The following is a 43,641-nucleotide window of genomic DNA, read 5'->3' as shown; positions in this document are numbered from 1 at the left end:
GCGTCGGGGTTGGCGTCGGGGTTGGCGTCGGGGTTGGCGTCGGGGTTGGCGTCGGCGTCGGCGTCGGCGTCGGGGTCGGCGTCGGGGTCGGCGTCGGGGTCGGCGTCGGGGTCGGCGTCGGCGTCGGGGTCGGCGTCGGCGTCGGGGTCGGGGTTGGCGTCGGGGTCGGGGTTGGCGTCGGGGTCGGCGTGGGCGTCCCGCTGGGTTCGTCGTCGAAGCAGAACCGGATGTGGCCCAGGCCGTAGTACGAGCCACCCAGTATGTTCAGCGGCGCGTGCAGGCCGTTATCGGTCAGGACCGTGGGCACGTACAGATAGAAGTTGGCGTTCGGCCCGCCCTTGACCAGGACCGCGTCGACCGGGAGGTTGCCCGCGAAATCAACCGTCTGGCCGAGCGCCGAGCTCCCAACCGTGAGCTGGGCCTCGAAGTCGCTGCCCGGATCGGCATGCAGACCGTTGGTCACCGGCTCGACCTTGAACTCGTGGTCGTAGTCGCCGACGGACGCGCAGGTCGGATTCCCCAGGAGGGTGACCGGCACCACGTGGGATGCGAGGACCGGTACGACGCTCAGAAGCAGCGCAAGAGCAGTGATCAGGACCGCGAGCGTGGCGCGCAACGGTCGTGCCGCGCGACCGGCGCCACGCCGGAGCCGGTGACGTCGATGGCCGAGCGCAGCGCGACCGCGCTTGCCCGACCGCGCCATCCGATGCACGACTGCGCCCTCCCTGGATAAATGCATTTACGTGGTGAGGATGCGATGCGTGCGCATCTCCATCCATGGCGTGATCGTCCCCTGGGTACGCCCCGGTGCGCGGGGGCACCTGGCGAAAAACCGCGGAAAAGCGTGGAGTGGGGTCTGGTGCAGTACTCGAAGGGGACCGATGTACTGGTACCCCTGGCCGGCCGTCGCGCGCCGATCGGTGGCGGTCCCTAACGGCTCCAGGCTTGGAGCTCGAGGATGTTGCCCTCGGGATCGGTGACGTAACACCAGGTGACGCGCCGGCCATCGGCGGTGGTCAGGGTCACGATGTCCCCGATTCGCCCGCCACCGGCGGCCAGCACCTCGCCCTGCGCCGCCTCCACGTCGCGGACCGCAAAGGCAATGTGCGCGAACCCCGGTCGGTTGGCCGCGGTCGGTGGGCGCTCCTCGGCGCGGCGGTATTGGTATATCTCGAGAGTCGGCCCGTCCGCCCCGAGGCCGGGCAATCGCAGGTGCGCGCCACGCAGCTCGGCCCCGGCCACCCCGGTCCCCCGCTCCAGGTCCGGGCCGGCGTAATTCCGTTCCGGCGGCACGACCTCGCAGCCGAAAACCGTCCGATAGAAGTCCACCAGCCGGTGCCAGTCGGCGGCCACGATGTTGACGTGGCCGAAGCGGACACCGGGGAGCGGGAGCCGATTCGTCAATCGCGGGTACCCTACCGCACGACATGACCGCGTCCGCAGACGGCTTGGCGCTCGCCACTCGTGACCTGCGCAAGAGCTATGGCTCGCGCCTGGCTTTGGCGGGTCTGGACATATCCGTCCCGACCGGAGTGGTCTATGGCTTCCTCGGGCCCAACGGGGCGGGCAAGACGACGACCATGCGCCTGCTCACCGGACTCATCCACCCCGACCACGGCAGCATCGAGCTCCTGGGCCGACCGTTCAGCGGGCGGGATCGGCGGCGGCTGTTCGACATCGGCGCCCTGGTCGAGACACCCTCGTTCTACCCGTTCCTGTCGGGCCGGGAGAACCTCCGGGCGATCGGGGCCAGTGGCGCCCCTACGACGAGGGCACGCGTCGAGGAGCTGCTGGAGCTGGTCGGGCTCCGCGATCGCGCGCGGGACAAGGTCTCCGGCTACTCGCTGGGCATGAAGCAACGCCTCGGCATCGCAGCCGCCCTGCTCAGTGACCCGCAGCTGCTGCTCCTGGACGAGCCGGCCAACGGCCTCGATCCGGCCGGGATCGTCGCGATCCGCGAGACGCTCCGCCACCTGGCGGCGGAGGGCAAGACCGTGTTCGTATCCAGCCACCTGCTGGGCGAAGTGCAGCAGATGGCGGACGTCATCGGGATCATCGCCGCGGGGCGCCTGGTGCGCGAGGGCTCGATGACCGAGCTCTTGCATGGCGCCGACCTGGTCCGCGTGAGGGTGGCTCCGCATGAGGTGGCCTCCGCGGCGGAACGTCTCGCCAACCTTCCCGGACACGACGGGGTCGAACCATCCGCCGATGCGGGCTGGCTCACGGTGCGCATCGCGGCCGACCGCGCCGCCGAGGTCAACCGGACCCTGGCTGACGCCGGCATCTACGCCGCGCGGCTGGAGGCCGGCAGCGACCTGGAAGAGCTGTTCCTCGCGCTGACCGCGGACGAGGCCGACAGCCATGAAGGGACATTCCAGGGGATTGCCACCCCGACGGCGCCGGGGGGCGACGGATGAGGATCCTCCTCTCCGGGCTGCGGAAGCTCCAGCGCCGACCGGCGACCTGGCTCACCTTCGGGATCCTGACCGGCCTGCTGGTGATGATCATCGTCGCGGTGGCAGCCACCGGAGGCGATGGCGGAGGGCCGGGCGGACCGGATGGACCGGACCCGCTGACCCTCGTCACGTTCCCGTTGGCCTACCAGCTGATCCTCGGCTTCATCGTCGGGCTGGGAGGCCTCTTCGCGGTCACCTACGGAGCGGCGGTCGCCGGCTCGGAGTGGTCGTGGGGAACCCTGAAGATGGCGGTCGCACGCGGGGAGAGCCGGAGCCGGTACATGTTGCTCACCTTCGCGGCGGTGGCGGCGTACTTGGTGGCTGGACTGCTGTTCTCATTCCTCATCGGCGTGGCGGCGGCCTTCATCGGTGCCAACCTGGCAGACGTCCCCACCGATGGAATGAACAACGCGGACGCTCTGGGCGCGCTGCCGGAGCAGTTCGGGCGGGGGTGGTTCGCGATGGCCGAGCAGGGAGCGCTGGGGTTCGCCGTGGCCACGCTGGCCCGCAGCCAACTGGCCGGGATCGGGGTGGGGATTGCCTTCTACTTCGGGGAAGCGTTTGCCGGCATCTTCCTGCCGGACATCGTGCGCTACATGCCCTTCAACGTCGCCACGTCGGCGGTGGGGCTTGGGGGTGGCGGGTTCGGGGCCGGGCCCGACCCGCTCGCGCAGGAGACCGCCATGCTGCTGGTCGGCGCGTGGCTGATCGGCTCGTTGGTCGTGGCGGCCGTTTTCACCGAACGCGCCGAAATCACCGGCTGAGCGCGGTCTAGATCGGGCCGGTGCAGGTCAGGCACGGCACGACTGAGAATGGTCGGGGCGGGCGGATTTGAACCGCCGACCCCTGCGTCCCGAACGCAGTGCGCTACCAGGCTGCGCTACGCCCCGACCGAATCCATCGCGGTCGCCGTCGGGCGGCCGGATCGGCTCCGCATCGTAGCAGCCGGCCTCCACGGTGCCAATCCACAGCCGATCGGGGTAGTGCCTGATAGGCTGGCTTCGTGGCCGCAGCCATCGACGAGGAGACCTGGGGACGCATTCTAAGCGAACCGAATGCGGCGCCCGAGTCACGCCTGTTCCGCCATCTGCCGTCGGACCCGCGCTGCAAGCTGTGCGCCGCTCCGTATCGGGCGCCGTTCGGGCCGATCATGCGGGTGATCGGGTATGGCGCACTGGCCAAGAACCCCCAGCTCTGCAACCGATGTTTCTCGGCGCTGTCAAAGAGTCCGGGCGGAGCCGAGGTGCAGCTCACGGTCCTGTTCGCGGATGTGCGCGGATCCACGGCCATGGCCGAGCAGGTGAGCGCCGGGACGTTCTCCAATCTGCTGGCGGACTTCTACCGATTGGTGACCGATGCCGTGCAAGCCGAGAACGGGCTCATCGACAAGTTCTTGGGGGATGGCGTGATGGCGCTGTTCATCCCCGCCTTCACCGATGGCAATCACGCGCGCCGCGGACTCGCCGCCGCGCGCCGGATCCAGGATGAAGCCCATCTTCCGGTGGGTGTGGGAGTGAACACCGGATCCGCGTTCACCGGTTTCATCGGCCCCACCAGCGAGGTAACCAGCTTCAGCGCAGTTGGCGACGCGGTGAACGTCGCACATCGCCTCGGGGACGCCGCGAAGGCCGGTGAGCTGCTGATCTCGGCCGAGACCGCGGCCCAGGCCGGGCTCGAGACCGACCGAGCGAAGGACGCCTGGTCGATGCGGACGCTCCCAGTGAAAGGCCGCGAGGAGCCCGTCCAGATCTGGAGCCGGCTGGCCGCCTCCGCCTGACCGCCTCCTTCTGAGCGCGGACCACATCGGTCCAGGACCTATAGTCCCTCGCCATGGAAGCCGTGCGGCCATGGCTGCGCACGACCGACGCCCAGCTGGTCGGACTGACCCTATTGGTGAAGGCCCTGCTGTTCGCCTGGGGTCTGGTGATGGTGGCCCTGGTCAACGACCGACCCATCGACCTCGGCCAGATCTTTGGCATCTGGAACCGATGGGACGCGCCGCACTACCTCGACGTCGCGCTGTTCGGTTACACCGCCTACGACCCGGGCAACCTGCCGATGTACAGCAAGCTCGGCGACCTTGACCTGTTCATCGTGTTCTACCCGCTGTTCCCCTGGGCCACTGCGCTGGGACTCACCGTCCTGCCGGAGCTGGTGGCGCCCATCATGGTCAGCGCCGTCGCCTCGGTAGCGGCGGTGCTGCTGCTCTACCGGCTCGTGGCGCGCGAGTTCGGGGAGCACATCGGCAAGCGGGCCGCGGTCTTCATGCTCATCTTCCCGACCGCCTACTTCCTCCACATCGGCTACACCGAATCGCTGTTTCTGGCGCTGGTGCTGGGCTCATTCCTGGCCGCCCGGACTGACCGATGGTGGCTGGCCGGCCTCCTGGGCGGGCTGGCAGCGCTGACGCGGGTCAACGGCCTGATCCTCATCCCGGCGCTCGCGGCAGAGGCGTGGCTGCAGTGGGCGGAGGATCGGCGCTGGCGGGCGGCCTGGGCATGGATCGGCCTGGTGGCGGTGGGCTTCGGCGGCTACCTGTTGATCAACTACGCGGTGTACGGCAACCCGTTCGAGTTCCTCCGCATCCAGAACGAGCACTGGTTCAAGTCGCTGGCCTGGCCGTGGGAGGGGATCGGCGGAGTGTTCGGGTGGCTCGAGAATGACACTCCCGAGAACGTCGTCATGTACGGCGTCACCGAGCTCGCGGCCATCGTCCTGGGGCTGGCGGGGACGGTCGTGGCGGCGTTCCGCTTCCGCCCCGCCTGGTTCACCTGGATGACCGGCAACTGGCTGCTGTTTGTCAGCACATCGTTCGTGTTGTCCGTGCCGCGCTACGCACTCACCATGTTCCCGCTCTTCGCGTGGTTCGCCCAGCTGGCCGAGCGGCGGTGGCTTGGGTTTGTGCTGGGGGGCGTCTCGGTGGCGCTTCTGCTGTGGTTCTCGGCGCGCTTCGCGACCGGGGCGTGGGCATTCTGATGCGCCTTCCGACGTGGGCAGTCGTCCTGGCGGTGACGCTGGGGTCACCCCGCGAGGTCGTGTCGTAAGCCCAGCCACACCAGGCGCACCGCGCTAAGCGCACACTCTAGCGGATGCGCCGTCGCGACTGCACACGCCCCACTCTTGTCGAGCTAAGGGTCACGAGCGAACGTCTGGAGCCAGGTGCCGCGAAAGTCAGGGTGCTTGGCGATAATGTCGCGGGCGTAGTTCCACGCTGTGATTAGACAAACATCCGGAGGCCTGGTGTCGAGTGTCGCCGACGGATAGACCGGGACCGCTATTGACGGCAGCCAGCGTCCGTTGCGCAGCGGCGAGTCATCGATCACATACTCAAAGTCAAGCTCCGGCAACTGGTTCATCCACACGTTCGCACGTCCGGACGCGCCATATGCGGCTACGCGTCGATCCCCGTGTAGAGCGGCAGTGAGCACCGCGTACACCGGCGACCGGCGGCGCCGCGAATAGCCGTCAACTAGCAGTTGGAAGGATTCCCGGTGAAGGTCACTCGGCCGCGTAATCGGAACCAACGTGCCGGTCTTCTTGAACCCGCATCGAAGAAGCCCTCCATGCAGCGGCCTCCGCTGCGTGAAGGTCGGCTCGAACCCAACCTCTCCGACGACGGCGCGGAGTGAGCGCTCAGACCATTCGACTTTATGCTCGTGATAGATCGTGTCCCACTGGCCGCCGTCCAGCGTCGCCGCGAGATCGTGCACTTCCAAGATGAGCTCGCCGCCCAGGCGGAGGAGTATGTCAGCGGCCTCGAAAGCTCCGTGCAGATCGGTGAAGTGCGCCATGGTATTCGATGACGTCACCAGATCCACTTTGCCGCGGTCGGGATACTCCATAGCCAAGTCGAAGGTGAGAGGCAGATTCAGCAGCTCGTAGTCTTCGGACCGTTGCGTGCGCGCGACGTCACTGGGATCGATACCGACGCGACGCCACGCCGTCGGCAGCCGCGAGAGAAGAACCCCGTCGTTTGCGCCGATTTCGACCACGTGAACGCCTGCAGATCCGAACCGGCTGGCGAGAAACTTCGCGTACTCCTCGAAATGGCGGACGAGCCCAGGGACGGTCGAGCTTCCGTACCGATACTGACCGTATAGCACGCTATCCGATACGTCTTCGAGGACTTGAACGAGCTCGCACCATTGGCACTGAACCCACGTCAATGGAAACTTCGGAGAAGTGAGCGCCTCGGTCTCCGATTCGCAGAATCTGCCCGCCAGAGGCATAGGATCCATGCGAAGCAAAGTGAACCAGTCGTCCTGCTGCCGGGCGCATCCCCGGCAATGGGACACTATTCCGTAGGCGCCGAGGTTAGGCGGCGAGGCTTCTGGCGTGGCACGTGGCTGAGCAGGCGTACCCATCGTTACGCTAACTCTAGCCATCTGCGGGCATTGTTAGCCATGGCTGACATGGCGCAACGTGTCCAGCGACCAGGCCATATCTACTGGTGAGTCAGGGGCCGTGGTGCTGGCTGAAATACGTACTCCTCGCCAATACGGTTCGCGTAACAGGCCGACTCCGCCGCCCCGGTGCACTCTACGGGGATTTTGACGCGCCCGACGCAGCGCAGGGATCGTCAGTTGTACTCGGAGGTCGCCTCGGCGTGGTCCAGGAGTGCCGAGATCGTCTCGTACTCCTCGATCCGAGTTGTGTTCTCGGACGTGTACTCCTCGCCGGGCTCGCGCTGCGAGAGCGTCGCCGGTGGCCGGTACTCAGGGTGGACCACGAAATAGTTGTCGTCCTCGACCGAGCGCGGAAGCTCGTACTCGTTCACCAGAACTTCGTGGATCTTCTCCCCCGGGCGCACGCCGACCTCGCAAATCTCGTGATCGTCGCCTCGCGGGCTGTACTTGCGACGCATCACCTCGGCGAGGGTCTGAACCGTGCAGGCCGGCGCCTTGCGCACGAAGATCTCGCCGCCGTTTGCCGTCGTCAGCGCACGCACGACCAGCTCGACGGAGTCGTCGAGCGTGAGCATGAAGCGGGTCATCTGGGGAAGGGTGACGGTGATCGGCTGGTCGCGCCTGATCTGCTCCCGGAAAAGCGGGATGACCGAGCCTCGGCTGCCCATCACGTTGCCGTACCGCACGCACGTGAAGATCGGGCTCGACCGGTATAGGTTTTGGGCGCAGACGATCTTCTCCATGAGCGCCTTTGTCATTCCCATGGCATTCACCGGCTTGACGGCCTTGTCAGTGCTCAGCGCTACGACAGTCCGTACCCCCGCTGCGGCCGCCGCGTCGCACACGTTGAGGGATCCGAGCGTGTTCGTCTTCAGCGCCTCGGCGGGAGCCGCCTCGCAGGACGGCACCTGCTTGAGCGCGGCCGCGTGGAACACGAAGTCGACTCCCTCCATGGCGTCGCGCAGCCGGTCGCGGTCACGGACGTCGCCGACGATGTACCGCAGGTTGGGGTACGTCTTCTGCATCTCCCATTGCTTCTTCTCATCGCGGCTGAAAATGCGGATCTCCGCGGGGTCCTGCTCGAGCAGGTAACGCGCGACGCGGTTGCCGAAGGATCCGGTCCCTCCGGTGATGAGGATCGTGGAGCCCGCGAGGTGCAAGGGGATCTCCGGTGCGTGGGACGCCGTTTCGGGCGCAGGTGCCAACGGCACCTCGCAGGATAGCAACTAGCCTCCCTCGCGGGCCTCAGAGCCCGAGGGTGGCAGGGTTCTCTAGTATGGCGCGCCAACGCTTTCGGAACGCGTCCGCGCTGAACGCCTGCGCGTGCTGCCGCAGCACTACGGCCTCGAAGCGCATGCTGTCGAGCGTCTGAACGGCCGCACGGAGGCTGACTGCTGAAGGTTCGTCGAAGAAGACTCCGGTTCGCCCCTCGTCGACTGTCTCTGTCGAGCCACCCGCGCGGAAGGCGATGACCGGCTTGCCCGCTGCCATCGCTTCGACCGGTGCAATGCCGAAGTCCTCCACGCCCGGCACGACGTACGCGTGGCATCGGCGGAACAGGCGCACCACCTCTTCGCGTGGCAGGTGCCCGACGAACCGCACCGATGGGCCGGCGAGCGCTTCGAGCCTCGCGCGTTCAGGGCCGTCGCCGACGACTACCAGCTCGCGCCCGAGCGCGGCGAAGGCCTTGACGGCAAGATCGATGCGCCGGTACGCCAACAGCCGCGCGGCGACGAGATAGTACCCGTCGTCCTCGGTGCCCAGCTGCATCTCCTCGAGCCGCACCGGCGGGTAGATGACCTCGTCCACCTCGCGCCGCCAGTTAGCCTCGATGCGCCGGCGCACGGTGTGCGAAATGGCGACCACGCGGTCGGGGCGTTGGGCCGTACGGCGATCCCAGCTCTGCATGACCGGCCTGATGGTCCGCGCGGCAAGTCGCGCAAACGGCGAGTAGCTCGATTCGGAAAGGTAGGTGTTGAGGTCCCAGGCATATCGCATCGGAGTGTATATGTAGGAAATATGCATGCCGCCAGCGCGGGTTCGCATCGCCTTGGTAAACGCGATTGAGCTGGTGAGCAACAGGTCTGCGTCGGCGCGCAGCGCGCCGAAGTACGCGGCGTAAAGCGGATAGAGGCTTCGGAAGCCGGCCGATGGGCCGACGAGGCGCTGGAGCGGCCATGGTCGCACGCGGCCATGTTCGATTCGATCCCCGAAACGCGCGTCGTCGAAGAAGCTGGTGTACACCGGAGCCGATGGCAACATCTGCGCGAACTCGATGGCGCACTGCTCCGCTCCGCCCTCTGTGACGAAGAAATCGTGCGCCAGTGCGTAGCGGGTCAAGCCACCCCAGCTCCGCGCATCCGCGCGACTGAGCCGGACGCGACCCACACCAGGCGCTGAAGCGCGCCGGCAACGATCGGTGGCAGATGGAGCAGCAAGGTGGTCATCATGAAATGCGGGTTCAGGCGCCGCCCGCCGAGCGAGAGGTAGAGCCGCAGCGACTCGCGGGCGGCGGAGCGGCCGCGAGGGGCCGTTCGAAATGCATGCCGCTTCGCGGCGTCCCGAAGTAGCGCTCGGCGGAGCGACTCGGCGGCCTCGTCGTCGAAGGTGTGCTTCTGTAGCACAGTCATGGCGAGCTCTGCAGCGTCGCGCAGGCCAAGGCGCGAGGCGGTGCTGCGGTGGTCTCGGTATGAGCCGTGACGTCCTGGGACGAACCAGATTCGTCCCCGCCTCGCCGCGCGAATGGCGTAATCCCAGTCGGCAGCCGTGCCGCATTCCAGATCGAACGGCTCTTCGATGAACACGGAGGTGCGGTACAGCGTGAACCCCATCCAGATCCCTCCTCTCAGCGCCAGGACCACAGGATTCTGCACCTCGCCGCCCGGCATCCCGGCGCGACCGTACCGCAGCGAGCTTTGCGCGCTCGCCTCCTCCACATGCGCCCCCGAAGCGTCGATGACCCGATAGTCGGTGAAGGACAGGATGACCGATGTGTCGCGCTCAATCGGCTCGGCGAGAAGGGCGCAGAAGTCCGCATCGAGGAGATCGTCGTCACCGAGCACAGTGAAGGCGTCCCCGGACCCTTGGTTCACGAGATACTGGACATTCGAGAACACGCCAGGTGATGGGTTGCCCGTCATAAGGCGAACCCGCCGATCCTCCTGCGCTACGGCGCGCACGAACTCGCGTGTACCGTCGGTCGACCCGTCGTCCGATACGAGGATCTCTACGTCATTCCAGCGCTGCGCCCGAGCGCTCGCCAAGCTGAGCCGCAGGTAGTCGAGGCGGTCGCGCGTCGGTATCAGGATCGAGATGCGCATTCAGCCTCGGTCGGCGGCCCACCAGTCGCGCAGCTCCGCTAGCTGTCCCGCGAGCGGCGGCATCTGGATCGTCGGCTCGAGCCTGCGATCGACAGGGCGGCCTGTCGCGACCGGCTCGATTGGAACCCGGTGGTCATAGGCCTCGGCGAACAATTGCAGCAGCTCGTACTTCGATACCGCGGTCGCCGTAGTGGGCTGGTGCAGTCCCGTAGCGGGTGCCCTCACGCCCGTCGCGAACTCCACGCACAGCTTCGCCCACGCAAGGGTAGTAATGCCGTTCCAGAGATGATCGGTCCATCCTTGAACCGCGCTGCGCTGTGCCAGGAACCACGCCAGCAGCCCACGCGCACTCTGCTTCTCGGGACCGACGATCGAGGTTCGGAGAACGACGACAGTCGGCCCGGCGGTGTGGAGCACGTTCTCGCCGAGGCGCTTCGACAGGCCGTAGGGGTCGTCCGCGTCCGGCGGAGCAGTGGCGGCGTGCATTCGGTCACCTCGAAACACGCCGTCAGTGCTGGGATGGACGAGCAGCTGCGACCCAGACAGCGTGGCCGCCACGTGCTGTGGCAACAGCGCGTTCACGATGAACAGGCGCTTGTCGTCGACGTGCCGCGGCATGGTGATTCCGGCGCAGTTTACGACCACGTCTACGCCGGACCCGGCGACCTCGGCCATGAGCGGATCGTCCGGATGCCCCTCATACCGCAGGTCGCTGATGATGCAACCGTACCCCTGCTCGCGCAGGTGTCGGTGCACGACGGTGCCGAGCATGCCGCGGTGCCCGAGCACGAAGAAGGTCGGTTGTGGTCGTATCCCCAAGGATGCCGAATCGTCAGCCGCCAACGGTCGTTAGATGCCCTCTCTGGAGTGAGGCCGCGCTGGCGCGGTGGCGGTGAGGATACCGGACGGATCGGCGTGCCTCGGCCCATCGTCTCACTTGATGAGCCGATCGACCGTGCGGCGCGCGACCTCCGGCGGCCGTACAACGATGGCCATGGCGTACACGGCGGTGCCGATGACCCCCCCGAAGACGATCAGCGGCTGGAGCCCCGCCACGCGGACCAACACCACGCCGACGGCCATGACGAATGCGGCGGGGAATGGTGAGAGGTACGCCCGCAGCGGCGCTAGCCCGGTGATCGGTGCCGCCGTCCGCGTGTACGCTGTCGCCGTCACGACCTCCGTCAGAACGGCCGCGATCGCGGCACCGACCAACCCGACCGATGGGATCAGCACCAGGTTCGTGCCGACGTTCACGACGGCTGCGATTATCGCGATCCGGGCGACCGACGCCTGGCGGCCGGCGGCGTACAGCACCTGCGACATGGCGACGTTGTAGAACCCGATCAGCGGCATGCCCATCAGCACGGCGAGGATCGGCGCGGAAACCTCGTAGTCGGTCCCGTACAGGAAGCCGAGGATCGCGTCGGCGAGAAGCGCCGCGCCGATGGAAGCCGGCACGATGAACAGCGCGATCGCGCCGAACACCTTGCGGATGGCTTCGCGGAAGCGGTCCGGAGTCGAGTGCAGCCTCGAGAACCGAGGGTAGATCGCTGATGCGATAGGCCCGGCCAGGAAGAGCGTCTGGCCCGCCAGCACGTAGGCCGCGGCATACAGCCCGAGCTGCGACTCGCCGCGAACCGTGCCGATGATCACCGCGTCGGCGTTCGATACCAGCTGGACGGCCACGGCGGTCACCAGGAACGGGACGCCAGTGACGAGGAGTGCGGCCCACTCGGGCGGCGTGCCCCATCTGAGCCGGATGCCGAGCCGGTGGCGCGCGAACAGCAGCAGGACGCCGTCGACTAACAGGCCGACGACGACCGTCGGGACGACGAGCGCCACCAGTCTTCCGGACACAAGGTACGCGACTAACCCAATCGCGCCCGCGCCCGCGATGCTCACCATCCGCACAAGCGCGACGCCGCGCAGCCTCTCGCGGCCCTGGAGCACGTGGATCAGACTCAGCGACAGAGGGAAGACGGAGGCGAACATCACTAGGTAGAAGGGCGCGGCGTCCCGGGCGTCCGAGACGCCGACGACCGTCGCCGCCACGCCGAACAGCACGGCCGACAGCACGAAACGGACGACCAGCACTGGACCGGCGTAGCGCACGGCGTCCGCGGGCCGGCGCGCGATCTCTCGGACGGACAGCAGCGTCAGTCCGGCGTCGGAAGCGACCACAAGGTACATCAGGATGGCTTGCGCGAACCGGTATCGGCCAAGGTCCTCGGCCCCGCCACGCGCGATGACGATCGCCGTTGCGAGTCCGACGACGAGCACCAGCGCGTGGCTGGCCGACAACCACGCAACCGATCTGACGACCGGGCGGGCGGTCACAGGTTGTCGTCCGGCACGCCGCGGAGTCTAAAGTGGCTCCGAGGACGCCTGCCGCATCGGAGTGCGGGAGCGGCACTGATCGGCTGCGTACGTCTGCGATATCCTCCCATCGCCCATTCGCACTCCTGAATTGAGGACGGTCACCGTTCCCCCGCGATCCGCCGAGCCCGACCTCGTGACGCAGCCATCGGTCGATTTCGTCGATATGGCGTCTGCACCACGCGGCAGCTCCGGCGCCGGCGGGTCGCAGCCTTGTGCCAGCCGACAGCCACCACGACGTCTCTTGGTCGTGGTTGGCGCATTGCTGGCCGCATTCTTCGCGACGTTGCCGCTGGCCAACACGCTGACGATCGACATCGGCTTCCCGCTGACGATCGCCCACCTGGTCGCCGTTCCGTTGGCGCTCGCCGTGGGCGCGCTGCTCGTCCGGACAGGTCGACGGCCCGCGCTGCGTCCACTCGCGTACTTTGTGCCGTTCGCGTTGGTCTACGCACTCTCAACTCTTGTCAACCTGGGGACCGACTACGGAGACGTCCCGTTCGCGACGGGCCGGCTCGCCTCCGACGTGAGGTCGCTCACGAAGGTAGTCTGGCTGCTCGGCAACCTGACTATAGCGGCCGTCGTCGCGGCTGCGCTCGGGTGGGCAGTCCTGCGTAGGATGGCGTGGGTCGCGCTCGTGGCCGGTGCAGCAGCCGCGTCGGTCTACGGTCTTTATCAGGCGATCGGCCAGTCGCACGGCCTGTACGTCCCGCTATTGCCCGGAACGGAATTCATCCCGGGCAGCGCGTCTTTCTGGATCGTGCCGCGGGCCAAGTCCACCTTCCTCGAGCCGTCGTTCTTCGGCGCGTTCCTCGGCGTGGTCCTGCCGTTCGGGATCGCGCTCCTCGCAGGTCGCTCGCGAGTGACCGTCGCGTCGTTCTTTGCAACCTTCCTGATCATCGGTGGAATCATTGTCACCTTCTCGGTGGCGGGGTACCTCGCGGCGGTGCCGGGCGTCATCGCGCTGCTGCTACTCCTTCCAAATCCGCTGCGACTGCGCGCCGTGCTCCGGCCGCTGACGGCGACGGTGCTAGTTGTGATGCTGCTGGTGGCGACGATGCCCGATCTGGTCGAGGCGGGTGTGGCGCTGATCGAGAAGGGCGCGACTGCCGGGCAGATGCTCGGCGTGCCGGAGGAGACCGCGAGCGTAGAGCCAGACGACTCCGACGACACGACGTCACCACGACTGACACCAGTCCCGACCCCAGACCCCGCCGAGGAGGTCACACAGCGAACGGCGCGAGAGCGGGTCGCCACCAGCCGCGCGGCGATCACCATGTTCATGGCCCACCCACTCCTCGGCGTCGGCCCGGGAAACTTCGGGTTCGCCTACAGCCGCTACCGCCAGGCCGACGTGGAAGCGCCGGACCAGCTGCTGATCCCGAACAACATCTACGCCGAGCTGCTCGGCGAAACGGGCATCCTGGGCTTCGGAACGTTCCTGTTCGCCGTCACCGCACTCGGCTGGTCCGCCCTGCGCTCGTGGCGTTCGTCCGATCGCAGCTACGGCTTTGCCGCCGCGGCGATTGCCGCGCTGATCGCGGTCGTCGCGTCACTCCTCACCGCGCCGTCCTTCACGATCCTCTACCAGTGGGCTGTGATTGCAATCGTGGCCGCGGTCGCAAAGGATGCGGGCGGTGCGAACGGCACGGTGAGCGGCCCGACGAGCGACGAGGGACCGTGAGAGCAGCCGCAACGCTCGCCTACGACGCCGGCCCTGTCCAGGCGACACCGAACGGCGTGGGCGTCTATGTCCGCGAGCTCGCATTGGCGCTCCTTGAGCGGCGCAGCGACGACGATGACGTTGTCCTTATCGGTGCGAGACGTGACGGCCCGCTTGCAGGCGTGGCGCGCACGCTCATGCGTGGCGAGCGGCACCAAGTGTGGGTGCAGCGGCACGCAAACGCGGATGTCCGATCCGCGAGTGCGGATCTGGTGCACTACACGAACGCAATCGCGCCGCTGCGGAGCGTGCGGCCCTTTGTGCTTACCATCCAGGACCTCTCACTGGTGCGGTATCCGTACTACCACCCCAAACTGCGGCTGGCGGCCGTACCGGTCATGATGTCGGCAGCGCATCGCGCGCGCGCGGTGATGGTGCCGTCGCGCGCCACTGCGGACGAGCTCCATCGGCTGCTGCGTGTGCCCCCTCGCCGGATCGTGATCACGGAGCTGGCGCCCGGACCGGATGGCGGCGTGGAAAACGCCGACCCGAGCGAGGTCCTCGCGCGATTCGGGCTGGAGCGCGGCCGCTACATCGTGTCGACGGCGACGCTTGAGCCCCGGAAGAACATCGCACGTCTCGTCGCCGCCTTCGAGCAACTCGCGGCTCGCGACGCGGACCTTCGGCTGGTGCTCGTCGGCGCGGTCGGCTGGAGGACATCGAAGATCGAGCTGAGGCTCGCGTCGAGTCCTGTTGAGGACCGCATCGTGAGGACCGGGTTCGTCTCCGACGCCGATCGAATGGCGCTGATCGAGGCTTCCTCGGCGTTCGTCTACGTGTCGCTGTACGAGGGCTATGGGCTACCGATCGTCGAGGCGATGTCCGCCGGAGCGCCGGTCGTCACCTCGAACCTGTCGTCCATGCCCGAGGCCGCCGGCGGTGCGGCCGTATTGGTCGACCCCCTCGATCCCGGCGCGATCGCGGCTGGCGTAGAGGAGGCGATTCAGCAGCGCCCGGCGCTGGTCAAGGCCGGACGACGGCGTGCGGCGAAGCTCAGCTGGACGCGGACGGCAGAGGCAACGCGAGCGGTGTACCAGCAGGCCCGGGGTCGCTGGGTATGATCGACGGACTCTACTGTTCGCGGAGCGACGATGGCTGAGACTGCCCTCATTACGGGTATTACCGGTCAGGACGGGTCGTACCTGGCGGAGCTGCTGCTGGAAAAGGGCTACCGCGTGGTCGGCATGACGCGGCGGACAAGCACCATGACGATGGAGCGTATCGCGCACTTGGTCGACGACCTTGAGATAGTGCAGGGCGACCTGCTAGATCAGAACTCCCTCGCTGAGGCGCTGCGCACCACTCGCCCCTCGGAGGTGTATAACCTCGCCGCGCAATCCTTCGTCCCGACTTCGTGGAACCAACCAGTGCTGACTGGCGAGTTCACGGCCCTTGGCGTGACGCGCATGCTCGAGGCGGTCCGCCAGACCGACCCGGCGATCCGCTTCTACCAGGCAAGCTCGAGCGAGATGTTCGGCAAAGCGACCGAGGTGCCGCAGCACGAGCTCACGCGATTCCATCCCCGCTCGCCATACGGAGTCGCGAAGGTGTACGCGCACTGGATCACCGTGAACTACCGGGAGAGCTACGGCCTCCATACGGTGAGTGGCATTCTCTTCAACCATGAGTCGCCACGCCGGGGCCTCGAGTTCGTCACACGCAAGATCAGCGATCGCGTCGCTCGGATCAAGCTCGGTCTTGCGCACCAGCTGAGACTCGGCAACCTCGACGCCAAGCGTGACTGGGGATTCGCCGGCGACTATGTCCGGGCGATGTGGTCGATGCTCCAAGAGCCAGAGCCTGACGACTACGTCATCGCGACGGGCGTGACACATTCGGTCAGAGAGTTTGCCGAGGCCGCATTCGGTCACGTTGGTCTCGACTTCGAGCAATACGTCATCGTCGATGCAGGTCTCGTGCGGCCGGCCGAGGTCGAACTCCTGGTCGGAGATGCGTCGAAAGCACGCGCTCGGCTCGGCTGGGAGCCGACCGTGGACTTCTCAAGGCTTGTCCAGATGATGGTGGACGCCGATCTTGAGCGACTGGAGGAGGACATCTCGCACGGACGAGCCCAGGCCAGGAGCCCTGCTCCGGCAGGAACGTGAGGGCGCTTGTCATCGGTGCGGACGGCTTCGTCGGCCGCCACCTGGTGGAGCATCTTGAAGAGTCCGGGGACGATGTTGCCGCCGTTTCGGGTCCTCAGAGCGCGAGATCTGGTGGTGCCCTCGATGTGCGTGACACCGCGCGAGTGCGTGACGTCGTCCGGTCCGCCGCTCCCAAAGCGATCTACAACTTGGCTGGTATCGCATTTGGGCCCGACGCGAGCACAGATTTCACGAGGGCCTTAGACGTGGCTGTGTGCGGAACGGCAGCAGTGATTGAAGCTGCCGCGATCGGGCGACCAACCGTACTCGTGACTGGCTCGTCAGAAGTTTACGGTGGCCCACCGGCCGGCGCGACGATCACCGAGGAGTTCCCGATTCGGCCGGCCAATCCGTATGGATTGACGAAAGCGTTGCAGGAGCAGGTAGCGCTGGAGTACGCCCGTCTGCTCAACGTGCCCGTAGTCGTTACGAGATCCTTCAATCACATTGGTCCTGGACAGCGTGAAGAGTTCGTTGTCTCCGCCTTCGCCCTTCAGCTCGCGAGGATATCAACGGGCCAGGCGGCGCCTGTGGTGCGAGTTGGAAATCTGGATGCCGTCCGCGACTTTACGGACGTCCGCGACGTCGTCCGCGCTTACCGGCTCCTGGTGACGACGCGCATTCGAGGAGTCGCAATCAACGTTGCTTCGGGCCACGGAGTACGCATCGGAGAAATCCTCGAGAGGCTAATCGCAGTAAGCGGGCTTCAGGTCCGTGTCGAGCTCGATCCAGCCCGCGTGCGTTCGGACGACCCGCCCCGCATCGTTGGCGATGCCAGCAAACTGCGGCGTTTCACCGGATGGAAGCCCGCCATCGAATTCAGTGAAACTCTGACTGATGTATGGCTCGAGATGCGCGAGCGGGTGCTGACCGGTTCCGCATAGCACTAGGAGGGTAGTCGCCCGGATGACTCAGTGACGCGATCCGGTACAGGCCTTGCGAATTACCTTGTCGGACCGTTACGCGGATTCGACCTAGCCCTCGTCGCTCTGTCGGTTGTGCTCCTACTCGGGTTCTTGGTCATAGCCTCCAATCCGCGCAAGGTAGGTGACGGCGCTGAGTATCTGGCCATGGCTCAAAACATTTCAGAGTTGAAACACCCAGCCCCCGGCCCCGCGAGATTGGCGGAGTTGGAGGCCACATTCGCGGAACTTGGCGCCGGTTTTCAGGCGCCACTGGCGGATCGGCGGCTCGTGGCGAACGATCAACGTCAAGAATTCGCGCATTTCTGGGCATACTCAGCGCTCGCAGCCCCGTTCGTGGGATTGGCCAACGTCGTTGGCTGGCACCCGAACTACGGCTTCGCTGTGCTCAACGTCGGACTCTTGGCCGTGGCGTTCATCGTCGTGAGCCGTTTTGTATCGGCTGCTGTGGCAGCACTCCTAGTACTTAGCCCAGTGCTCTGGTGGGTCGACAAGGCCCACCCGGAAGTCTTCACGGTGGCCCTTCTTCTGCTGGCATTCGCGCTAGTCAGGGGGCATCCTGGTTGGGCTCTGGTCGCCATCGCATTGGCTTCGACGCAGAACCTTCCCATTGCTGCAGGCGTTCCCCTGCTTGCCGCCGCCGCGGTTCTGATGGAGCCAACGCGCCTGCGCGACCGTGGATTCTGGCTCGGCCTCGCTGCTAGCGTGGCAATCGCGGCAATCCATCCCGTCTACTACTTGATCCGGCTCGGCGTCTATACGTCCCAGGCGGCAATCGGCGGGGTGGTGACAACGTTGCCGAGCCCGGCCCACGTTGCAGCTGTCGTTGTGGATCCCAATATCGGCCTCGTACCGAACTTCTCGCTGCTGTTCCCGATCTTGATCGTCTTCGTACTGCCTCAGGCGATATGGCAAGGCAAGAAGCTGCTTCAGCCGGATGTTGGAGCTGCGGCGCTGCTTGCTGTCCTTTTCCTGGTTGTGTTCACCCAGACACCGAACCTCAATAGCGGTGCAACGCCGAGTCTCAGCCGATACGGGCTGTGGCTGATTCCCCTTTTGCTCCCCTTATTCACCCATATCCACAATCGGTGGCGGCCGGTGCTCAGATACGGGTTCGTTGTGACGGTCTTGCTCTCAGCCTTCGCTTCGGCAGTGGTCTACCGACCGAGCGTTAATGAGGACCATCTTCACCCGACCGGGCTCGCGCAAATCCTCTGGAACCACGCGCCGAATGTCGATAATCCACCGCTCGAAATCTTCCTTGAGCGCACCGCCCACACGGAGATCCACCCCTTTCCAGTCGCGACGGAGAGCTGCTCCAAGGTACTCGTGGTTAGTGGAAAGTGGCCCGATCAGTGCGGTGAATCGCCTTCGATTCCCGCTGCGTGCAGGTTCGAGGGAGCCGCCTGCTATGCCAACCGTGCTGGAACTGAGTATGAGTTCGTACCGGCACCGTAGGAGCCGAGGGCATGCAGATCCCCGCGATGACTCCCAAGAGGGCCACGCCGGCCGGTTGAAACGCCCTTGCGCACGGTGACCCCCGCGACTCAATAGGCGCCGCGGCCACTCAATGACTGCCCAGTATGTCGGCGTGTCAATTCAGATTGATGGCGCGTGCGGTCCGGGAGTGCTCACGGAGTCACGACTGTCGGCGACTCGAAGATTCGTTTACCTAGATCCCGGATCGCGTCCAGATTCGGGTGCAGGATGTAGCCGAAAACACTGAAAGGCTCGGGCGTCACAAATTCCGGCGGCTTGAGGACGATCCGCTTAATGCTGCCTAGATCGGCTTCGTGAGCTTCCGCCGCGAGATCACCAATCCGTGCCGAGGGGATGTCCGTGGTCAGGTTGTCCCGGACCGCGTCCAGCAGTCCGGGCAGCGTCGTGAGGAGATTCCCAGCGGTGAGCTTCTCGGCGATAGCGACGAGAACTTGCTGCTGACGCTCGGCCCGCGTGAAGTCGCTTTCGCCGGCACCCATCCGGGACCGCACATAGGCCAAAGCCAGCGCGCCATCCATGTGGTGCTCGCCGGGAGGGAGGTATAGCCCGACCCGACCCGTGACCACGTCGTAGTAGGTTGGATCGTTCACCGTACGCTCGACAGTCAGATCGATGCCGCCGATGGTGTCGACCACCACACGCATGCCGGCGAGGTCGATCGCCGCGAAATAGTGGATACGAGTGCCAAGCAGCTCGCCGATCGTCGCCTTGAGGGTGCCGAGTCCGCCCAGCGGATAGCGGGCAGGGTCCGCACTCGCGGTCGACATCAACGAATTGAGCTTCGCGTTGTACTGACTGCCGTCGGGAAGCGCTACTCCGTACAGATCCCGGGGCACCGAGATCATCGCTGCCTGGCCGCTATCAGGATCGAGCGTCGCGACAAGCATGGTGTCGGTCAGGTGATGTGCGCGACCGGGGCCATAGTCGATGCCGACGAACAGGATGGTGACCCGCTCACCTTGACTGACCTCGGGCTGATGAGATGGCTCGGGGATGGCGACATCGCGTCCCTCGCGATCGTCGAACAGCCGTCCGCCGCCTTCGAGGGCGACGATGCCAAGCGTCTCGATCGCCTTCGCAGCGTAGTAAGCCGGGAGGGCGTGCATCGTGAGGGTGATCAGCGCCAATATCGCCGTGATCCACGTTGGCCAGCGTCGGAAGCTGAGACGAGCCCGCCTAGCGTGCGCCTGGAAAATAGCGAACATGCGCCACCCGAGCAGCGCCATGTCCAGCACGATGAGCGCGAGGAGCAACCGGATATCCAATAGCCGGCTCATCGCGCCCGAACCCATGCTCGCGACGACCAGGACCCCCGCTACGAGCAATAGCAATACCGGCAAAGCCAATACTCCGGCGAGGACAAACTGGCCGTTGTACGCTTGACCGAATCCAGGGAACAGGAATGAGAGGAATGCAGCGGTTGTAGGCCGTCGATCAGGCCGATCGACCGCTCGGGGTTGAGTCACGGAACTCCGTAGATGCATGGCGAGTCAGCGAGTATAGGCCGAGCGGCAGGGCTGACCCCCGACGGCGGCCAGGACGGAGATGTTGCGGCGATAGCCCGTTTGGGTCATTGGCAGTGGACCTCCACTCAGTAGCATTTACTGCGTGTCTCCCCACCTCACTACCCCGCCGCTCTCGCGGCGTACCCTGATTGTCGGCGGCATCGCCCTAGGCGCGATCGTCATCGGCGTCCTCGTGGCGTTCGCGGTGGGATTCGGGGAGGCCACGCCGGTTGCAACGCCGACAGCACCAACGTCGTCCCCTACGAAGTCTGCTCGGCCCACCCCGTCGCCATCACCGTCCCCCACACCGAGTCCAACCCCTGTCAGCCGATGCGCGTTCGACGGCGAGGAGTTGACCGAACGCTCGCTCGGCCAGCCAGTGCTCGTGTCCATTGACAACGCTCCTGGTGCGCGTCCCGCGACGGGCCTGCAGGAAGCCGACATCATCTTCGAGAACCCGGTTCAGGGGTACAGCACCCGCTTCGTCGCACTCTTTGCCTGCGACACCGTCGCCACCGTGGGTCCCGTTCGAAGTGGCCGCTGGATCCAGACCGATTTGTGGCAGCAGCTCCAGATCCTTCCGATCATTTATGGCGCTGCCCCGTACACCACCAACTACTATGCCGCCCAAGGAATGCCCTACATCGATGGCAACGTCGAGGCGTGGCCGTTCTTCTCGCGGAGCGCCGCCCGAGCAGCGCCGTACAACGTCTACATGGACATGGGGCGACTCCAGGAACTGCTGGAAAGCAACATAGATCTGGCCGGACGAATTGAGCGTGCGGGAAACCCGCGTCCGATTTTGTCGTTCAAGCCGAACTGGACCGCGCCGGGTGATGTCCGGAGCGTGAACGCGATCGAGATCTGGACGGCTCCGTACTGGGCTTTCGGATGGCGCTACAACGCCGGTACGGGCTTGTACGAGCGCCTGGACAGCGGATCCGTGACGAACGACGCCGAAACAGGTGAGCCTTTGAGCCGACGCACCATCATCGTCCAACGTGCGGTCTCCGAGCGGACATTCGCGGACATGGACCCCGGGTCGGATCCGCCCATTCAGCGCCTCGCTGGAACGGGTACCGGCACCGTATACGTCGATGGCATCGCTATCGAGGTCGAGTGGTCGCGCCCAACCGACGAGGACGTGACTGAGTGGACCGTGGTGGCTACTAAACAGCCACTCGTTCTCCCTCCGGGCCCGATCTGGTGGGCGATCATCCAGACGACAGCTTCAGTGGTGGAATCCTAGGCGTAGCGGCGGGCATCGGCCTTGCAAGCTTCGTGATCGCGCTCGCCATCACCTTCCTCGGGGACCGACCCTTGTCCGGGGCCGAGTCCGCAGCTCTTCAGTACGCCCCGCGCCCACTGATCACCGCACCGAAGGTGCGGAGCACGATCGACGCGTCAAGGCGGAAGCCTTCACGCTGGACGTAGTCGACCTCCAGCGCCACGCGCTCCTCGAACGTGCGGTCGGACCGCCCGTTGACCTGCCACAGGCCCGTAATGCCGGGGCGCACGCTCAGGATCGTGCCAGCCTCAGGGCGGCCACGCAGCTCATCGGGCATGTACGGACGCGGACCGATGAAGCTCATCTCTCCGATCAGCACGTTCCACAGCTGAGGCAGCTCGTCGAGGGAGTATCGACGTAGTAAGTGGCCGAACCGGGTTCGTCGGGGGTCGTGCCTGAGCTTGCGCTTTATGCCGTACTCCAGGCGCCGCTCCTCGTCGGCGGTGAGAAGCTCCTCGAGGTGATGGTGGCTCCCGTTGTGCATCGTGCGGAACTTCAGCACTTCGATGGGCCGGCCATCGCGGCCGAGCCGCTGGCATCGGTAGAGGACCGGCAGCCCTCCGTCGAAGACGATGGCAACCGCGATGATCAGGAAAACCGGCGAGAGCCCGACCAGCAGGGTCGCGGCGCCGACCACGTCGACGGTTCGTCTGATGCCGCGATAGGCCGATGAAACGACCAAGGTTTCGCGCCCGGTCGCAGGTCGCTCCGAGATCTCCTCCACGCGGTGCTCCCTTATCACCCGCTTAACGGCGAGCTGCCCGCCGAGCCGCGCGTGGCGACCCGCGCAAGAGTATATGAAAACGCGGTCAACCTCCATAGGACAGGACGGTCAAAATCCCGCCGGTGCCCTCGCCGGGCACAGAAATGTCCCGAAGGAACCGCGGCGACCGTTGATGTCATCTCGGGTCCGGCCAGCTGCCCCTTCGGGACCCGCGCAGAATGCGGGACCCGCGGCACCTCGCGCAAGCCCCCTTATCCACGACCTTTGCGCTTGGCCGATCAGTTGTCCACACGCCGTCACGCATGCCAGGCGTCGTAAGCCTCGCCGACGACGGTTTCGAAGCGCAGGCCCATGAGGACGATCCCAGCGAAGCCGACGTCCCGCGCCGTCTTGGCGACCGTACGCGCCACGCGCCACGCTTCGGCCCGCAGCTCCGCCCCGTTCAGGCCCGCGAGGCGATTTCGTAGCTCGTCGCCGGTCGGTATGGCGCCGACCGACTCCAGGCGCCGCACCCAGCGCTCCGAGAATGGCGGGGTGACCTCCAGATAGACCGGCGGGTCATCGGGGCGGAGCTCGAGGTGTTCCATTACGGGTTGGACCGACAAGGGATCCATCACCGGGCCGACCATCAGGAACTGCGCCCCCACCGATACCCGTCGCCGGAAGACCCAGCGGCGAGACCGCGTGCTCATCCCGACCTCGAACTCCACGCTCGGCATCGAGCGCTCCAGGGCGCGGAGGTACTCGACGATCTCGTAGCTGTCGCTCCAGTGCTCGACCTCGGGAAGCATGTCGCCCTGGACCACGAGGAAGGAGCTCACTCCGTTGCCGATGGCGCCCCGGACCTCGGATTCGATGGCGAGGATGTTCCGGTCGCGCGTGGAGCAGACGATCGTGGGCTTCACATCCGGGACGTCATGCGCGATGCGTGCCCCGTATGCGTACGGCGACACCCGGACCTGCTTGAACGGGTTGTCGGTGATGAGGACGTGCTGCCAGCGGCCGCGCAGCTCCAGGTGGGTCATGTCTGGCAGCAGAGGCGGGTTGACCTCGACCATCTCGACCCAGCCCCCCCGAGTCGAGAGCACGGATCAGGAGCCGGTTGCTTGGCGACGCCGACGAGCGGCGGCAACCATGTCACCCAACTGGTGCTCGATCTCGTCCCAGGTCCGGGTCTTGAGGCCGCAGTCCGGGTTGACCCACAGGTCCGCGTCGTCCATGTAGCCACCAAAGTGTTCCAGGCGCTCCTCCATGACGCCGCGCCCCGGCGAGTGAGGCGAGTGGACGTCGAAGACGCCGGGGCCAATCTGCATGTGGCCGTCGTCGAACAGCTCGTAGAAGGCCCGGATGCGCCCATCGTCCTTGGAGCGGGCGAAGTAGATCGACGCCACGTCCACCGCGGCATCCGACCACAGCGGAGCGATCGTGCTGTCGGTCCCGTAACACATGTGGGTGTGCATCTGGACCTGCGCCGGCTGGTTGAAGACGTGGTTGAGCGCGGCGCGCACGCCGCGGGCATAGACCTCGCGCCGCTCGGCTGCGTCGTCAGTCGGGAGGGGCCATCGCTCACGTACCGCCGGCTCGTCGACCTGGATGACACGGGCACCGGCCTCCACCAGGAATCCGACCTCCTGGCTGATGGGCTGGGCAACCGCCCAGAACAGCTCGTCATCGGCAACACCGGGTGGCCGGAAGCTCCAGTTCACGATCGTCACTGGCCCGGTCAACATCCCCTTCACCGGCTTGGCCGTGGCAGCCTGCGCGAGCTTCCACTCCTCAACGGTCATCGGCTCGCTGATCGACGGCGGTGCCGCCAGGATGGGCGGTCGCGTACAGCGGCTGCCATAGGAGAGGACCCAGCCATGGCGGGTCGTGTGATAACCGTCCATCTGCTCGGCGAAGTACTCGACCATGTCGGTCCGCTCGAATTCGCCGTGGACCAGGACATCGAGTCCCATCCGCTCCTGCCAGCCGATGGCGTCGGTTATCAGCCGGGCCATGGCCGCGTCGTAACCGGCTCGATCGAGCTCGCCGCGGCCGAGCTGGGTCCGCAGATTCCGCACCTCGGCGGTCTGGGGGAGCGATCCAGTGGTGGTGGTCGGGTACTTCGGTAGTGCCAGGTCGGCCTGGGCGGCGGCTCTCTCAGCTCGAGGCGCACGCGAGATCAGCGTCCCGACCGCCGGCCACGTGGCCGAAGGGGGCGCAGTCACGGAGGGGTCCGCTCCGGACGCCAGCGCCGTCGGCCAGCCACTCAGGGCCCGCGCCTTTTCGCGCGCGAACTGGAAGCCGGCCGGGAGATCCTCCCCTTCGACTGTGTAGGGCAGGAACATCAGGCTGGTGGTCGGCACCAGGCGGATCACGCGTCCGTCGTCGGGCAGCCGGGCGAGGGCCTGCGCGACTGGTTCGAACGCGTCGGGCCACACACTGCGACCGTCCACGACAGCGATCACGTGCTCGGGCTGGGCCTCCCAGGCAGGGGTGGCGGATAGTTCCATGACGCCGTCGAGCGGGACCTGGACGGACAACCCACGCTGGCCGAGTGCCTCGACGATCCCCTCGTTGGCCCGCCCGAACTGGACGGTCACGATCGGGGCGGCGTCGAGTCCCAGATCGGCGGCTCCGCCATATGCGGCGTCCGCCGCCGCTCGGTCATCGGTGGTCATGGCCAGCCCGAGACACGGCTCATCGATCTGAAGGTGGAATCCCGGGTGCTCCTGAGCCTGGGCCCTCACCCAGCGCCAGAGCCCGTCACCGATGGCCCGGGACGTCCCGAGAGCGCTCCCATTGTCGGTGCCGAGCCGGCTCAGCTTGACCAGGCTGTACGGGCCGAGCACCGTCCATGTCACATCGGCGTCGAACGTGGGTTGCCGCCAGGGGAGTGGCGTGAACGGGCCGACTGCTCCGGTGATCTCGGGAACGACGTAGTGGTAATTCGTGTCAAACCACTTGGTCATCTCCCACGCCTCGCGATCAGGCGTTCCCCTGGCCAGGGCGGTCATGACTGCAAACGGATCCTGGGGCAACTGGGTGGCCAGGCCGGCCGGGACGAGGCCAAGCATCAGCGCGGTTTCGAGCACCTGGTCGTACAGGTAGAAGTCGTCGACGGCCGAGCCGATCAGCTCACGCTGCTCGTCGAGGTGTGCGCTTCGCCGCTCGTTGATGCGCGTCGCGCGCTCGGCAGCGTCGGTCCGGCTCCAGGCCCGCTCGAGGAGCCACTTCAGCTCGCGGTTGGGACCAATGCGTGGATATCCGATCAGCTGGGCGACAGTGTGTGACGTGTTCACGGAGGCCAGTCTAGATCACAGGCCCGGATCTCGACCCCGATGATGGAGAATGCGGCCAAGACGATGCCACAGACCGTTCGCCAGATCGGACGAACCCTCCGCCGCGGTGCTCGACAAGCTGTCGGGGCGGCCGCTCGCGGCCTGGAACGGGTGGAGGGTGCCGTCGCCGGCATCGGCGACCCAGAGGCCATCCCGCTCGTCCTCGCGCCCTCGCTGCGCCCGACGGCGGTTGACTCGTATTGGGGCGAGCATACCGTTCATTCGACGCCGTTCCGCTCGGCCCGTGCTTCGCTGGCCTACCTCCGCCGACGCTCGCGTGAGTACCCGCTGTTCGAGCAGCTCATGGAGCTGTACGGCAACCACGAGCACGATACGGTGGTCGACTATGGGTGCGGTCCGGGGAATGACCTGGTGGGGTTCCTGGTGAGCGGCAGAGCGCGCCGGGTGATCGGGGTCGACATCTCGCGCAAGGCGCTGGAGCTGGCCCGTCGCCGCCTGGCGCTGCATCGGATCGACGGGAGCCGGGCGACGCTGGTCCAGATGGGCGACGGGGATCCGCAGATCCCACTCGACAACAGTTCGATCGACTACCTGTATTGCGAGGGGGTCCTGCACCACACCTCCGACCCGGCAGGCGCGCTCCGGGAGTTCCACCGCATCGTCACGCCCGAGGCTACCTTGGCGATCATGGTCTACAACCGCGATTCGCTCTACTACCACCTGTTCACCGCCTACCAGCGCCAGGTACTGGAGGGAGCCTTTGCCGGCCTGTCAATCGACGAAGCGTTCCGACGCAACACGGACGGCGAGGCATGCCCCATCGCCCGGGCCTACGTGCCAGATGCGTTCGTGGCCGAATGCGAGCAAGCCGGATTCGACGCACGCTTTGTCGGCGGCTACTTCGCGGCCCTCGAGCTACGGCTGTTCCGCGCCCTGGGCGGGCAGGCCGTGGCCGATAAACGCCTGCCAGTCGAGCATCGAGGCTTCCTGAGCGAGCTGGAGGTCGGCGCGGATGGGTTCCCACGCTACCGCGGACAGCTGGCGGGTATCGGCGGCGTCTACCACCTCGTCAAGCGGCTGCCGGCCTGACGTGCGTTCGACCACCACTCCCCGCGTCACACTGGAACCGACGCCAGAGGAGCTAGACCGGCGGAACGAGGAATTCTGGGACGAGTTGTGCGGGACGTCGTTCGCCCGGCAGCTGGGGCTGGTCACGCGGGATCGGGAGACGCTGGAGGCATTCGATCGCGCCTACTTCGGGTTCTACCCGTACCTCTCCGGATACCTGGATCGCTTCGACCTGGCCGGGCGTCGCGTGCTGGAGATCGGCCTCGGTTACGGGTCCCTGGGCGAGGCGCTGGCCAGGCGGGGTGCGGACTACCACGGCCTGGACATTGCTGCCGGCCCGGTGCGGATGATGCAGCACCGCCTGGCGATGCAGGGCGGGGCCGTCGACCAGGTGAGGCAAGGGTCTGCCCTGGCGATGCCCTTCCCCGACGGCACGTTCGACTACGTGTACGCGATCGGCTGCCTGCACCACACCGGCGACCTGCCCCGTTCAATCAACGAGGTCCGACGTGTTCTGGTGCCCGGGGGCCAGGCGGTGGTCATGGTTTACCACGCCGGTTCGTGGCGTCAGTGGCGGCGGGTGCACCTGACCCGGGCCTGGGCGCGGGTCCGCGGCCGCACCGGGCCATCCGAGGTCGACGTGGCGCGTATGTACGACAGCAACTCGAGTGGGACGGTGGCGCCGCACACGGAGTACGCGTCCCGGCACGAGGTCGCAGACCTGTTCGGCCAGTACTCGGCGGTTGAGGTCCGAGCCAGAAACTTTGACGACCTGCGATTCCTGGGCCGACGCGTGATCCCTCGCCATCGGATCCTCGGTTCTCCCCTCGAAGCATGGCTGGGGTTGGACTTGTATATCGTGGCCCGCCGGTAGCCGTGGAGGCGGAGGGACGATGAAGGCAGTCATCCTGGCGGGCGGCCGCGGTACGCGCATCTCTGAAGAGACCCACCTGCGACCGAAACCGATGATCGAAATCGGCGGACGGCCCCTCCTGTGGCACATCCTGAAGATCTATTCCGCCCACGGCGTGAACGATTTCGTGATCTGCAGCGGCTACAAGGGATACCTGATCAAGGAGTACTTCGCCAACTATGTGCTGCACATGTCGGATGTCACGTTCGACATGGCGCACAACACGATGGACGTGCACCAGCAGGATGTCGAGCCGTGGCGCGTCACCGTGGTGGATACCGGCGACGACACGATGACGGGTGGGCGCCTCAAGCGCGTGGCGGGCTATCTGCAGGGGGAGGACGCGTTCTGCTTCACCTACGGCGACGGCATCGCCGACGTGGACATTGCTGCGAGCATCGCGTTCCACCGCAATCACGGAAAACTGGCGACCGTCACGGCGGTGCAGCCACCGGGTCGCTTCGGCGCGCTGCAGCTCGAGGGGAGCGACGTCCGTGGCTTCACCGAGAAGCCGCTCGGAGACGGCGGCCTGATCAACGGGGGCTTCTTCGTGCTGTCTCCGCGATGCCTCGACCGCATCGCCGGCGACGCGACGAGCTGGGAGGCCGAGCCCCTGCTCGGGCTTGCGGCGGATGGCGAGCTGATGGCCTTCACCCATCAGGGGTTCTGGCAGCCGATGGACACGCTGCGCGAGAAGGAGCTGCTGGAGAATCTCTGGGATTCCGGCAGGGCGCCTTGGAAGATCTGGTAGCCCTTCGCGACCGCTCGGTGTTCCTCACCGGTCATACAGGGTTCAAGGGTGGATGGCTTGCCTTGTGGCTGGCCGGGCTCGGTGCGCGCGTGCACGGCTATGCCCTGGCGCCTCCGACGCAGCCGAACGTCTTCGAAGTCGCGCAGCTCGCGCAGGTGCTGGCGTCCGATACCCGCGCGGACCTCGCTGATCTCGCCGCGCTGACCGCCACACTCGAGCGAGTTCAGCCGGAGGTCGTCTTCCATCTCGCCGCTCAGCCGTTGGTGCGAGAGGGATACCGCGACCCGCTCGGCACGATCGCCAGCAACGTCGTGGGAACTGCGCATGTGCTGGAGGCGATACGGTCAGTCGACTCCGTCCGTGCCGTGGTCATCGTTGCAACCGACAAGGTCTACGAGAACCGGGAGACTGGGCAGGCCTTCAACGAGCGAGACCCGCTTGGTGGTCACGATCCATACAGCGGCAGCAAAGCCTCCGCGGAGATCATCGTGGACGGCTATCGATCGAGTTTCTTCGGTGCCGGGCGCCATCCTGCACGGATCGCAAGCGCCCGCGCCGGCAATGTCATCGGCGGCGGTGACTGGGCCACGGATCGGCTGGTCCCGGACTGCCTGCGCGCGTTCGCAGCCGGTGAGCCGGTGCGCCTGCGATACCCCGATGCCGTCCGACCGTGGCAGCACGTGCTGGGGCCGCTGTCGGGATATCTGGCCCTTGCGGCCCGGCTGCTCGGCGACGGTGGAGACCACTTCGCTCGTGCCTGGAACTTTGGACCCGATGCCGAGGACGACGCGAGCGTAAGCGAGGTCGCACAACGGATCGCGGGGCTGTGGGGTAGCGGCGCTCGGGTGGAGCGCACTGCCGATCCTGGCAAGCGCGAGGCGGGACTCCTCCGACTGGACAGCACGCAGGCACGGGCAGAACTCGGCTGGAAGCCACGCTGGCCACTTCAGCTAGCGATCGAAAAAACGGTCGCCTGGCACCAGGCGTGGCGGCGCGGCAATGACATGCGGGCGGTATGCGAGGAGCAAGTCGCTGAATATGCCCTGGCGGCTGTTTCGTGATCGAGCATCTTGAGGTTCGTGATACGACGCTCCCCGGTGTGCACCTCGTCCAGCGCAGGCCACTCACCGACGAGCGCGGCTGGCTGGAGCGGATGTTCGACAGCGGCGAACTCGCCGCTGTGATCGGCGCCCGCTCGATCGTCCAGGTGAATCGGACAGCCACACGGATCGCGGCGACGGTGCGGGGCATGCACTTCCAGATCCAGCCGTCGGCCGAGGCCAAGATCGTGAGCTGCCTGCGGGGTGAGGTCTTCGACGTTGCCATCGACGTCCGCCGCGACTCGCCGACCTTCCTCCAATGGCATGCGGAGGTGGTGAGCCGGGAGAACCGGCGTTCGCTGTTCATCCCGGAAGGCTTCGCCCACGGTTTCCAGTCACTCGTCGATGACTGCGAGCTCCTCTACTTCCACACCGCGGCGTATGACCCGGCCGCGGAGCGTGGGTTGCATCCGCTTGATCCCCGGCTGGGGATCGCGTGGCCCCTGGCCATCGAGCACCTCTCGGAGCGCGACGCGTCGTTCCCGCCACTCGGCCCCGAATTCAGCGGCATCGCCGTATGACGTGCCGGCATTGCGGCGCTGATGCCACGCTGTTGCTCGTCGACCTCGGGAGCGCGCCACCATCAAATGGGTTCTTGACTCACGAGGCGTTGCGCAGCCCAGAGGCGTGGCTTCCGCTGCGGGTGCTGGTATGCGAGCGCTGCTGGCTCGTCCAGACCGAGGACTTCGTGCGAGCCGAACAGATCTTCGCTCCCGACTACACCTACTTCAGCTCGTATTCGACGAGTTGGCTGAGCCATGCCGAGCGCTACGTTGCGGACATGGTCTCCAGGTTCACCCTCGATCCCGACAGCCACGTCGTCGAGGTGGCTGCAAATGATGGGTACCTGCTGCAGTACGTGAAAGCGCGCGGCATCCCGTGCACCGGGATCGAACCCACGGCCAGCACAGCTGCGGCGGCACGCGAGCGGGGAATCCCCATCGTCGAAGCCTTCTTCGGCTCCGAGCTCGCCGGTGAGTTCGCGCGGACCGGCCGGCAGGCCGACCTCGTGACCGCGAACAACGTCCTCGCGCACGTGCCGGACATCAATGATTTCGTGCGCGGCTTCGCGGCGTTGCTGAAGCCGCACGGAGTCGCGACGTTCGAATTCCATCACCTCAAACAGCTGATCGACGGTTGCCAGTTCGATACGGTCTACCACGAGCACTTTTCCTACCTGTCCCTGACCGCCGTGGACCGGATTTTCTCGGCTGGCGGCCTCGTGGTCTTCGACGTCGAGGAGCACCCGACACATGGCGGCAGCCTCCGCGTGTTCGCCCAGCGTGCTGACACCGGGCGCCACCCGCGGACGGCGGCAGTCGAGGCCGTGCTCAACGCCGAGGACAGCGCCGGTATGCGTGACCCGGCGTACTACCAGGGCTTCCAAGACCGCGTGCTGAAGGTGAAGCACGATTTCCTGTCGTTCCTGCTGACCGCGCAGGCAGATCGAAAGGCGGTTGCCGGCTACGGCGCCGCCGCGAAAGGCAACACGCTCTTGAACTTCGCCGGCGTCCGGCCCGACCTCGTTGCATTCGTGGTCGACCGGAACCCCGCGAAGCAGGGCAAGTTCCTGCCCGGCAGCCGGATCCCTGTCGTCGGCGAAGGCAAGCTCGAGCAGACTCGGCCTGATTTCGTCGTGATCTTCCCGTGGAACCTCAAAGACGAGGTGATGCGCGAGCAGGCCCACGTCGGCAAATGGGGCGGCCGGTTCGTGACGGCAGTGCCCGAGCTCAAGATCTGGCCATGAAGGTGGCCGTCACCGGCGCGGCCGGTTTCATCGGTCGCCACGTCGTGGCGCAGCTCGAGACAGCCGGGGTCTCACCAACCCTCGTCTGCAGACCTGGCTCCCAGAGGCCCGGCGGATTCTCCCGCCACCGCGTGGTCGAGATGGATGTCGCCGACGCCCCGCCGGATGCCTACGACCGCGTCGGCAGGCCCGACGTGGTGATGCATCTCGCCTGGGACGGACTGCCGAACTACTCGTCGCAGCGCCATCTCGACCAGGAGCTACCCGCGCAGCGTTCGTTTCTGGACGGACTGCTGAAGGCGGGTCTCAACAGCCTCACCGTCACCGGCACCTGCCTCGAATACGGATTGCAGTCCGGTGCGCTGCGCGAGGACATGCCGACCGCGCCCATCACGGCCTATGGAAGCGCGAAGGACGAGCTCCGGAGGGAGCTTGAGCGACGGCGGCACAACCAACCCTTCAACCTCACCTGGGTGCGCCTGTTCTACCTGCATGGCCAGGGACAGGCGGCGGGCTCGCTGTTGCCGCAGCTCGAAACGGCCATGGCGCGTGGCGATGCCACCTTCAACATGTCGGGCGGGCAGCAGCTGCGGGATTACCTGCCGGTCGAGGAGGCGGCACACTACCTGGTCGCCCTGGCCATGAACGGCAGGGACAATGGGGTCGTGAACGTCTGCTCCGGCCGCCCGCTTGCCGTTCGCGAGCTCGTTGAGGCCGCGGTACGGAGCCACGGCTCATCCATCCAGCTGAACCTCGGTCATTTCCCGTATCCCGAATACGAGCCGATGTCATTCTGGGGCGACCGGGATAAGCTGACCCGCATTCTGGAATCGCGTGATGAAGCCGTTTGACGACGAGGTTGAGGCCCGCATCGTCGACAACCGACGCAATGCGGCGTTGCGCAGGGCAGCCGATGCCTTCATGCGCGAGTCGACCCGCCCGAAATACTCTTACAACTTCTCGTGGCTGGGCCGACCCATCATCCAGTACCCCCAGGACATCGTTGCCCTGCAGGAACTGATATGGACGGTGCAGCCGGACCTCATCGTCGAAACGGGCATCGCCCATGGCGGCTCGCTGATCCTGTGGTCATCGCTGGTTGAACTGAATGCCTCATGCGGCGGCCCGCAGGACGCCCGTGTAATCGGTGTCGATATCGACATCCGCGCGCACAACAGGGCGGCGATCGAGGCACATCCGATGTCCAAGCGCATCACCATGATCGAGGGATCGAGTGTCGATCCCGGCGTGGTCGCGCAAGTCAAGGATGCCGCCGCCGGTCGCGAACGGGTGCTGGTGTGTCTTGACAGCAATCACACTCATGCCCACGTCCTGGCCGAACTTCAGGCCTACGCACCCTTGACGTCGGTGGGGAGTTACTGCGTCGTATTCGATACCGTGATCGAGGATCTTCCGGCAGAGATGTTTCCGGACCGTCCGTGGGGGCCGGGGGACAACCCGAAGACGGCGGTACACGAGTATCTGAGGACGCACCCCGAGTTCGAGATCGATCATCGGATCGAGGACAAGCTGCTGCTGACCGTGGCGCCGAGCGGCTACTTGAAACGGGTCCGCTGATGAGTCCGAGGTTCTCCATCGTCTACCCGACGCGACATCGTCCCGAGTTCGTTCGCCAGGCGCTGAAGATCCTGGAAACCCAGCGCCACGACGACTTCGAGGTCATCGTGTCGGACAACTATCTTGACCCGGCGCTGTCCTGCGAGCAGATCTGCCGCGACAGCACACTGGCGAACCTCAAGTACGTACGCCCGCCGCAGCCACTCGGGATGGTTGAGAACTGGGACCATGCGCTGCCGTTCGCAGCTGGGGACTACGTCTGCTACCTCACCGACAAGATGTTCGTGCTGCCGGACGCGCTGGGCCGCATCGAGCATGCGATCGATGTTGCCGGCGGCCCCGACATCATCAGTTGGACCAGCGACTTCTACTTTCCTGTGACCTACCCCAACTACTTCGGCGACGGCACGTACGGCCGTGTGAACTCCGACGTTCGCACGGGTCCATTTCGACGGTATTCCCCGGCGCTTGAGCTCGACCTTCGCGGTGATGCCCAGATATCCCGTAGTGAGCAGAGTCCGGCGCAATACTGCCGCGGGAAGCTCGTTTTCGGCGCGTATCGCCGCGAACTGGTCCAGCGGATCGTGAATCGCTATGGCGCCCTGTTCTCCAAAATCAACCCCGATTACACGTCCATGGTGCTCGGCCTGACTGAGGCGCACGATGCGATCGAGCTGGCCTCGAGCTGTGTGGTCAGCGTCAACACGGACATCTCGAACGGAATGCTGTGCGACACCAACGACGACGCCGCGCTCGGATTTCTGAACTCGCTGGCCGGCGGCGCCGAGTCCGTCCTGCCGAACATGCTGGTGCCCGGTCTGTACGCCTCGGTCCACAACTGGGTTGCGCATGACTACCTGACCCTGAAGAGGGCTTTCGACCTCTCATTCGGGTTCGACACGGCGAACTGGATCGTGTACTGCCACGAGGACATCCACAGACCGGAGCGGCGCTGGTCAGACCTGCAGGTCGAGGCCGAGCAGAAAGGGCTGCTGCGGGCCTTCGTCGAGTCACTCGAACCCTTCGTCGTCGCGACCGTTCAGGCCCGTCTCGCCGCGCGCGCCGCGCCAGCGCGGCGTCCGCCACTGCGGCGTTTCCGCGACCGCGTGGTGCCGCGATCGTGGCGGCGGCGATCGCCGTCCCCCTCTCCGTCCATCCAGGCCGCGGTCGAACGCTCCGTCGCCAGCAGGAATTAGGCCGCAGTTGGGCTCGATCCTCGTTCTCTACCACTCCCGGCTGGCGCCGGTCCGCCCCGCGATCGCCGATCACCTCTTCTCGTTCCGCCGGTACAGCGGACGGCCCTGCATCTACATCAACATGGCTGTGCGGTCAGTGCCGAGCTGGATCCATCGCCTCGACATCGACCTCGTCATCCTGCACACCATCCTGCTGTCCGATCGCTGGCAGCCCGATGACTTCCGCGACGTGGTGCTGCGGATGGGCGCGGTGAGGCGAGTCCGCGCGCCACGCGTGGCGATCCCGCAGGACGAGTTCATCAACACCGACCTTCTGGTCGAAGTCCTGGACGACCTCGACGTCGACCACGTGTTCACCTGCGCACCCGATGAGGAGTGGGCCACGATCTATGGCCCGCTGGTCAGCAAGGGCGTGGGATTCACGCGAGTCCTTCCGGGCTACCTCGAGGTCGAGACCGTCAAGCGGATCGACCGGCTCTCACGCCACGTGCCGAAACGCGACGTCGACATCGGCTATCGCGCATGGAAGCCGAAGCCGTGGCTCGGGCGGCACGGGATGATGAAGGGCTGGATCGCCGACGCGGTGGCGGCCGAGGGTCGCCGAGCCGGGCTGCGGATCGACATCTCGATGGAGGAGAAGGACACCTTGCTGGGGGATGCCTGGTACCGGTTCCTGCTACGGAGCCGTTACACCATCGGGGTCGAGAGCGGGGCCGGGATCCTCGACCGCGACGGGAAGATTCGCGAATGCGCCGATGCGTACGTCGCCGACCACCCGGACGCCTCGTTCGAGGACGTCGAGCGAGCCTGCTTTGCCGGTCTCGACGGAGGGCTGAACCTGCGCACGATCTCGCCGCGGCACCTCGAAGCGGCGGCGACCCGGACACCCCAGATCCTGGTCGAGGGGACCTACAACGGGATCCTCGAGGCCGGACGCCACTACATCCCGCTGCGGACGGACTTTGGCAACCTGGCCGACATCGTCGATGAGGTCGCCCGCGGCGATGGTCATCGGGAGCTGGCCGAGCAGGCGTATTCGGACCTGGTGGCCTCCGGGGACCACGGGTACGAGGCGTTCGTGCGCACCGTCTTGGCGGCCGTCCCGCTCAAGTCGGCGGGTGAATCGCGACGAAAGGGTATCCTCCTACGCGGGCTGTCGGCCTGGGAGCATGCTGCCGATGGGCCATCGTGGGGGTGGGTGCGGATCCGGCAGCGGGTCCGACCGATGGTCCGCGAGGTGTTGCGGCGAACCGGGCTGTTGGCGATCGTGATGAGCGCGCGAGCGGCGCGCCGCGCCCGACGGCTGCGGGCGAGCTAGGGGAGCGACGTATGTGCGGTATCGCGGGGATGATGAGCCTCTCGGGGAAGCCCATCCCCGGCCTGGACTCGGATCTCGACGTCATGGACGCGCTCATCAGCCACCGTGGACCCGACGGATCCGCCACGTGGCGTCACCCATCCGGGCAGGTGGGCTTTCTCCACCGGCGGCTGGCGATCATCGACCTGACCACTGGTGACCAACCGATGCAGGGCGAGAGCGGGGATTGGATCACCGCCAATCACGAGATCTACAACTACATCGAGCTCCGCGAGGAGATGGGCGCTGACTCGTTCCGCACGACTTCGGACACGGAGGTGATCCTTCGCGCCTATCAGAAGTGGGGCCCCGAGGCGCTGGGCCACCTGCGCGGCATGTTCGCCTTCGCGCTGTGGGACGCCGACCGCGGCACACTGTTCTGCGCGCGGGATCGGTTCGGCATGAAGCCGTTCTACTACGCGGTGGTGGACGGTACCTTCCTGTTCGCATCGGAGGCCAAGGCCCTGCTCCCCTTCCTGCCGTCGATCGAGACGGATCCGGAGGGCCTCCGAGACTACCTGACCTTCCAGTTCTGCCTCGACGGTAAGACGCTGTTCAAGGGCGTTCGCGAGCTGCCCGCTGGCCACTCGCTGGTGGTCGCCGGTGGAGAGATTCGCATTCAGCGCTACTGGGACGTCCATTTCGCGCCGGACTACGACCACACGTCTCGCTACTTCGAGGAGGAGCTGCTGGCGCGACTTTCAGATTCGGTCCGCGTCCACCTGCGGGCCGACGTACCCGTCGGCGCCTACCTCAGTGGCGGGCTGGACTCCAGCATCGTCGCCGGCCTGGCCGCCGACGCCGGAGAGGCCGGCCTGATGGCCTTCAACGGCCGTTTCAAGATGGGCAGTGACTACGACGAGAGCGAGTACGCGCGGGTCCTCGCCGACGATCGAGGCCTCGACCTCCACGTCTCGGACATCACCGTTGATGACTTCATCCGCGACATCCATCGGGTCATCTATCACCTCGACTACCCCGTCGCCGGCCCCGGCGCGTTCCCCCAGTTCATCGTCTCGCGAGACGCTCGCCGACACCGCAAGGTGGTATTGGGTGGCCAGGGCGGAGATGAGTTGTTCGGCGGTTACGCCCGCTACCTGGTGGCTTACCTGGAGCAGTGCCTGAAGGCCGCGATCGACGGGACCCTGAACAATGGGAACTTCGTGGTGAGCTACGAGTCGATCCTGCCCAACCTGGCCACCCTGCGCCAGTACAAGCCGATGCTCCAGGAATTCTGGTCAGAGGGACTGTTCGAGCCGATGGACCGCCGGTACTTCCGGCTGGTGAGCCGCGGCAACGCCCACCAGGACGAGATCCGATGGGACCAGCTGGGCCCGTACTCTCCGTTCGAGACGTTCCGCTCGATCTACTACGCCGACAACATCGACGGCGAGTCGTACTTCGACCGGATGACCCATTTCGACTTCAAGACCCTGCTACCCGCGTTGCTCCAGGTCGAGGACCGGATGAGCATGGCCCACGGCCTTGAGTCGCGACTCCCGTTCCTCGACCACCCGATCGTGGAGCTGGCGGCGACCATCCCAGCTGACATCAAGTTCCAGGGCGGTCGGCTGAAGCGCTTACTGGTAGCCACCTTCGGCGACCGACTGCCGCCGCAGATCGCGCACCGAACCGACAAGATGGGGTTCCCGACCCCACTCACCGAGTGGGCGCAGGGGCCGGCCCGCGAGTTCATCGGCGACATTCTGTCGTCGAAGGCGGCACTCGGCCGCGACGTCATTGATAACCGTGCCGTCCTCGCCTCGCTCGACGGCGAGGCGGCGTTCGGGCGCGGCTTCTGGGGTCTCTTCTCGCTGGAGCTGTGGCAACAGCAGTATCACGACCGGGCCCACGAGTTCGGGGCCATGCGGACTGAGCTACGGAGGGCTGTCTGAGGATGCGCGTGCTGGTGACCGGCGGAGCCGGGTTCATCGGTTCACACCTGACCGATCGCCTGCTGGCACGATCGGACGAGGTGACAGTCATCGACAACTACGCCACCGGCCGGCGCGACAACCTGCCGGACGCGGCGCCCGGGCTGACCGTAATCGAGGGGGATGTGGCCGATTGGGGCCTCGTCGAGGATGCATTCAAGCGGTTTCGACCCGAGGTCGTGGTCCATGCCGCGGCGTCCTACAAGGATCCCGAGGACTGGGCCTCCGACGCGGCCACCAACGTGCTGGGGACGGCGCTCGTGGTGCGAGCCTCGGAATCGGTCCAGGCCCGGCGGTTCATCTACCTCCAAACCGCCCTGTGCTATGGGCTCCATCCGCTGGAGCAGCCGATCACCCTCGACCATCCCATCCTGCCCGGGGCAAGCAGCTATGCCATCAGCAAGACGGCCGGCGAGCAGTACGTGGCCTTGAGCGGGCTGGAGTGGCAGTCTTTCCGCCTGGCCAACGCCTACGGCCCGCGCAACCTCAGCGGCCCGCTGCCGACCTTCTTTTCTCGGCTGACTGCCGGCAAGCCGTGCTTCGTGATGGACACACGCCGTGATTTCGTCTTCGTCAGCGAGCTCATCGACGTGCTCGAGAAGGCAGTCGATGGGAGCGGCAGAGTGGGGGCGTACCACGTGTCGTCTGGCGGCGACTACTCGATCCAGGAGCTCTTCGATGCCACGGTGGCAGCGCTGGGCATCAAGCTCGACACGCCGGTCGAGGTCCGCCCCCGCGGCCCCGATGATGCGTACACCATCCTCCTCGACCCCAGTCACACCGAGCGCGACTTCGGCTGGCGGGCCGGCGTTCCGCTGGAACAGGGCGTGAAGGACACCATTGAGTACTACCAACGATTCGGCATCAGCGACACCTACACCCACCTCAAGCTGGAACAGCTCCGCGCATGACCCCCCGGGCCGCGTTCTCGGGGGCCCGCGTGTTGGTGGTCGGGGGAGCGGGGTTCGTCGGCAGCAACCTGGTCCGTGCCCTGGTCAGCCGGGGGGCGGGCGCGGTGGTGATCGTCGACAACCTGCTTTCGTCGAATCGGACCGACGTCCTGGATCTGCCCCGCGTGACCTTCATCCAAGGATCCATCGCCAGTCCGCCAATCCTGGCCCGCCTGGCCGACGACTTCGACTACGCATTTCACCTGGCTACGTTCCATGGCAACCAGAACTCGATGGCCGACCCATTGGCCGACCACAGCAACAACCTGATCACGACCTTGCGCCTATATCAACGGCTCTCCGGGTTCGAACGCCTCCGTAAGGTGGTCTACGCCTCGGCCGGGTGCACCGTCGCCCGGAAGGTGTACGGGGTCGCCGAGCCGACCCTCGAGGACGATCCGGTCGGGCTGGACCTCGACTCGCCGTACCAGATCTCGAAAGTCGTGGGCGAGATGTACGGCAACTACTTCCACGCCCGCCACGGGCTTCCGGTCGTGCACGCCCGGTTCCAGAACGTCTACGGCCCCGGTGAGATCCTCGGCGCCGGGCGGTGGCGCGGGACGCCGGCAACCGTCTGGCGCAACGTCACGCCGACCTTCGTCTACCGTGCGATCGTCGGTCTGCCGCTGGTGCTCGAGAACCGTGGACGGTCATCGCGCGATTTCATTTATGTGGACGACATCGTTGACGGGCTGCTGCGGTGTGCGGCCCAAGGCCAGGAGGGGGAGGCCTACAACCTGGCCAGTGGGGTGGAGACCACCATCCGCGAGCTGGCGGACGCGATCAGCGCCTGCCTGCCGCGGCCGGCGCCGATCGAGATTGCCCCTCGTCGGACCTGGGACCACTCGGGCAACCGCCTGGGCAGCACGGTGAAGGCCCGGAACCGGCTTGGGTTCCGAGCCAAGGTCACGTTGGACGACGGAATCCGAGGTACGGTGGCCTGGACGCAGCAGAACCTGCCGATGATCGAGGCCTCGATCAGGCGCCACCGGCGGCGGCTCGCCGCGGCCTGATGGGGTCGACGGCCCTCGCTGCGCCCGGCGGACCAGCGCTCGGGGGCCCGCTCTGGCGATGAGGTCGCAGATCGTCCGACTCGGCCGCAACACCGCCATTTACGGAGCCGGGCAGGTGCTCCTGCGGATGGTGTCCCTGCTGCTTCTGCCCTTGTACACCAGCTATCTGACTCCGGCCGACTACGGGATCAGCTCGATCCTGGGTGTCATGACCTACTTTGTGACGCCGATTTTCGCGCTCGGGATCTCGGGTGCGATAGGGATCGTGTACTTCACCCGGGACGAGCCAGCGGAGCGGGCGGCCTCGATTTGGACGGCCTTCGCGACCCTCGCCGCCAGCGCTGCTCTGCTGGTAGTCGGGGGATGGGCCATCTCGGACCGCCTGGCGGTGATGTTGTTCTCGGAAGGCGAGTCGTCATACAACCTGTCCTACCTGGTCACATTGACCCTGGCCACCGCTGCAATGAGTATCGCCACTCAGCCGCTGCTGGCGCGGCTTCAGTTCGAAGAACGGGCCAAGACGTTCGTGGCCATCACGCTCAGCTCGTCGGCCCTCTCGATCCTGGCAAGCGTGATCCTGATCGTGATCCTTCGCCGCGGGGTGGCCGGGTTCATCGAGGCGGCGGCAATCGCACAGGCCGTGACGATGGTGGTAGCCATGATCGTGTCGTTGCGCGGCTTGCCGTTTCAGGTCAGCCGGACCATCGCACGGGAGCTGCTCGTGCTTGGTATGCCGCTCATTCCCGGATTCCTCGCGATTTTCGTCATGCTCCAATTCAACAAGGTCCTCCTGCAGGCGGGCGCCGGTCTGGACGAGCTCGGTATCTATACCGTCGGGTTCAACATCGGCCTGCTGATGACCCTTCTAGTGGCCGGCTTTACCAGCGCGTGGTTCCCGTTCTTCTCATCCTTCATGAACCAGCAGGATCAGGCCGGTGCGCTGTTCGCCCGGGTCACGACGTATTACGTCCTGGGCGCCGGGACGGTATCGCTGCTGTTCTTCATCGGGGCGCAGCCGCTGATTCGACTCGCGACCCAGCCGGCATTCTGGGGAGCCTACGTGTCGGTCGGCCCTTCGGCCGCCGCGCAGTTCCTGATCGGAGTCCACAGCATCCTCGTGGTTGGGATGTACTTCACCAAGAGGGTGCGGGCCGGGGTGGTCATCCAGGGAGCTGCCGCTGCCCTTTCGGTCGTCCTCAACCTGCTCCTGATCCCGCCCCTGGGGGCGGCCGGAGCGGCCGTAGCACTTGTACTCGGATTCGTGGCGATGATCGTGCTCCAGCACGGGTGGAACGTGGCGCGGGTGCGCTTCGACGTTCCCTACGAGTGGCGGCGGCTGGCCGTGTTCGCGGCGATCTACCTTGCGACCGCCACCTTCTTCCTGTGGAATCGATCCTGGTCGCTGGTGGCGGAGTTGGGCCTGTCGGTCCTCGCCACGGTCACGTTGGTGGGCCTCGTCATCGCCCTCCTGAGCCCCGCCGAACGCGCGCAGGCACGCGCCGAGATCGCCCGCCGCCTGGGGCGTGGCGCGAGGTCAGGCGCCGAGTCCGCTCCCTGATGCGGAGAGCGCGCCGCAATTTCGACGGCATCCTCGTCCTCTACCACTTCATCCCGCCCTACGCCGAGACCGTCCTAGAGCACGCGACCGCCTTCCAGCGCCATTCCCGATTCCCGGTCTGGAACCTCAACACTGCCGAGCGCTTCCCATCGGCGCTGAACGGGCTCAGCTTCAGAGTCGTGGTCCTCCACTACTCCCTGTTCGGGTCAGCCGAGTACAAGCTGGGCCCTGCGTTTGTCGAGTACCTGCGCCAGAGCCGCGACAGCCTGCGGGTGGCGTTTTTCCAGGACGAGGCCGCCCACGCCGGCCAGCGATTTACGTTCATCGACGCCCACGCCATTGACTGGGTCTTCACCCTGCTGGAGCCCGAAGACGCTGAACGGGTGTACGGGCGGCGCGCCCACCGGCCGCGGCTGTCCTCGACGATTCCAGGCTATGTCAGCGATGCCCTCCTGCATCGCGCGGCACGGTTCGCGCGACCAGACGAGGAGCGCACCATCGACATCGGCTATCGGGCTCGAACGCTTCCCTTCTCGATGGGTCGGGGGGCGCGCGAGAAGAGCGAGATCGGCCGACAGTTCGCCAAGCATGCGGCCGGTCGGGGGCTGACCCTCGACATCGCCGTCGAGGAGGACCTTCGGCTCTACGGCGACGATTGGTACCAATTCCTGGGCTCGTGTCGGGCGGTCCTCGGGGTCGAGGCCGGCGTGTCCATCTTCGACATCGACGACCAGGTTGGGCCGGCGACCGAGGCCTTCCTGGCTCGTCATCCGAACGCCTCATTCGCGGAAGTCGAGGAAAACGTCCTGGAGCCGTGGGAGGACAATATCCATTACCGCACCATCAGCCCTCGCCATTTCGAGGCGGCCGCCTTCGACACATGCCAGATCCTGTTCGAAGGGTCGTACTCCGGCATCCTGAAGCCCGGGACCCACTACATCCCCCTGCGGAAGGATTTCTCGAACTTCGATGAGGTCATCCGGACGTTCCGCGACGCCGACCAGCGGGCGCGGATCGTGGCCAACGCTCGCCGTGAACTGATCGAGTCCGGTCGCTTTAGCTACGCCCAGTTCATTCGCTCATTCGACGATGCGCTCGAGGAGGCGGGCATCGGCCCGGCTTCCGTTCCGCGACCGCGGGCGGTGGACGACGCCCTGGCCCGAGGTGCCTGGCTCCGTCGCACCGAGCGCAGGCTGCGCACCGCCTACTGGCGTTTCCGACTCGCGGTGCGACGCTCCGGCAGGCGGAGCTGATTGCGGTAGGACGCGAGGTACTCGCCACTCTTGAGCGGTCGCCACCACTCGGGGTTATCGCGGTACCAGGTCACTGTCGTCGCCAACGCGGCCTCGAAGTCGTGGCCCGGCCGCCAGCCGAGACGGCGCAGCTTGGTCGAGTCAACCGCGTAGCGACGGTCGTGGCCAGGCCGATCCTCGACGTGCTCGACCAACGAGCTGGGGCGATCAGTCAGGGCCAGGATTCGGTGGGCGAGCTCGAGGTTCACGAGCTCGAAGCCGCTGCCGATGTTGTAGGTCTGGCCCGGCTCGCCCCGTTCCAGGATGAGCTCGACCGCGTCGCAGTGGTCACTGACGTATAGCCACTCGCGGGTCTGCTGACCATCGCCATAGATCGGCAGCCGGAGACCATCGAGGGCGTTGGTGATGAACAGCGGGATCACCTTCTCGCTGTACTGGTGGGGGCCAAAGTTGTTGGTCGATCGGGTGATCATGGCTGGCACCCGGTAGGTGGCCTGGTACGCGAGGACGAGGAGGTCGCCGCCCGCCTTGCTCGCCGAGTAGGGGCTGCTGGGGCGAAGCGGATCGTCCTCCCCCGACGAACCCTCCGGGACGTTGCCGTAGACCTCGTCGGTGCTGATCTGCAGGAATCGGGCGCAGCCATGCCGGCGTGCCGCCTCGAGCAGGACGTACGTCCCATGCAGGTCGGTCTGAATGAACGCGTCCGGCTCCTCGATGCTGCGGTCGACGTGCGACTCGGCAGCGAAGTTGACGATGGCGTCCGCCTCGCTGGCAACGGGATCAACGGCCTCCGGATCGCTGATGTCCCCCAAAACGAACCGATAGCGCGGATGATCTGCGACATCGGCGAGGTTGGCCAGGTTGCCGGCGTACGTGAGCTTGTCGAGGACCGTCACCCGCACGTCCTCGTGCCGGGCCAGCACGCGACGCACGAAATGCGAGCCGATGAAGCCGGCTCCTCCGGTGACCAGCAGCCGACGCGGGAGCCGGCTCATCCTCAGCGGGGGCCCGGTCGAGACATCGGGCCGAGTCTACCCGGGTTCGCCGGCCGCGCAGGTCGGGCTGCTCGGCATTCCGCATACTGGGCCCGTGGCCGCGGAGCGCCCCCCCATCGAGGTCGTGGTCGAGATTCCGTCGGGGAGCCGGAACAAATATGAGTTCGACCATGCGCGGCATCGGTTTGTGCTCGACCGAATCCTGTACAGCAGCGTCCATTACCCATGCGATTACGGGTTTCTGGAGGGCAGCCTCGCCGATGACGGCGACCCGCTCGACGTACTGGTCGTGATCAGCGAGCCCACGTTTCCCGGCTGCGTGGTGCGGGCGCGCCCGGTGGGGGTGCTCGACATGCGCGACGACAAGGGCCACGACTACAAGGTCCTGGCGGTTGCCGCTGACGATCCGCGTTGGGACGAGACGTATGCGCTCGAGGACCTGTCGCCCCACCGGCTGCGCGAGATCGAGAACTTCTTCCAGATCTATAAGGGCCTCGAGGGACGCCAGGTTGAAGTCTTCGGCTGGCTTGGCGTGGCCGACGCGTGGCGGATCATCGATCAGGCGGTGACCGCCGG

At 66.2% G+C, this 43,641-nt stretch carries 39 protein-coding genes and 1 tRNA gene (1 of these 40 cut by a window edge); 26 read left to right on the top strand and 14 right to left on the bottom strand.

Features of this window, described 5'->3' with window-relative positions; all coding sequences use genetic code 11:
- Positions 1-616: hypothetical protein (locus AABM41_08190; GenBank protein MEK6192289.1), on the bottom strand; the 616-nt coding region annotated here is incomplete at its 3' end.
- 314 nt (positions 617-930) lie between these two features.
- The gene (locus AABM41_08185; protein ID MEK6192288.1) at positions 931-1,404 is read right to left on the bottom strand and encodes a VOC family protein; all 474 of its coding nucleotides are present in this window, start codon (positions 1,402-1,404) and stop codon (positions 931-933) included.
- Positions 1,405-1,427: 23 nt separating this feature from the next.
- Between AABM41_08185 and AABM41_08180 the strand changes: the two genes are divergently transcribed.
- Positions 1,428-2,417 (top strand): ATP-binding cassette domain-containing protein, encoded by a 990-nt coding sequence (locus AABM41_08180; GenBank protein ID MEK6192287.1) that lies wholly within the window; start codon positions 1,428-1,430, stop codon positions 2,415-2,417.
- Positions 2,414-3,220 carry a hypothetical protein gene (locus tag AABM41_08175; protein MEK6192286.1) on the top strand — a complete coding sequence of 269 codons (807 nt, stop codon included), beginning with the start codon at positions 2,414-2,416 and terminating at the stop codon, positions 3,218-3,220. The genes AABM41_08180 and AABM41_08175 overlap by 4 nt, the downstream gene beginning before the upstream one ends.
- A gap of 49 nt (positions 3,221-3,269) precedes the next feature.
- Here the strand turns inward: AABM41_08175 and AABM41_08170 are convergent.
- Positions 3,270-3,346 (bottom strand) — tRNA-Pro (locus AABM41_08170).
- Positions 3,347-3,459: 113 nt separating this feature from the next.
- On the opposite strand from AABM41_08170, the gene AABM41_08165 reads away from it, so the two are divergent.
- Positions 3,460-4,233, top strand: a complete 774-nt coding sequence (locus AABM41_08165; protein ID MEK6192285.1) for an adenylate/guanylate cyclase domain-containing protein — start codon at positions 3,460-3,462, stop codon at positions 4,231-4,233.
- Positions 4,234-4,286: 53 nt separating this feature from the next.
- Complete coding sequence (locus AABM41_08160; GenBank protein ID MEK6192284.1) at positions 4,287-5,432, top strand: glycosyltransferase family 39 protein; 1,146 nt, start codon at positions 4,287-4,289, stop codon at positions 5,430-5,432.
- 152 nt (positions 5,433-5,584) lie between these two features.
- On the opposite strand, the gene AABM41_08155 is transcribed toward AABM41_08160, so the two are convergent.
- The 6 genes from AABM41_08155 to AABM41_08130 form a co-directional block, all read right to left on the bottom strand.
- Positions 5,585-6,685, bottom strand: coding sequence for a methyltransferase domain-containing protein (locus tag AABM41_08155; GenBank protein MEK6192283.1), 1,101 nt, complete (start codon positions 6,683-6,685; stop codon positions 5,585-5,587).
- Between the two features lie 350 nt (positions 6,686-7,035).
- Positions 7,036-8,067 (bottom strand): polysaccharide biosynthesis protein, encoded by a 1,032-nt coding sequence (locus AABM41_08150; GenBank protein ID MEK6192282.1) that lies wholly within the window; start codon positions 8,065-8,067, stop codon positions 7,036-7,038.
- Positions 8,068-8,107: 40 nt separating this feature from the next.
- Positions 8,108-9,106: a glycosyltransferase gene (locus tag AABM41_08145; protein MEK6192281.1), complete on the bottom strand. Its 999-nt coding sequence runs from the start codon at positions 9,104-9,106 to the stop codon at positions 8,108-8,110.
- 92 nt (positions 9,107-9,198) lie between these two features.
- A complete protein-coding gene (locus AABM41_08140) occupies positions 9,199-10,182 on the bottom strand; it encodes a glycosyltransferase (protein MEK6192280.1) in 984 nt (327 codons plus the stop codon).
- Complete coding sequence (locus tag AABM41_08135; GenBank protein ID MEK6192279.1) at positions 10,183-10,971, bottom strand: sugar nucleotide-binding protein; 789 nt, start codon at positions 10,969-10,971, stop codon at positions 10,183-10,185.
- 144 nt (positions 10,972-11,115) lie between these two features.
- The gene (locus AABM41_08130) at positions 11,116-12,522 is read right to left on the bottom strand and encodes a flippase (protein MEK6192278.1); all 1,407 of its coding nucleotides are present in this window, start codon (positions 12,520-12,522) and stop codon (positions 11,116-11,118) included.
- Between the two features lie 289 nt (positions 12,523-12,811).
- Between AABM41_08130 and AABM41_08125 the strand changes: the two genes are divergently transcribed.
- The 5 genes from AABM41_08125 (at position 12,812) to AABM41_08105 (ending at position 18,809) form a co-directional block, all read left to right on the top strand.
- Complete coding sequence (locus tag AABM41_08125; GenBank protein ID MEK6192277.1) at positions 12,812-14,245, top strand: O-antigen ligase family protein; 1,434 nt, start codon at positions 12,812-12,814, stop codon at positions 14,243-14,245.
- On the top strand, positions 14,242-15,345 hold the full coding sequence (locus AABM41_08120) for a glycosyltransferase family 1 protein (GenBank protein MEK6192276.1): 1,104 nt from the start codon (positions 14,242-14,244) through the stop codon (positions 15,343-15,345). The genes AABM41_08125 and AABM41_08120 overlap by 4 nt, the downstream gene beginning before the upstream one ends.
- Positions 15,346-15,375: 30 nt before the next feature.
- Complete coding sequence (gene gmd / locus AABM41_08115) at positions 15,376-16,389, top strand: GDP-mannose 4,6-dehydratase (GenBank protein MEK6192275.1); 1,014 nt, start codon at positions 15,376-15,378, stop codon at positions 16,387-16,389.
- Positions 16,386-17,312, top strand: coding sequence for a GDP-mannose 4,6-dehydratase (locus AABM41_08110; protein ID MEK6192274.1), 927 nt, complete (start codon positions 16,386-16,388; stop codon positions 17,310-17,312). Before gmd ends, AABM41_08110 begins: the two co-directional genes overlap by 4 nt.
- A gap of 186 nt (positions 17,313-17,498) precedes the next feature.
- Entirely contained in the window at positions 17,499-18,809 is a 1,311-nt protein-coding gene (locus AABM41_08105) for a hypothetical protein (protein ID MEK6192273.1), read from the top strand.
- Positions 18,810-18,982: 173 nt separating this feature from the next.
- Here the strand turns inward: AABM41_08105 and AABM41_08100 are convergent, their stop codons facing one another.
- On the bottom strand, positions 18,983-20,317 hold the full coding sequence (locus AABM41_08100) for an LCP family protein (GenBank protein MEK6192272.1): 1,335 nt from the start codon (positions 20,315-20,317) through the stop codon (positions 18,983-18,985).
- Between the two features lie 391 nt (positions 20,318-20,708).
- Between AABM41_08100 and AABM41_08095 the strand changes: the two genes are divergently transcribed.
- The gene (locus tag AABM41_08095; GenBank protein ID MEK6192271.1) at positions 20,709-21,605 is read left to right on the top strand and encodes a DUF3048 domain-containing protein; all 897 of its coding nucleotides are present in this window, start codon (positions 20,709-20,711) and stop codon (positions 21,603-21,605) included.
- Between the two features lie 97 nt (positions 21,606-21,702).
- On the opposite strand, the gene AABM41_08090 is transcribed toward AABM41_08095, so the two are convergent.
- From AABM41_08090 to AABM41_08080, 3 genes are all read right to left on the bottom strand, one after another.
- On the bottom strand, positions 21,703-22,368 hold the full coding sequence (locus tag AABM41_08090; GenBank protein MEK6192270.1) for a sugar transferase: 666 nt from the start codon (positions 22,366-22,368) through the stop codon (positions 21,703-21,705).
- A gap of 296 nt (positions 22,369-22,664) precedes the next feature.
- Positions 22,665-23,456, bottom strand: a complete 792-nt coding sequence (locus tag AABM41_08085; protein MEK6192269.1) for a hypothetical protein — start codon at positions 23,454-23,456, stop codon at positions 22,665-22,667.
- A 3-nt stretch (positions 23,457-23,459) separates the two neighbouring features.
- Positions 23,460-25,652: a hypothetical protein gene (locus AABM41_08080; protein ID MEK6192268.1), complete on the bottom strand. Its 2,193-nt coding sequence runs from the start codon at positions 25,650-25,652 to the stop codon at positions 23,460-23,462.
- A gap of 63 nt (positions 25,653-25,715) precedes the next feature.
- On the opposite strand from AABM41_08080, the gene AABM41_08075 reads away from it, so the two are divergent.
- Genes AABM41_08075 through AABM41_08005 form a run of 15 tightly spaced genes read left to right on the top strand, consistent with a single transcriptional unit; the run spans position 25,716 to position 42,070 of the window.
- The gene (locus tag AABM41_08075) at positions 25,716-26,741 is read left to right on the top strand and encodes a class I SAM-dependent methyltransferase (protein ID MEK6192267.1); all 1,026 of its coding nucleotides are present in this window, start codon (positions 25,716-25,718) and stop codon (positions 26,739-26,741) included.
- A gap of 1 nt (position 26,742) precedes the next feature.
- Positions 26,743-27,594, top strand: a complete 852-nt coding sequence (locus AABM41_08070; GenBank protein MEK6192266.1) for a class I SAM-dependent methyltransferase — start codon at positions 26,743-26,745, stop codon at positions 27,592-27,594.
- A 19-nt stretch (positions 27,595-27,613) separates the two neighbouring features.
- A complete protein-coding gene (gene rfbF, locus AABM41_08065) occupies positions 27,614-28,384 on the top strand; it encodes a glucose-1-phosphate cytidylyltransferase (GenBank protein MEK6192265.1) in 771 nt (256 codons plus the stop codon).
- Complete coding sequence (rfbG, locus tag AABM41_08060) at positions 28,369-29,445, top strand: CDP-glucose 4,6-dehydratase (GenBank protein MEK6192264.1); 1,077 nt, start codon at positions 28,369-28,371, stop codon at positions 29,443-29,445. The genes rfbF and rfbG overlap by 16 nt, the downstream gene beginning before the upstream one ends.
- Positions 29,442-30,005 (top strand): dTDP-4-dehydrorhamnose 3,5-epimerase family protein, encoded by a 564-nt coding sequence (locus AABM41_08055; protein MEK6192263.1) that lies wholly within the window; start codon positions 29,442-29,444, stop codon positions 30,003-30,005. Before rfbG ends, AABM41_08055 begins: the two co-directional genes overlap by 4 nt.
- On the top strand, positions 30,002-31,231 hold the full coding sequence (locus tag AABM41_08050) for a class I SAM-dependent methyltransferase (protein ID MEK6192262.1): 1,230 nt from the start codon (positions 30,002-30,004) through the stop codon (positions 31,229-31,231). The genes AABM41_08055 and AABM41_08050 overlap by 4 nt, the downstream gene beginning before the upstream one ends.
- The gene (locus tag AABM41_08045) at positions 31,228-32,082 is read left to right on the top strand and encodes an NAD(P)-dependent oxidoreductase (protein ID MEK6192261.1); all 855 of its coding nucleotides are present in this window, start codon (positions 31,228-31,230) and stop codon (positions 32,080-32,082) included. The genes AABM41_08050 and AABM41_08045 overlap by 4 nt, the downstream gene beginning before the upstream one ends.
- The gene (locus AABM41_08040; GenBank protein MEK6192260.1) at positions 32,069-32,809 is read left to right on the top strand and encodes a cephalosporin hydroxylase family protein; all 741 of its coding nucleotides are present in this window, start codon (positions 32,069-32,071) and stop codon (positions 32,807-32,809) included. The genes AABM41_08045 and AABM41_08040 overlap by 14 nt, the downstream gene beginning before the upstream one ends.
- Positions 32,809-34,005: a glycosyltransferase gene (locus AABM41_08035; GenBank protein ID MEK6192259.1), complete on the top strand. Its 1,197-nt coding sequence runs from the start codon at positions 32,809-32,811 to the stop codon at positions 34,003-34,005. Before AABM41_08040 ends, AABM41_08035 begins: the two co-directional genes overlap by 1 nt.
- 7 nt (positions 34,006-34,012) lie before the next feature.
- A complete protein-coding gene (locus AABM41_08030; GenBank protein ID MEK6192258.1) occupies positions 34,013-35,323 on the top strand; it encodes a hypothetical protein in 1,311 nt (436 codons plus the stop codon).
- 11 nt (positions 35,324-35,334) lie between these two features.
- Positions 35,335-37,257: an asparagine synthase (glutamine-hydrolyzing) gene (asnB, locus tag AABM41_08025; protein MEK6192257.1), complete on the top strand. Its 1,923-nt coding sequence runs from the start codon at positions 35,335-35,337 to the stop codon at positions 37,255-37,257.
- 2 nt (positions 37,258-37,259) lie between these two features.
- On the top strand, positions 37,260-38,207 hold the full coding sequence (locus AABM41_08020; GenBank protein ID MEK6192256.1) for an NAD-dependent epimerase/dehydratase family protein: 948 nt from the start codon (positions 37,260-37,262) through the stop codon (positions 38,205-38,207).
- Positions 38,204-39,259 carry an NAD-dependent epimerase/dehydratase family protein gene (locus tag AABM41_08015; GenBank protein MEK6192255.1) on the top strand — a complete coding sequence of 352 codons (1,056 nt, stop codon included), beginning with the start codon at positions 38,204-38,206 and terminating at the stop codon, positions 39,257-39,259. Before AABM41_08020 ends, AABM41_08015 begins: the two co-directional genes overlap by 4 nt.
- Positions 39,260-39,317: 58 nt before the next feature.
- On the top strand, positions 39,318-40,817 hold the full coding sequence (locus AABM41_08010) for an oligosaccharide flippase family protein (GenBank protein ID MEK6192254.1): 1,500 nt from the start codon (positions 39,318-39,320) through the stop codon (positions 40,815-40,817).
- Positions 40,817-42,070 carry a glycosyltransferase gene (locus AABM41_08005; GenBank protein ID MEK6192253.1) on the top strand — a complete coding sequence of 418 codons (1,254 nt, stop codon included), beginning with the start codon at positions 40,817-40,819 and terminating at the stop codon, positions 42,068-42,070. The genes AABM41_08010 and AABM41_08005 overlap by 1 nt, the downstream gene beginning before the upstream one ends.
- On the opposite strand, the gene rfbB is transcribed toward AABM41_08005, so the two are convergent.
- Entirely contained in the window at positions 42,022-43,065 is a 1,044-nt protein-coding gene (gene rfbB / locus AABM41_08000) for a dTDP-glucose 4,6-dehydratase (protein ID MEK6192252.1), read from the bottom strand. The two genes, AABM41_08005 and rfbB, sit on opposite strands and share 49 nt — an antisense overlap.
- A gap of 94 nt (positions 43,066-43,159) precedes the next feature.
- Between rfbB and AABM41_07995 the strand changes: the two genes are divergently transcribed.
- Positions 43,160-43,641, top strand: the 5' portion of a protein-coding gene (locus AABM41_07995) for an inorganic diphosphatase (protein MEK6192251.1). It continues 43 nt past the right edge of the window; the window shows 482 of its 525 coding nt (coding positions 1-482); the start codon lies at positions 43,160-43,162; its stop codon lies beyond the right edge, outside the window.

The sequence above is a fragment of the Chloroflexota bacterium genome (assembly GCA_038040195.1).
Classification (GTDB): Bacteria; Chloroflexota; Limnocylindria; order QHBO01; family QHBO01; genus DASTEQ01.
The sequence above is the reverse complement of the archived record's forward strand: the minus strand, read 5'-3'. Positions and strand labels throughout refer to the sequence as shown.

Coding starts and splice junctions, on each gene's coding strand:
- AABM41_08155 (MEK6192283.1), bottom strand. CDS start 6,685: ATGCCTCTGGCGGGCAGATTCTGCGAATCGGAGACCGAGGCGCTCACT.
- AABM41_08040 (MEK6192260.1), top strand. CDS start 32,069: ATGAAGCCGTTTGACGACGAGGTTGAGGCCCGCATCGTCGACAACCGA.
- AABM41_08180 (MEK6192287.1), top strand. CDS start 1,428: ATGACCGCGTCCGCAGACGGCTTGGCGCTCGCCACTCGTGACCTGCGC.
- AABM41_08045 (MEK6192261.1), top strand. CDS start 31,228: ATGAAGGTGGCCGTCACCGGCGCGGCCGGTTTCATCGGTCGCCACGTC.
- AABM41_08010 (MEK6192254.1), top strand. CDS start 39,318: ATGAGGTCGCAGATCGTCCGACTCGGCCGCAACACCGCCATTTACGGA.
- AABM41_08020 (MEK6192256.1), top strand. CDS start 37,260: ATGCGCGTGCTGGTGACCGGCGGAGCCGGGTTCATCGGTTCACACCTG.
- AABM41_08005 (MEK6192253.1), top strand. CDS start 40,817: ATGCGGAGAGCGCGCCGCAATTTCGACGGCATCCTCGTCCTCTACCAC.
- asnB (MEK6192257.1), top strand. CDS start 35,335: ATGTGCGGTATCGCGGGGATGATGAGCCTCTCGGGGAAGCCCATCCCC.
- AABM41_08175 (MEK6192286.1), top strand. CDS start 2,414: ATGAGGATCCTCCTCTCCGGGCTGCGGAAGCTCCAGCGCCGACCGGCG.
- AABM41_08075 (MEK6192267.1), top strand. CDS start 25,716: ATGCCACAGACCGTTCGCCAGATCGGACGAACCCTCCGCCGCGGTGCT.
- rfbB (MEK6192252.1), bottom strand. CDS start 43,065: ATGAGCCGGCTCCCGCGTCGGCTGCTGGTCACCGGAGGAGCCGGCTTC.
- rfbF (MEK6192265.1), top strand. CDS start 27,614: ATGAAGGCAGTCATCCTGGCGGGCGGCCGCGGTACGCGCATCTCTGAA.
- AABM41_08035 (MEK6192259.1), top strand. CDS start 32,809: ATGAGTCCGAGGTTCTCCATCGTCTACCCGACGCGACATCGTCCCGAG.
- AABM41_08160 (MEK6192284.1), top strand. CDS start 4,287: ATGGAAGCCGTGCGGCCATGGCTGCGCACGACCGACGCCCAGCTGGTC.
- AABM41_08140 (MEK6192280.1), bottom strand. CDS start 10,182: ATGCGCATCTCGATCCTGATACCGACGCGCGACCGCCTCGACTACCTG.
- AABM41_08015 (MEK6192255.1), top strand. CDS start 38,204: ATGACCCCCCGGGCCGCGTTCTCGGGGGCCCGCGTGTTGGTGGTCGGG.
- AABM41_08050 (MEK6192262.1), top strand. CDS start 30,002: ATGACGTGCCGGCATTGCGGCGCTGATGCCACGCTGTTGCTCGTCGAC.
- gmd (MEK6192275.1), top strand. CDS start 15,376: ATGGCTGAGACTGCCCTCATTACGGGTATTACCGGTCAGGACGGGTCG.
- AABM41_08105 (MEK6192273.1), top strand. CDS start 17,499: ATGGCTCAAAACATTTCAGAGTTGAAACACCCAGCCCCCGGCCCCGCG.